This window comes from Brachybacterium tyrofermentans (genome assembly GCF_014897585.1).
Lineage (GTDB): Bacteria > Actinomycetota > Actinomycetes > Actinomycetales > Dermabacteraceae > Brachybacterium > Brachybacterium tyrofermentans.
Map to the genome: position 1 here is coordinate 55,323 of NZ_JABUXW010000006.1, position 57,671 is coordinate 112,993.

The following is a 57,671-nucleotide window of genomic DNA, read 5'->3' on the forward strand; positions in this document are numbered from 1 at the left end:
CGCGGACCCTGTTCAGATCGACGACACCACCGATGACCACCACGAAGGAAGTGCACAGTGATTGACCAGCAGCTGGCGGAGATCTCGAATCTCGCCATCGTGGTAACGATCGTGCTGTACGTGCTCGCGCTGATCGGCTTCTCGGCCGATCTCGCCTCCACCTCGCAGAAGCGCAGCGACGAACGACTGGCCGCCCGCGAGGCGCACGAGGCAGCCCGCGCGAAGCAGTCCGTGACGGCCGGCGCGGCCGGTGCGACCGGTACGGCCGGGCCCGCAGGCACCGACTCCCCGGCCGCGGCCGCGGGAGCGGCCCCGGCGGGTGCGGGTGAGGACGCCGGAGCGACCGGCGCACGGTCATCTGCCGCGAGCTCGAGCTCGATGACGGCGCAGACCTTCGCCTTCATCCTCGCCGTCGCGGCCACGGTCCTGCACATCTTCGGCGTGGCCACGCGCGCGGCGGCCACCCAGCGGGTGCCCTGGACGAACATGTACGAGTTCGCGACGACGAGCACCGCCGTGGTGATGGTGGCCTTCCTGATCTTCTCGATCAAGCGCGCCGAGCTGCGGATCCTGGGCACCTTCGTGATCGGGCCGGTGCTGCTGGTGCTGCTGCTGGCCCAGACGCTGTGGATCGTGCCGGCCGCGGAGCTGACCCCGAGCCTGCAGAACTCCCACTGGCTCTACATCCACATCTCCGTCGCGATCATGTCCACGGCCCTGTCGATCCTCGGCGCCGTCGTCGCCTCCCTGCAGCTGCTGCAGGCCCGCCACGAGCGCGCACTGGTCGAGCGGGTGTCCGATGACGACCAGTTCCCCGAGCACTGGGGTCGTTTCGGCCACGTGCTGGACCGGCTGCCCAGCTCCACGGTGCTGGAGGCGCTGAGCTTCCGGATCCACTCGGTGGCCTTCGTGGGCTGGACCTTCACCCTGATCTTCGGGGCGATCTGGGGCCGCGATGCCTGGGGCCGCTACTGGGGCTGGGACCCCAAGGAGGTCTGGACCTTCATCATCTGGGTGGTCTACGCGGCCTACCTGCACGCACGCGCCACCGGGGGCTTCCGCGGCAGCCGTGCGGCCGGCCTCGCCCTCGTGGGCTTCCTGGCCGTGGTCTTCAACTACACGATCGTCAACACGATCATCAACGGCCTGCACTCGTACTCGGGTCTCTGAGCAGCGCAGGCAGCACCCACCAACAGCACGCGGCCCCGTGTGGACTCAAGTCCATACGGGGCCGCGTGCGTCGTACAGGATCTGGCGTGCGAGCTCAGCTGCGAGGCGTGTCCGGGTCGGCCGGGCCCTCGCCCGAGCCGTTCTGGCCGCGCTCCCGGCGCTCCCGGCGGATGTCCTCGTCGAGCTTGCGCAGGAAGTCGGGGTCCTCGTCCGGGGCGGACGGCCCGCGCCGCTGCGGGCGCTTCGGGGCCGGGCCGGTGCGGTCCTTGCCGACGACCAGCCAGGTGATCGGTCCCACCCAGGGCAGCAGCACGATCAGCACGATCCACGCCCATTTGGGGATCCCTCGGATCTTGTCGTCCTCCGTCTGCACGCAATCGGCGAGCGCGAAGACGGTGAGGGCGATGGAGAGGACTGCGACAAGACCGCGGAGCATGCTCGGAGTGTAGTGACCCCACCTGAACCCCAGCGGCAGAGGGGGCGAGCAGAGGGGTGAGCACAGCGTGCGGGCGGCGCCTCGAGGCGCGAGGCGGAGCGCGGAGCTCGACGAGCGGACCCGCAGTGCTCGACGAGCGGGCCCGCGGCGCCGGGCAGGGGCGACCGATCGCAGCCCGCCGGGCGGGTGAGCACCCAGGCGGGCGAACTACTCTGGGAGCATGCGAGAAATGGTCTTGTTCGCCGTCATCCGACTGGTCCTGTGGGCCGGGATCTGGTGGGTGCTCACCCTGTTCGACGTCGGGGTGATGCTCGCCGGCGTGCTCGCCGCTCTGATCGCGATGCTGATCTCGATCCTCTTCCTCAACCGGGTGCGCGATGCCGCCGCGATGCGCTGGAAGGCCGCCGACGACAGGCGCCGTGAGCGTCACGCCGATGACGTCGATGAAGATGCCGAGGCGGAGGACTCGTTCCTGGATGCCGAGGCCGCCGCGGCGGACGGCGCCCATGGCACCGACGTCACCGAGGAGTCCGGCTCGACCACGGCGTCACCTGCCGGCCCCGGTCAGCTGCCCGAGCTCCCGGCCGAGGATCCGGCGAGCCCGTCGGCCGACGGACGCTGAGCCCTCACAGGCACAGGCACAGGCCGAGCAGCAGCAGCAGCGAGAACACCAGCTCGAGCCGCCCGGAGGCGCCGAGGACCGGGATCAGGTCGCGCCCACCCGCGCCGCGCAGCACGATGCGCAGCGGGGAGATCGCCAGCGGCAGGGCGAGCAGCACCACGACCACCGGCCACTGCACCACCATCACCGGCACCATGAGCACGAACGGTGCCAGCTGCGTCACCGCGAACAGGGCACGGGTCCTGCGATCGCCGAGCCGCACCGCGAGGGTGTGCTTGCCGGCGATCGAGTCGGTGGGGATGTCGCGCAGGTTGTTGGTCAGCATGATCGCCACGGCCAGCAGACCGATCGCGATCGAGGCGAGCAGAGCGACCCAGTTGGGGTGGGGCGTGATCGCGTAGGCGGTGAGGTTGACGGCGACCAGGCCGAAGAAGACGAACACGAACAGCTCGCCGAGGCCCAGGTACCCGTAGGGCTTCTTCCCGCCGGTGTAGAACCAGGCGGCGGCGACGGCGGCCGCCCCGACGAGGAGAGTCAGCCAGATCTGGGCGAGGGCGATGAGGACGATGCCGAACAGTGCTCCGGCCGCCAGGGCGCCGATCGCGGCGGCCTTGACGGTCTTCGGGGCGGCGGCGCGGGATCCGGTGAGGCGGAAGGGGCCCACCCGGTCGTCGTCGGTGCCGCGGATGCCGTCGGAGTAGTCGTTGGCGTAGTTCACGCCGATCTGCAGACACAGGGCCACGGCGAGGGCGAGCAGCGCTCGCGGGACGACCAGTGCCCAGTCCACACCCCCGGGCTGCTGGGCCAGCTGCCAGATCGCGACGCCGGTGCCGGCGGCGACCGGGGCGAAGGCGGCGGGGAGGGTGCGGGGTCGGGCGCCCTGCACCCACTGCGACAGGCTGGCCATGGTGCTCCTCGACAGGTCGTGGCCGACGGATCACGGCCTCATCGAGGATACGCGGTGGCCCTGGCGCGTTCCGGCCCGAGGGCGTTCCGACCCCGTGGCGGACCGCACACCCTGCCTCGAGGAGGAGGCTCAGCCCGCGGCGGCGAGGCGGCGGGCTGCGGCCCGGTCCACCTTGCCGATCCCCAGCAGCGGGAGCTCCTCGACCACATGGACCCGCTTGGGGATCATGTGCGCGGGCACCTCGCTGGTGCGCAGCGCGGCCCGGACCAGAGCCGACGCCTCGGCAGGATCGGTCCCCGGCTCGAGGGTGACGAGGGCGTCGACACGCTGGCCCCACTCCGGGTCCTCGACCCCGACGACCACGCTCGTGCGGATCAGGCCCTGCAGCATGAGGGAGCGCTCGATGGCTCGTTCCACGTCCTGCGGGAGCACCTTGCGACCGCCGGTGTTGATGACGTCATCGGCCCGGCCCAGCACGCTCAGCGTCCAGTCCACGCCCAGCTCGGCGAGGTCTGACGTGGTGAAGGTGCGCTGGGTGGTGCTCGACGCGGCGCTCGTTGCGGTGCTGGACCTGGTGCTGGTCTCGGTGCTGGACCCGGTGCTCGGCGCGGAGGCCGACGTGAACGGCGTCGTGTCGGTGCCGCCGTGGGCCGTGAGATAGCCCAGGGCGAGGGTCGGCGAGGCGATCACGAGGCGGCCGGCACCGGACGCGTCGGGCGCCTCGAGGTGCAGCTGCACCCCGGGGAGCGCGGTCCGGTCGTACACGCAGCCGCCGGCAGTCTCCGAGGAGCCGTAGGTGGTGCGCACGGCGATGCGCTGGGCGCGGGCCTTCGCGAGCACCTCGGGACGCGTTGCGGCCCCGCCCACGAGCACGGCGGCGAAGCGCCGGAGCACCCCGCGGGCGCGGGCGTCGGCCCCGGTCGTCCCGGTGATGATGCGGGTGAGCTGGGTGGGCACCAGGGAGGTGAATGCCGGGAGCCCTGCGTCCTCGGCCTGCGCGAGGGCGGGCTCGGCGAGCGCTACGAACGCCGCGGCGTCGAAGTGCCCGCGCAGGTCCGGCAGCGGATCCGGGAGGGCCGGCGCGGCCAGGCCCAGCACCTGGGCGGTGCGATGCGCCCGGGCGATCACCTGCACGCCGGCGATGTGGGTGGGCGGCAGCAGGGGCAGCCAGAAGCCGTGGCCCTGGGTGTCCGGGGCGGTGCCGTCGGCCGCGAACAGCGCAGCGGTCGCGTCCTGGGAGGCGAGCAGGGCCGAGCGGGACAGCGCGACCGCCTTCGCCGTGCCGGTGGACCCGGAGGTGGGGACCACCAGGGCGGTGTCCTCGAAGCCGGCCGGCAGGGCGGACGGCGCCGGGAACGGCCCCAGCCACAGCCGCGAGGTGCCCGCCATCAGCTGCCCGATCGCTCGGGAGTGCGCGTCGAGCGAGGCGGCGGAGGAGTCGTGGGCAGGCGGCACGAGCCAGGGCCGGGCTGCGAGATCCGGCTGCTCGGAGGAGGAGAGGGCCACGGCTCAGCCCTGCGGGTGGGGGAACTGCGACCAGTCGGGCTCGCGCTTGCCGAGGAAGGCGTCGCGACCTTCGACGGCCTCGTCGGTCATGTACGCCAGGCGGGTCGCCTCCCCGGCGAAGACCTGCTGGCCCATGAGCCCGTCGTCGGCCAGGTTGAAGGCGAACTTCAGCATGCGGATCGCCTGCGGCGACTTGGTGGCGATCGTGCTGGCCATCGCGAGCGCCTCGGTCTCGAGATCCGCGTGGTCCACGACGCGGTTCACCGCGCCCCAGTCGTAGGCATCCTGCGCCGAGTACTCCTCGGCGAGGAAGAAGATCTCCCGGGCCCGCTTCTGCCCGACCTGCTTGGCGAGATAGGCCGAGCCGTAGCCGCCGTCGAAGGAGCCCACGTTCGCGTCGGTCTGCTTGAACCGCGCATGCTCGCGCGAGGCGATCGAGAGGTCCGCGACCACGTGCAGGGAGTGACCGCCGCCGGCGGCCCAGCCGTTCACCACGGCGATCACGACCTTGCCCATGGTGCGGATCAGGCGCTGCACCTCGAGGATGTGCAGGCGGCCGCTGGAGCCGCTGCGCACCTGGGTGGTCTCGCCGAGGTCCTCCTGCTCGGAGTACTCGTAGCCGGCGCGACCCCGGATACGCTGGTCGCCGCCGGAGCAGAAGGAGCGGCCGCCGTCCTTGGGGGAGGGGCCGTTGCCGGTGAGCAGGATGATGCCCACGCCGGTGTCCAGGCGGGCATGGTCCAGCGCGCGGTACAGCTCGTCGACCGTGTGCGGGCGGAAGGCGTTGCGCACCTCGGGGCGGTCGAAGGCGATGCGCACCGTCGGCAGGTCGTGGCCTGTCCGCTCGCCGTCGGGGGACTCGATGCGGTCGACGGCCCGGTGGTAGGTGATGTCGGTGAAGGCCTCCCCGCCGTGCTCGGTGGCGGGGACCTCGCGCCACAGGCGCGGATCGAAGGTCTCGGAGACCTGGTGGGGCAGCGGATCAGGAGCGGACGTCATGGTGCTCAGGGTAGTCCGGGCCGCGGCGGTGGAGGGTTCCGATGGGGTGAGGTCAGCGACTCCACGGCAGCTCGGAGGTCGCCGGCACCGGATCGCTGCGCAGGCGGCCGTAGATGAGCACGTCGTGCCGCTCGCCGTCGAGGAGGAACTTCTGGCGCTCGATGCCCTCCTGCACGAAGCCGGCGGCGCGGGCCACGGCCCCGGAGGCCGGGTTGTTCACCCGGTGGCCGAGCTCGAGCCGCTCGAGCCCCCAGCCGCCGTCGGCCACGGGGCGCAGCGCACGGTTGGCGACGGTCGCCGCGGCCCGCGAGGTCAGGCCCCGGCCGCGGGAGCCGGCGTGCTGCCAGTAGAAGAACCAGCCCGATCGGTGGGGCTCCTCGATGCTCACGCCGATGAGACCGATCAGCTCGTCGTCGACCAGCTCATCGTCGACCAGCTCGCCGCCGACCGTTGCGCTCCCGGCACGCACGGTCCCGGCCGGCTCGCCGCGGTCCATCCCCCGGGGCTCCCCAGCCACGATCGCGACGCCCCGACGGGAGGGTGCGTCGAGCCAGGCGATCATCTCCTGGGCCTGCGGGAGCGAGGTGACGTCGCCCTGGCGGGCCATGTCCGGGGAGGAGGCGAAGGCGGCCAGTACGGCCGGGCCGTCGTCCGGGCGAACGGGTCGCAGCAGGTGGGATGGGGTGCTCATCACGGTCACGATAGCGAGGCCCGCCGAGGGCATCCCGAGAATTCTTCCTCCGACGGCACCGCCCGCTAGCCTCGGGGAATGCTCATCCCTTCCGCACTGCGCGAGCGCGGCATCGACCGCGTGCTCGCGTGGACCATCCCCATGACCACCCGTTTCCGCGGCATCACCGAGCGTGACGGCCTGCTGCTGCACGGCCCCGCCGGATGGGCGGAGTTCTCCCCGTTCTGGGACTACGACGCCGCGGAGTCCGCGGCGTGGCTGCGGGCGGCGCTCGCCGACGCGACCGCGGCCCGCCCCGCCCCGCGCCGCGAGGAGATCGCCGTCAACGCCACCATCCCGGTGGTGCCCGCCGTGCTCGCCCATCGCATCGCGACCGTCGGCGGTGCCCGCACGGCCAAGATCAAGGTCGCCGATCCCACCTCCTCGCTCGCCGAGGACACGGATCGGGTCGAGGCGGTGCGCGACGCGCTGGGCCCGACCGGCCGGATCCGCATCGACGCCAATGCGGCCTGGACCCTCGACCAGGCGAAGGAGGCCCTGCCGCTCCTGGACCGCGCCGCCGGCGGCCTCGAGTACGCCGAGCAGCCCTGCGCCTCGATCGAGGACCTCGCGGCCCTGCGCCGTGCCGTCGACATCCCGATCGCGGCCGACGAGTCCGTGCGCCGCGCCGAGGACCCGCTGCGCGTGGCCCGGGCCGAGGCGGCCGACGTCCTGGTCATGAAGGTGCAGCCCCTCGGCGGTGTGCAGAGGTGCCTGGACCTCGCCGACCAGGCCGGCCTGCCCGTGGTGGTGTCCTCCGCCCTGGAGTCCAGCGTGGGCCTCAGCGCCGGCCTCGCGCTCGCCGCAGCCCTTCCGGAGCTGCCCTACGCCTGCGGGATGGCAACCGCGTCGCTGCTCACCGGGGATCTCGTGGCCGATGCCCTGCACCCCCGGACCGGGACCCTGCCGGTGGCGCGGCCCGAGCCGCGGGAGGAGCTCATGGATCGCCATGCGGCGCCGGCAGAGCTCGCCGCTCGCTGGGAGGAGCGCCTGGCAGCCTGCCTCGACGCCCTGTGAGCTGACTCGTCGCCCCGAGCCGCGATGGCCGGTGCGGAGGCCGGGTCCCGTCGGGCGCATTACCCTGGCGGCATGCCTGAGATCGCAGCCGCCGCCCCCGCCTCCGGGATCTCCCGGGGGATCCCCGCTCCTGCTCCGACCGGGTCCGGGGCGGTCGATCAGGCGATCGCGATCTGGAGCGCGCTCGCCGAGCTCGGGGTCACCGATGCGGTGCTCGCGCCGGGGTCCCGCAGCGCCCCGCTGGTCTACGGGCTCGCCGGCCCGCAGCTCGCGGGAGCGGTCCGTGCCCACGTGCGGATCGACGAGCGCGCCGCCGCCTTCACCGCGCTGGGCCTGTCCCGGTTCGACCCCGAGCATCCTGCGGTGGTGGTCACGACCTCCGGCACGGCGACCGCGCATCTGCACGCCGCGGTGATGGAGGCCCACCACTCGCGGATCCCGCTGATCGTGCTCACCGCGGACCGTCCGGCCGAGCTGCGGGACGTCGGCGCGAACCAGACCACACGGCAGGCGGGGATGTTCCGCTCCCTCGTGCGCCTGGACGCCGACCTCCCCGCCCCGACCGCCGAGGCCGCCACGGCCACCGAGCTGCGCACCGCGGTCTCGACGATGGCGCGGGCCGTCGCCGCCGCGACCGGCGAGCACCCCGGCCCCGTGCACGTGAACCTCTCCTTCCGGGACCCGCTCGTGCCCCGCCCGGACATGGACCCGGGCATGGACACGGACACGGACGCGCCGCCAGTGCAGGCTGCGCCCGCAGGGCAGGAGAGGTCCTCAGCGCAGCGCCCGCAGATCGTGCTCACCCGGCGGTCGCGCCCCTTGCCGCCGCAGCCCCATCCCGTCCCGATCTCCGCGCGCACCGTGGTGGTCGCGGGCGACGGGGCAGGAGCGGCCGCCCGCGAGCTCGCCGAACGCCATGCCCTGCCGCTGCTGGCCGAGCCGAGCTCCGGAGCGCATGCCGGCCCGTCCCTCATCCCCGGCTACCCGGCCCTCCTCGCGGAGGTCATGGCGGATCCTCAGCATCCGCTGCGCCCGGACCGCGCGATCGTGCTGGGGCATCCGACGCTCTCGCGGCCGGTGATCGGGCGCCTGCTGGGAGCTCCGGACGTGGACGTGGTGGTCGTGGACCCGCAGCTGGACTTCGCCGATGCGGCCCGCCGGGCACGGCTCGTGGTGCCTGCCGTGCACGGAGACGACGACGCCGACGGGGCAGAGCTCGAGCGGCGCCGGCAGCAGCTGGTGGCCTGGCAGAGGGCCGCCTCCCGGGTGACGGCTGAGCTGACGTCCACCTGGCAGCAGGAGGCGGCGCTCGCCGTCTGGGCGGCGACGGGGGAGGACGACCTCCTGGTGCTCGGCTCCTCGAGCCTCGTGCGCGACCTCGAACAGCATGCGGGGCCGACGGCGGGCCGGGTGATCGCGAACCGGGGACTCGCCGGGATCGACGGCACCACGTCCCTCGCCGGTGGGATCGCTCTGGCCCACCAGGAGGCAGGCCGCGGAGCCGGGCAGAGTGCCGAGCAGAGAGCTCAGCAGGAAACCGGTCGGGAAGCTGGGCAGGGAGCAGAGCCGGGAGCAGGACGGGTGCGGCTCCTGGTGGGGGACCTCACCGCGCTGCACGATCTCACCGGACTGGTCATCGGTCCGCTGGAGCAGGTTCCCGATCTCGATATCGTGATCGTCGACGACGGCGGTGGTCGGATCTTCTCCGGTCTCGAGCACGCCGCGGCACCGCCTGACCTGCTGCGACGCTTCTTCACCACGCCTCACGGCACGGACCTCGAAGCGGCGGCGACGGCCCTGGGGGCGACGGCCCGGACCGTCACCGGGACCAGCCTGGGCACAGCTCTCGCACAGCGCGGCTCCGGCTTGCGGGTGTTCATTGTTCACCAGGAGATCAGCGCAGCGGCGCTGGAGCAGCAGGCGGAGGTGGACTCATGCACGACGTGAACGATGCGTACGACCCGTCCCGTAACGGCCAGAACGGCCGGAACAGTCACGACGGTCAGTACGGCCAGCACGGCCAGCACGGCCAGCACGGCCAGGTCCCTCAGGACGGTCAGTACGGCCCCTCGAGCCAGCCTGCCCCCTCGAGCCAGCCCGCCCCCTCGAGCCAGCCGGCACCGCACAGCCGGCCTGAGCAGCCCGCATGGCCCTGGGGCACCGCGGGGCAGGGGGATACCGGCTGGGCCGGGGCGAGCAGCGCCCCCGAGGGCACCGCGCAGGCGTACCCGGCCTACCCCGCGTACCCGTCCTCCGAGTCCGACACCTCACCCACCCCGTCCGCCTCGTCGTCGGCCTTCTCCGCGCCCTCCGCCTACTCGGCTCCGTACGGACAGGATCCCTCCGCGAGCACGGCGGCGCCCCCGGCAGCACCGGTCGCCGGGAGCTCACCGGCCCGGGCCCACGGGCCGGGATGGGGCGGTGTGACGGGCCTGGTCGCCCTCGGCATGCTGGTCTCCGGTGGCCTGACCCTGGGCGGAGTCGTCGCCTACGACCAGCTCCTGGCCCCCCAGCCCGCGGCCACGAGCACCGCGCAGGCCGCTCCTGAGGAGCCGGCCCAGCCTGCGTCGGTGTCCACGGTGGATGATCCTGACTGGGCCACGGTCGCCGACCAGGTCGCCCCCAGCGCCGTCGCGATCCAGGTGAGCACCGGCTCCGGGACGAGCCTGGGCACCGGGGTCGTCCTCGACGAGAAGGGCACGATCCTCACCAACAACCACGTCATCGACGGGGCGAAGGCGGTCCAGGTCACCACCAGCGACGGACTCAGCTATGCCGCGTCGGTCGTCGGCGCCGATCCGACCACGGACCTCGCCGTGCTGCGACTGGACTCTCCGCCCGACGATCTGCAGCCGGCCACCTTCGCCGATTCCTCCACCATCGCCGTGGGACAGCCCGTGATGGCGCTGGGCACCCCGCTGGGCCTCGAGAACACGGTCACCACCGGGATCGTCTCAGCGGTGGACCGCCCCGTGACAGCCACCGGCGAGGACCCGTCGGGCTCGGACACGACCTACACCTCCGCGATCCAGACCGACGCCGCGATCAATCCCGGCAACTCCGGCGGCCCGCTCGTGGACGCCGCCGGGCAGGTGATCGGGATCAACTCCTCCATCGCGGGCATCCCGAGCGCCTCCGGGCAGGCGGGAAGCATCGGGCTCGGCTTCGCGATCCCGTCGAACACCGCGACGCTCATCGCGGACCAGCTCCAGGAGGACGGCACAGCAGAGCACGCGTTCGTCGGGGTGACCAGCAGGGACGGGTCACAGCCCGTCGGCGACGTCGCCTATCACGGCGCCGAGGTGGTCGGCATCGAGCCCGACAGCCCGGCCGCTGCGGCAGGGCTGCGGGAGGGCGACCTGATCACCAAGATCGACGACACCCCCGTGGGCAGCGCGGCCGCGCTGACCGGCGTGGTGCGCGGTCTCCCCGTCGGGTCCGACCACACGCTCACCGTGGTGCGGGACCAGTCGGTGCAGAGCATCGACATCACCCTGGACAGCCAGCCCACCTGAGCGCCGCCCGACGTCCCGGCCCGATCCGGATCGTCCTCCGCGGCCGGGGGCCGGGCTCGGGGGTCAGGCGCCGAGGAGAGGCTCGGGCGGGGTCTCCTCGATCTCGCTCGCCGTGGGCGTGCCGCGCAGGGCACGCAGCATCGGGCGGCACTTCGCGAGCACCTCGGCGTGCTCGGAGACCGGGTCCGAGGCGGCGACCAGGCCGCCGCCCGCCTGCAGCGTGACGACCCTCTGGGCGTTCAGGTGCGCCATCCGCAGGGCGATCGCCCACTGTCCGTCCCCGGCGGCATCCATCCAGCCCACCGGTGAGGCGTACCCGCCGCGGTCATGCGGCTCGAGGCGGGCGATGATCTCGTCGGCGGCCTCCCGCGGCGTCCCCGACACGGCGGCCGACGGATGCAGGCGGGACGCGACGTCCACGCTGGTGGTCCCGGAGCGCAGGCGCGCGGAGACATCGGAGGCGAGGTGCTCCAGCCCGGGCAGCCGCAGCACGAAGGGTTCGGGGGAGACGTCGATGTCCTCGGCCAGCCCCGCGAGGCGCTCGACGACGGAATCCACGGCGAAGGCGTGCTCGGAGAGCTCCTTCGCGTCGGAGCGGAAGGCGCGACGATCCACCTCGTCGAGCTCGCCGTCGTCGGCGACCGGCCGCGTCCCGGCGAGCACCCGGGAGAAGACGCGCCCGGTCTCGGTCTGGGCGAGCATCTCGGGGCTCGCCCCGATCACGTCGTCGAGGTGGTAGACCCAGGTGCTCGGGTAGTCACGGGCGAGGTTGGCCAGCAGCACCGCCGGCTCGATGCGGTGCTCGGCCGTGACCGTGGTGCGCTCGGAGAGGACGACCTTCTCGGCGCGACCGGCGCGGATCTCCGTCACGGCCTCCTGGACCAGGGCCTGGTACTCGTCGGGCGTGTGGTCCGCCTCGACCTCCAGCTCGTCCGACGGGGACGGCTGGAGGGGCGTGGACGGGAACAGGTCGCGCCAGGACGTCGGGACCACCGGCTCCTCGTCCACACCCACCACCGTCAGGAACGACTCGCCGTCGTGCACGCCCAGCAGCGCGCTCGGCACCATCAGGCGCGAGCTCCGCTGCGAGGTGTCGGCGTAGGAGAAGCTGCCCAGCGCGATCAGACCGCTGGTGCGCGTGCGCACCTCGTCGTCCACCCGCGCGGCCGCGGCCACGGCCTGGAAGGCGGCGCTCGCCGCCGCGAACCGATGGGGCCCGACGGTCTGCACGCTCCAGGCGGTCCCGAGCGCGACCATCCCCTGGCCGTGGCGCAGCCAGGCACCGCTCACCGCCAGAGGGATATGGCCGAGGAGGTCGACGGTCTCGTCGAGGCGCAGGGTGCGCACGATCAGCGACGGCACGGCAGATGCCGTTCCACCGGACCCAGGGGTCTCGACGGACTCAGCGGGCTCGGCAGTCTCAGGGGGCAGGATCGGATCGGACATCCGTGTCATTATGCGACACCGGAGCGCCCCGCGCCGTGACCCGCGTCCCGTCCCGGGATGCATGATCGGGCGCCGCTGAAATGCGACCATGGACCGGCGCCCCCTCCGAGGTGGCGTCGGGCCGGAACCTGGGCCCGCTTCCCCGTCGTGACCCGCTCAAGGAGCAGTTCGTGAACAGCACCGGCGACAGCATCGCGACGCCTCTGGTCCGCGGCATGATCGCCGCCGCGCTCTCGCTGGGCACCGCGATCGCCCTCGTCGTCGTGCCCGCGCTGGCCGCTCAGGTCGCCGGAACGCGTTCCAGCGCGACCGCCCTGGATGCGATCATCATCGCCCTGAACGTTCTGGTCCTCGGCCATGGCGGCGGCATCGTGCTGAGCACCGGTGTCATCGACGGCGCCGTCACCCTCACCCCGTTCGGCCTGCTGGGGCTGCTGCTGCTCATCTCCATCCTGGGCATGCGCCGGGTGGGTCGAGCGCTGCAGCTCGTGCGGGATGACGGCGTGCTGCGCCTGCGCGCGCTCCGGGACGCCGGCAGTGCGCTCGGTGCCTACGCCGGGGTCTATGCGATCGGCATGGCGGTGCTCGCCGGGATCGGCCGCAGCACTGACTCCAGCCCCGTGGTGACCTCGGCGATCGTGTCCGGGGCGATGGTGGCGGTGCTCGGCGGCGTGCTGGGGATCCTGTGGTCCCTGCGTCGTGAGGCGACCTCCACCATTCCCGGGGTGCGGGTGCTCGAGCTGCTTCCCGCCCCGTTCGGCGACGTCGCACGCTCCGTGCTCCTCGCGCTGGTCGGCCTGCTGGGCGTGGGCATGCTTCTGAGCGTCGTGATGATGGTCGTCTCCGTGCCCGAGCAGTCCTCCCTGTTCGACGCGCTCGATCCCGGGATCGTCGGGGGGATCGTCCTCACGCTCGTCCAGCTGGCGCTGCTGCCGCTGCTGGCGGTCTGGGCGCTCGTGGTCCTCCTCGGCGGCACGGTCGGGGTCGGGACCTCCTCCTCGATCTCGCTCGACGGCTCCGCGACGGGAGTGATGCCCGCGCTTCCGCTGCTGGGCGCGTTCCCCGGTCCCGGCGATTACTCCGCATGGCTCTGGCTGCTCCTGGTGGTGCCGGCCGTCCCGGTCGTCGTCGGCGCCCTGCGACTGGTCCGGGACGTCGAGGATCTGGAGCGGCGCGACCGGATCACGGCGTGGATCGCCTATCCCGTGGCGGTGGTGGTCGGCGTGCTGCTGCTCGCGGGGCTGTCGACCGGTGGCATCGGGGAGGGCCGTCTGGTGCATCTCGGGCCCCAGATGAGTTCCCTCATCCTCCCGCTGCTGGGCGTCGTCGTGGTCAGCACCGGCGTGGTGCTCGTGGCGCTCGCCTCACCGGTGGTGCCGTGGGTGCGCGCGCAGACCGCCGCGCTGCGGGCCCGGGTCGAGAGCGCTGAGAGCGCAGAGGGCTCGGAGGATGCAGAGTTCTCGCGTCGGTCCGGCAGGGGAGAGGCGTCGGGGGCGCGCGCGGACGAGGGGGCCGACGGCACCGCCGATGAGGTGTCCTCCGGCGATGACCGTGCCGACGACGACCGTGCTGACGGCGACCGTGCTGGCGATGACGGCGACGGCGACGCTGACGAGGACGCCCACGCTGACGACGACCGCGCTGCTGGCGACGACCATGCTGCCGAGGACGACCACGGCGGTCATGATCCCGACAGCCGGACGACGGGGATCGACGGCGGCGTCAGCCGCCCATCAGGTCGCTGATCCAGCTCGCCATCGAGTCCTGGGCCTCCACGTCGCACTGCACACGTGCCTGCTCGGTGAGCGCGGTGGCGCGGCATTCCTCGATCTCCGCCATCGGGCCGTAGAACAGCAGGCTCAGGAGGGATCCCGCGGTGATCATCAAGGTGGCCGGCACGCCGATGATCAGCGAGATCACGGCCATGCCCGGGCGGCCCTGCCGGAACGACTGCACCGCGAGCAGAACCAGCAGCACCAGGGCCACGAGAGCGCCGATCCCGGCGGCCAGGGAGAACGGCAGCGGGGTCAGGAGCAGCAGCCAGGAGGCGAGCATCGTCAGCAGCAGGGCGCGCACCAGTCGTCGGTGACGGGAGGCTGCATCGGTCCCGGAGACTGTCGCCCCGGTTCCCTCGGTGTCGTGTTCGCTGCTCATCGTTCCTAGTGTGCCTGGTCCGCCTGGACGTCGTGCCTCTGGACGTCGTGCCTCTGTCTGCCGTGCCCCTGGACGTCGCATCCCTGGACGCCGTGTCCCCGGATGCCTGGTGACTCTGGAGGCCTGCGATGCTCCGACTACGCTGAGGCGGTGACCCCCACCCCCATCGCCGTCCTCATCTCCGGTACCGGCTCGAACCTTGCCGCCCTTCTGCGCAGCAGCGAGGAGCCCTCGAGCCCCTTCGTCGTGGTCGGGGTGATCGCCGACCGTGACGCCTCCGGCCTCGAGCACGCCCGCGCCGCCGGGATCCCCACCGAGGTGATCCGCCTCGCAGACCACGCGGACCGCGCCGCCTGGGACCAGGCGCTCGCCGACTCCGTGGCCCGTCTCGAGCCGCAGCTGGTCGTGCTCGCCGGGTTCATGAAGCTCGTGGGCCCGCCCTTGCTGGAGGCGTTCGGCGGGCGCATCGTCAACACGCATCCAGCCCTGCTGCCCTCCTTCCCCGGTGCCCACGGGGTCCGTGACGCCCTCGCCCACGGGGTGAAGATCACCGGTGCGACTGTCATCGAGGTCGACGCCGGCGTCGACACCGGGCGCATCCTCGCCCAGGTCGCCGTCGAGGTCCGCGCCGAGGACACCGAGCATGATCTCCACGAACGGATCAAAGCCGCGGAGCAGCCCCTGCTCGTCCAGGTGGTCCGTGAGCTGACCGCTCACCGCTGACCGCTCACCGCTCACCGCTGACCGCTGGGCGGAGCAGGCTCCCGCTGTCAGGGGCTCCCGGCTAGAATGGCCCCACACGACTGGCGAAGGTGGGCGACCACCGGGGAGTGACAGCACGAGCATCGTCCGCCTGGGTGCTCGCCACAAGGACCCGATCCGAACAGGAGCACGCCTCGTGACCACCACCCAGCGCCGCCCGATCCGCCGCGCCCTCATCTCCGTCTTCGACAAGACGGGGATCGTCGATCTCGCCCGCACCCTCTCCGAGAACGGCGTCGAGATCGTCTCGACCGGTTCCACCGGCTCGACCATCCGTGACGCCGGCATCGACGTCACCGACGTCGCGTCGGTGACCGGCTTCCCCGAGATGCTCGACGGCCGCGTCAAGACCCTCCACCCCCGTGTGCACGGCGGCCTGCTGGCCGATCAGCGCCTCGACAGCCACCGTGCGCAGCTCGCCGAGCACGGCATCGAGCCCTTCGACCTGGTCGTGGTGAACCTCTACCCGTTCAGCGAGACCGTCGGCGCCGGCGGCAGCTTCGACGAGATCATCGAGAAGATCGACATCGGCGGACCCTCCATGGTGCGCGGCGCCGCGAAGAACTTCGCCTCCGTCGCCGTGGTCGTGGATCCCGAGGTCTACCCGACGGCCGCCGAGGCCGCGGAGGCAGGCGGCTTCACCCTCGCCGAGCGCCAGGAGCTCGCCACCATCGCCTTCACCCGCACCGCCGAGTACGACGATGCGATCAGCGACTGGATGCTGGACCAGCTGCCCGAGGTCGAGGGGGACGACGAGACGGGCGACAGCTCGCAGGAGGACGACGCGCTGGATGCGGACGCCCCCCGGAGCATCCTCGACCTCAGCGACGAGGACGCCGCTCAGCTCGGCTTCACCGCCACGCTGCGCTACGGCGAGAACCCCCACCAGCGGGCCCGCCTGGCCGTGACCGACCCCGAGGTCCCCGGCATCGCCGGCGCCGAGCAGCTGGGCGGCAAGGCGATGAGCTACAACAACTACGTGGACGCCGACGCCGCCGTGCGCGCCGCCTTCGACCATGAGCGACCCTGCGTCGCAGTGGTCAAGCACAACAACCCCTGCGGCATCGCCGTGGCGGGCGAGGGCGAGGACATCGCCGTCGCCCATCTGCGCGCCCACGGCACCGACCCGCTGTCCGCGTACGGCGGCGTGATCGCCACCAACCGTCCCGTCACGCTCGCCATGGCCCAGCAGGTCAAGCCGATCTTCACCGAGGTCATCCTGGCCCCGGCCTACGAGGACGAGGCGCTCGAGCTGCTGCGCACCAAGAAGAACCTGCGGATCCTGCGCCTGGAGGGCGAGTACTCCCGCGAGGTCGAGATGCGCGAGATCTGGGGCGGCATGCTCGTCCAGGACTCCGACGCCGTCGACGCCGAGGGCGATGACCCCGCGAACTGGACCCTTGCCGCCGGGGACGCCGCCGACGAGGCGACCCTCGCGGACCTCGCCTTCGCCTGGCGCTCCGTGCGCGCGGTGAAGTCCAACGCGATCCTGCTCGCCGGGGACGGAGCCGCTGTGGGCATCGGAATGGGTCAGGTCAACCGCCTGGACTCCTGCCGCCTGGCCGTGTCCCGCGCGAACTCGCTGGGCGAGCACGCCGAGGGCGAGGCCGCTCCGGAGCGCGCCCGCGGCGCGGTCGCCGCGTCGGACGCCTTCTTCCCCTTCGCCGACGGCGCGCAGATCCTGCTCGACGCGGGCGTGCGGGCGATCGTGCAGCCCGGCGGCTCCATCCGCGACGAGGAGGTCATCGAGGCGTGCCGTGCCGCCGGTGCGACCCTCTACCTCACCGGTACCCGCCACTTCGCGCACTGAGCGCACCGGCCCGCCACGTCGCGCTCTGAGCGCTGAGCGGCCTGGACCGCCGCCCCGCGGCTCCCGGGAAGCTCGGCCGGCGGATCGTCTGCCGACGGATCACCGTCCGTCTGATCGCCGTCAGTCGGGTCTCCTGCACTCAGGCGACCCGACGGGCGGCCCGCCACGGCACCCGGCAGGTGCCGACCTCGGTCGAACGCCCCGCTGCCTCTGCGGACGCGGGGCGATCACCGCACCGTCAGCCGAGCGGTCGCCGTCCCGTCAGCCGAGAGGCATCTCCAGCACGACACATCGGGCCGGCGTTCACCGGCTCGACACCCCGGCCCTCTAGAGTTGGGGCCATACACCAGCGTGACGCCCGAAGGAGTGGCCGTGAGAATCCCCGACAACCAGAGCCTGCGCGAGTACATCGAGCATCTGCGCGAGGAGGGCTACTCGGTCAAGGACGGGCATACCCCGGACCCGGACCTGATCGACCCTCAGGGCAACCCCGTGTACACCTGGCAGGAGGGGTACCCGTACGAGACGCGCATGGATCGCGACGAGTACGAGCGCGAGAAGTACAAGCTCCAGGTGGAGCTGCTGAAGTACCAGTACTGGCTCGAGGACAACGACCAGAAGTCGATCATCATCTTCGAGGGACGCGATGCCGCCGGCAAGGGCGGCACCATCAAGCGCTTCACCGAGCATCTGAACCCCCGCACCGCTCGTGTGGTCGCGCTGAACAAGCCCAGCGACCGCGAGCGCGGCCAGTGGTATTTCCAGCGCTACATCCAGCACCTGCCCACCGAGGGCGAGATGGTGCTGTTCGACCGGTCCTGGTACAACCGCGCCGGCGTGGAGCGGGTGATGGGCTTCGCCTCCCCGGAGGAGTACGAGACGTTCATGAACCAGGTGCCCTACTTCGAGCGGATGCTCGTGGACTCCGGCATCTTCGTCACCAAGTTCTGGTTCTCCGTGTCCCAGAAGGAGCAGCGCACCCGCTTCGCGATCCGTCAGCTGGACCCGGTGCGCCGCTGGAAGCTCTCCCCGATGGACCTCGAGTCCCTCGACCGCTGGGAGTCGTACACGCAGGCCAAGGAGGAGATGTTCCGCCGCACGGACAAGAAGTACGCGCCGTGGACGATCATCCGCTCCAACGACAAGAAGCGGGCGCGGCTGAACGCGATGCGCTACTTCCTCTCCCAGTTCGAGTACGAGGACAAGGACCACGAGGTCGTCGGCGTCCCCGATCCGAAGCTCGTCATGCGCGGCAAGATGGAAGAGGCCGACGAGTGAGCTGACGCTCCTCGAGTCGAGCCAAGCGGAGCCGAGCGGAGCCGAGCCGAGCGGGGCCAAGCGGAGCCGAGCCAAGCCGAGCCAAGCCGAGCCGCGCCAAGCCGAGCCAAGCGGAGCCGAGCCAAGCGGAGCCGAGCTTGGTTCCGTAACCGCATCCGCAGTCGCGGCCGTCGCGGATTCCTCGGATTCGTGGCGCTGGTGGGCCGTTTCGAGGGAATCGGTGACTCGTGGGGTGGCGGTGTCCCGGTTGCGTCGCGGACGGCGCCGGATTCCTCGGGTTCGTGGCGCTGGTGGGCCGTTTCGGGGGAATCGGTGACTCGTGGGGTGGCGGTGTCCCGGGCCTCGCGGAGCGTGCCGGATTCCTCGGGTTCGTGGCGCTGGTGGGCCGTTTCGGGGGAATCGGAAGGCTGCCTGTCCTGGACGAGACGACTGCCGATCTCGGACGAGACGACTGCCGATCTTGGACGAGACGGCGGCCCGTCCTGCACGAGAGGCGCCCCTCATCGTCCGACTCGGAGGATGAGGGGCGCCGTGTCCGGATTTCGAGGGCGCGCTCAGCCCTCGGTGTCGGGCTCGAGGGGGAGCCGCGTGATCTCCCCGGAGTCCAGCCATTCGTTCGACAGATCGGGCATGGTGCCGGTGGGGGTCGCGCGATGCGGGCTGGTCATCGACTCGGGGGAGAGCAGCGACTTGAGCCGGCTCTCGTCCAGCAGGCCCCGCTCGAGCACCAGGTCGGCGACCGGGCGACCGGTCTCCAGAGCCGTCGAGGCGACGTCGGTGGCGGCGGCGTAGCCGATCACCGGCACCAGCGCGGTGACCACGCCGATCGAGCGGCGCAGGTTGTCCTCCAGGGTGTCCTCGTTCAACGTGATCCCGGCGATGCAGCGATCGGCCAGGGTGTTCATCGCCCGCGTCATGATGCGGGTGGACTCGAGGATGTTGAAGGCGATCACCGGCTCGAAGGCGTTCAGCTGCAGCTGGCCGCCCTCCGCGGCGAAGGCCACCGTGAGGTCGTTGCCGATGACCTCGAAGGCGACCTGGTTGACGACCTCGGGGATCACCGGGTTCACCTTGCCCGGCATGATCGAGCTGCCCGGCTGCACCGCGGGCAGGTTGATCTCGTGGAAGCCGGCCCGAGGGCCGGAGGAGAGCAGCCGCAGGTCGTTGCAGATCTTCGAGATCTTGACGGCGATGCGGCGCAGGATCCCTGAGAAGGTCACGAAGGCGCCGGTGTCGCTGGTGGCCTCGACCAGATCGGCGGAGACCACGAAATCGATCCCGGTGAGGTCGGAGAGCTCCTGGGTGGCGAGCTGTGCGTAGCGGGGATCGGTGGTGATGCCGGTACCGATCGCGGTCGCCCCGAGGTTGATCTCCTGGAACGCGGCCGCGGTTCGGGTGAGGCGCACGACGTCCTCCTCGATGGTGGTGGCCCAGGCGTTGAACTCCTGGCCCACGGTCATCGGGACCGCGTCCTGCATCTGCGTACGGCCCATCTTCAGCACCCGGGAGTACTCCGCGCCCTTGGCGCGGAGAGTGGTGATCAGGTGGTCCATCGACTCCACCAGCGCCGGGAAGGTCAGCAGGATCCCCAGGCGCAGGGACGTGGGGTACACGTCGTTCGTGGACTGCGCGAGATTGACGTGGTTGTTGGGGTGCAGGTGCTCGTACTCGCCCTTCTGCCTGCCCAGGATCTCCAGTCCGCGGTTGGCGATCACCTCGTTGGCGTTCATGTTGGTGCTGGTGCCGGCACCTCCCTGGATCATGTCCACGACGAAGTGCTCGTGGAGCTCGCCGCCGACGATCTCCGTGCAGGCCTGCTCGATGGCTGCCGCCCGCTCGTCGTCGAGTGCGCCGAGCCCGTGATTGGCGCGGGCCGTGGCCCGCTTGACCTGGGCCAGCGCCTCGATCAAACGCGGGAAGTGGCTCAGGGGAAGGTCCGTGATGTGGAAGTTCTCCTGCGCGCGCAGGGTCTGGATGCCGTAATAGGCGTCGGCGGGGACGTCGCGGTCGCCGAGCAGATCATGCTCGGAACGGGTCGCGGTGCCGGGCGTCGAACCGGGGCTGGTCATGTGAAGGAGTCCTCCAGGTCGCTCTGATGGCCGACGTCGTTGCCGGCCACGGCCAGCGTAGCCGGGACCGACCCGTAGCATGGGCCCCGTGCCCGATGAACGATCGCCCTTCTCCGTCGGCGCGGCCTGCCGACGCCAGGTCGTGCTGGTGCTGACGCTGCCCGCCGTCGCGGCGATCATCATCACGGGGATCGTGGTGGGTGCGCCGCTGGCAGGGCTCCTGTTCGCGGTGCTGCTGGGCCTGCTCGCACTGCTCCGCGCCGTGCTGCCGGTCCGGGCGGTCGGAGCCCTCGCGGTACGGTCCCGGGGCGTGGACGCCGGGGTGCTCGCACTGCTGGCGATCGGCCTGGGTGTGCTGTCCGTCTCGCCCAATCTCTGAGGCACCCCCTCTGAGGCACCCCCTCTGAGGCGCCCCCGGACCCCTTCCGCAGGGCCCTTTCGGACACCACTCCAGGCCCCGACGCCACCCCTCCGCGACGCCTCGAAGGCCCCCGTGCGACCTCGTCGGTTGTCGTCTCGGGCCCCTGCCGCGGAGTGTGACGAGTGCCAGGTCGCCGAGCGCTGTTTTCCATGATCCCCCGTGTGGCACGATCATCTCGTGCCCACCGATTCCATCCGGCTCCATGCCGTGTTCGACCTCGCCATGAGGATCGGAGAAGGCCTGCTCACGAACGGAGCGGCCGCCTCCGAGGTGACGGCGACCGTTCTGCGGATCACCAGCTCGTCGGGACTGCGCAACGTCTCCGTGCAGGTGACCTTCGACGAAGTCGTCATCTCGTACCTCGAGGACGAGGGGGCCACCCCGTTCACGAGAGTGCGCTCCGCCGCGGCACGCGTCCAGGACTTCGCCCGTCTGGCGGCCTATGAGGACATCACGCACGGCTATATCTCCGGCGAGTTCCCGCTCGAGGAGGCCCGACGGATGGCGGGCGCCGTGGTCCAGTCGCCCCCGTTGTACAAACTCCCGCTGGTGGTGCTCGGCTTCGCCGTGATGGGCGGCTCCGCGGCGCTCAGCTTCGGAGCGGGATCCCTCGTGGTGGTCGCCGCGACGTTCGCGGCGGGACTGCTGATCGCCTCCGGGGAGTTCCTGGCCCGCAAGCACATCCCGCCCTTCTACGGACAGGCGATCGGCGGCTTCCTCGCCGTGGGTGCCGCACTGGCCGTGCACCTCATCAACCCGGCCGTGAACTCCTCGATCGTCGTGGTCTCCTGCATCATCGTGCAGCTGTGCGGCCTCTCCTCGATCGCCGCGGTGCAGGACGCCGTGACCGGCTGGTACGTGACCGCAGCCGGCCGCATCCTGGAGACTCTCATGCTCACCGTGGGCCTCGTCGCCGGGGTGCGGGGCGGAATGCTGCTGGCCGAAGCGATCGGCGCGGACATCTCCGTGAGCGCCTCGATCCCGATCTCCCTGATCACCGTGCTGTGGGTGGTGGTCTCCGGCATCGGGATGGGGATCGGCTTCGGCGTGGGCACCCAGGTGCCGTGGAAGGTGCTCCCCTGGATGGCGCTGGTCGCGCTGATCTCGGCGCTGATCTCCCACCTCGTCACCGGGCTGTTCATGGAGCGTCTGTACGCGGTGACGCTCGCCGGGCTCTTCACCGGGCTGATCGCGGTGGTGCTCGGGGACCGCCTGCGGGTGCCGACCCTGCTCTTCGTGATGGGCGGGATCATCCCGCTGGTGCCCGGCAGCCTCATCTACCGGGGACTCCTGGGGCTGGGGGACGACGTCAGCTCCGGCGCCAGCGAGTTGTTCGGGGCGGGTGAGATCGCCGTGGGCATCGCCGCCGGAGCCGTGCTCGGCCAGCTGCTGGCCTCGCGCATCCTGCCGTACTTCCGCCGCAGCGACATCGCCTACACCCCGAGCATCTCCCTGCCGTTCACCACGCTGCGCCGTCGTCGGCTCACGATGGGATCGCGCAGCTTCCGGCGTCGCACCGGCACTCCGGTGGTCGAGCCGTCTACGATGACGGGCGAGATGACAGCGCTGTCGCCCGCCCTCTTCGACGAGCTCGATGACCTCGACCCTCCGTCGGACGGCTAGGGACCGCGAACCGATCCCGAGGAGACCCCATGAGCACATCCGCACTGATCGCCGCCGGCGGCTATTCACGCAGCGGCAGCGGCCGCGGCCCGGGGCTCGAGCTGCTGAGGCTCACCACGGGCCACGACGCAGGCGGTCCTTCCGGCACGGCGCCGACCGTGGAGCGGCTCGCCACGGTCGATCTGCCGGATCCGTCCTTCGTGCTCTGGAGCGCCGACGGCTCTCTGCTCTACGCGGTGCTGGAGACGTCCCCGACGCGAGTCGTCGCCGTCCGGATCACGGCCGACGGCTCCTCGGCGGAGATCGTCGGTGACCTCGCGCTGGACGGATCGGGCGGCTGTCACTTGGCTCCGGGGCGCAGCGCGGGGACCCTGCTGGTCGCCGACTACGGCTCGGGCACCGTGGAGACCGTGCGCCTGGACGACGACGGCGTGCCGGTCGAGGTCATCGACGTCGACGACCACCACGACCGCAGCGAGGGGCAGGATCCCCACCCGCACCAGGTGGTCGCCCTGCCCGGCACCGAGGCGCTGGCGGTGCCGGATCTCGGCCTGGACCGCGTGATCCTCTACCGGCAGGACTCGGCCGGCCAGATGGGCCTGACCGGCGAGATCCCTCTGAGCAGGGGGAGCGGGCCTCGGCATCTCGCGCCGGACCACGAGTCCGAGCAGCTGCACATCTCCTGCGAGCTCTCCGGGATGGTGGCCACGGCGGCACGACGGCCCGTGGAGACCTCGCGCACGGCACCGACCGCGCTGAACGGAACCGCGCTGAGCTGGAGCGTGCGCTCCATGATCCCGGCCAGCGGCCGGGAGGGGGACAACGCGCTCTCCCATATCGAGCTCGCCGACGATGACGGGATGCTGCTGGTCGCCAACCGCGGACCGGACACGATCTCCCTGCTGTCGCTGACGATGATGCGACCGCAGATCGTCGCCGAGATCGAGGTGGGTGCCCATCCCCGCCACTTCACGCAGCTGGGAGATCTGGTCCTGGTGGCGGCCCAGGAGGGCGATCGCATCGATGTGCTGCGCCGGAAGGACGAGACTCTCTCGATCGCCGCGGACCCGATCCCCGCCCCGTCGGTGTCCTGCCTCGCCGTGCGTCCCTGAGGTCCCGCTGGTTCCTGGCGCGGCTCCGCCGCCCGTCTTGAAGAACTGATCTGCGCTCTTGTCGCGCTGACGGTTAGACTCGCTGACGCCGTGCCGGATGTTGCCATGGGGCTCTGCCCCGTGCGCCGGCCTTCGACCGTTCGGGAGGAACACCATGACCACTGCCGCAGACGCCGGCGCCGCCGCAGACACCGGACGCTCTGGCGCCCCGGTCACCGTGACCCCTGCCGTGACGCTGTCCTCGGCGCCGGATCGCGGTGAGGCCGCCGAGCGAGTCGAGTCGCTGTTCGCCGAGTCGTTCGGCTACGCCCCCGACGGTGTGTGGTCCGCCCCGGGACGCGTGAACATCATCGGCGAGCACGTCGACTACCAGGACGGCCTGTGCCTGCCGATGGCGATCTCCCATCGGTGCTTCGCGGCCGCCGCGCGCACGCCCACCGACCTCGTCCGCCTGCGGTCCGCCCAGGACGACCAGGTCCTGGAGATCCATGCCGGCGACCTCGAGCCCGGGGCCGTCGACGGCTGGCCCGCGTATGTGGCCGGGGTGCTGTGGGCGCTGCGGGCGCACATCTCCGGTGCCACCACCCAGGGCATGGACATCATGATCGACGGCCAGGTGCCGCTCGGCGCCGGGCTCTCCAGCTCCGCCGCTCTCGAGTGCTCCGCGGCGGAGGCGATCGAGGCCTTGCTGTCGCTGGGCACCACGCCTCTTCAGCGGGTCCGCGCCGCGATCACGGCCGAGACCGACTTCGCCGGTGCCTCGACCGGAGGGTTGGACCAGTCCGCCTCGGTGCTCTCGCGCGCCGGGCATGCGCTGTTCCTGGACTGCCGCGACTTCTCGACCCGCGCGGTCCCGTGGGACCTCGCCTCCCAGGGACTCGCGCTGCTGATCACCGATACCCGCGCCGAGCACTCCCACGTCGATGGCGAGTACACGGCCCGACGGGCAGACAGCGAGCGCGCCGCCGCCGCCCTGGGCGTGGCGACGCTCCGCGACGCGGATGCCGCCCAGCTCGACACGCTGCCGGCGAGCCTGGAGGACGAGGTCGTGCGCCGACGTGCCCGCCACGCGATCAGCGAGATCCAGCGGGTGAAGGACTTCGATGCACTGCTCGCCGCGGGCACCGTGCGGGATAACGTCCGGGAGCTCGGGGACCTGCTGAACGCCTCGCACGATTCGCTGCGCGACGACTACGAGGTGACCGTCCCTCAGCTCGACACGGCGGTCGACGCCGCACGCCAGGCGGGTGCCCACGGCGCCCGCATGACCGGTGGTGGCTTCGGTGGCTCCACGATCGCCCTCGTCGAGGCGGACCAGGCGGAGCACGTGGCCACGGCCATCGCCGCCGCCTTCTCCGAGCGCGGGTTCACGGCGCCGGAGTTCTTCCTCGCCCTGCCGTCGGAGGGTGCTGGACAGGACCGCTGAGCCAGTCCTCCACGCCGGCCAGGAGCCGGTGCTTCGTCGTCTCGTCCGCGGCGGAGATCCTGATCGAGGAGGCGGCGAGGCCCGCGAGCTCGGCATCGCTGAAGCCGATGGCCCGTGCGGTCTCGTACTGGTCCACCAGGCGTGATCCGAACAGCAGCGGATCGTCGGCGCCGAGCGCGATCTGGGCGCCGGCGTCGACCAGCTGGCGCAGCGGGATGTCGGCGGGGTCGGCGACCACACCGAGCGAGGCGTTGGAGGCGGGGCACACCTCGAGCCCGATGCCGGCCTCCACGATCCGGTCCAGCAGCTCCGGGTCGTCGGCCGCGCGCACCCCGTGCCCGAGCCGGGTCGGCGCCAGATGCTCCACAACGTCCTCGACGTGGGTCGGGCCCAGCAGCTCGCCCCCGTGCGGGACCGAGAGCAGTCCGGCCCGACGGGCGATCGTGAAGGCTGGCCCGTACTCGGCGGTCACGCCGCGGCGCTCGTCGTTGGACAGGCCGAAGCCGATGACGCGGCCCGCATGCCGGGCCGCGAGGCGCGCGAGGGTCCGGGCATCGAGCGGATGTCGTGTCCGGGAAGCGGCGACGATGAGGCCGATGCTCACACCGGTCTCCGCCTCGGAGCGCGTCGCCTGGTCCACGACGATCTCGAGGGCAGGGGTGAGCCCGCCGACGAAGGGTGCATAGCTGGTCGGGTCGACCTGCAGCTCGAGCCGTCCGGAGCCCTCCGCCGCATCGTCGAGCGCCGCCTCGTGGACGATGCGCCGCATCGCCGATTCGGAGTCGACCACGGCGCGCGCCGCGTCGTACTGCCGCTGGAAGCGGAACCAGCCGCGCCGCGTCGGCTCCACCTGCAGGGCGACGTCGTCGGTGAGGGACCGCGGCAGCCGGATGCCCCGCTCCTCGGCGAGCTGACGCAGCGTCGACGGGCGCATCGACCCCGTGAAGTGCAGGTGGAGATGCGCCTTGGGCAGCGCCGCGAGGTCACGGCCAGGGCTCGCCGGGAAGGCGGAGCTCATCGTGGTGTCACCTCGCGCCGTGGGCCGCGGCGCACGGCCTCACTCGGAGAGCAGGGCCGCCACACGGTCGATGCCCTCGGCGAGCTCGTCATCGTTGAGGGCGTAGGAGAACCGCAGGTGCCCGGGAGCGCCGAATGCTTCGCCCGGGACCGCTGCGACCTCGGCCTCCTGCAGGATCACGGCGGCCAGCTCGACCGAGGTGGAGACCGTCGTGCCGCGGATCTCCCGTCCCAGCGCGCCGGAGACGTCCGGGAAGGCGTAGAACGCGCCGGTGGGCGTGGGGACGGTGAAGCCCGGAACGGCGGAGAGCTTCTCGACCATGGTGCGTCGGCGGCGGTCGAAGGCCTCGCGCATGGCGTCGACCGGCTCCATCGGCCCGGTCACCGCGGCGATCGCGGCGCGCTGGGCGATGTTGTTCACGTGCGAGGTGAGGTGGGACTGGAGGTTGCTCGCCGCAGCGATGACGTCCTTGGGGCCCACCATCCAGCCCACGCGCCAGCCGGTCATCGCGAAGGACTTCGCCACGCCGCCCAGCAGCACCGTGGTCTCCGCGAGCTCGGGGACCTCGGCGAGGATCGACGTGAACGGCACCCCGTCGTAGGTGAGGTGCTGGTAGATCTCGTCGGTGACCACCCAGATCCCGTGCTCATGGGCCCAGCGGCCCACCTCGCGCAGCTGCTCCGCCGTGAGCACCACGCCCGTCGGGTTCGAGGGGGAGCAGATCAGGATCGCGCGGGTGCGCTCGGTGCGTGCCGCCTCGAGCTGCTCGATCGTGGGCACGTAGCCCTGGTCGACTCCGGCCAGGACCGGCACCTCGGTGGCCCCCGCCAGGCGGATCGCCTCGGGGTAGGTGGTCCAGTACGGGGCCGGCAGCAGGACCTCGTCGCCCGGGTCCAGCAGCGTTGCGAAGGTCTGGTACACGGCCTGCTTGCCGCCGTTGGTGACCAGCACCTGCGTCGGCTCGATCGCGAGCCCGGTCGACCTCGAGACCGTCTCGGCGAGGGCCAGACGCAGCTCCGGAAGGCCACCGGTGGGGGAGTAGCGATGGTTCGCCGGGACGGACGCGGCCTCGATCGCGGCGTCGACGATGTGCTGCGGCGTCGGGAAGTCGGGCTCGCCGGCACCGAAGCCGATCACGGGACGGCCGGCCGCCTTCAGAGCTTTCGCGGTGGCGTCGACCGCGAGGGTCGCAGAGGGAGCGATCGAGCCGATCCGCGTCGAGATGCGGGCGCGCTCGGCGGTCTGGGCGGTGCTGGTGGCGGGGGATGCGTCGTCGGTGGTCACCCGCCTATCGTGGCAGAGGTCTCGTCTCTCTGCCAGATCGACCCGCCAGCGGACACCTGCTCCGGGCGATCGGCCCGCGTGCGCAGCCTGACGGGCTGTGAGCGGCTCGGAACGCCCTAAGGGAGGCCCAGGACCGCCGAGAACTGCCCAGAACAGCCCAGAACAGCCCAGAACGGCCCAGGACAGCCCAGGGCAGCTCAGAACGGCGAGAACAGCCCAGGAAAGGCCAGAAACGCCGGAAAAGGCATCATGTGAGGTCCCAGGGGATCGCGATGCGGACGTCGGACGGTCTCGGAGGGGGTACTCTCGACTCCGGTCGGCATCGGGCAGGTCCCAGGGCCGTGCAGGAGTCGATGTGATCTGCCGCCAGCGGATTCGCACCAGGTCCTCACGGCTTGTATGCTGGTCGCTGGTCAGAAGAGCGGATGTCGGCAACGGCTCCGCAGATCAACCTCTCGAGGGTTTTCCCTCGTGAAGGGCAGTGGCGCAATTGGTAGCGCAGCGGTCTCCAAAACCGCAGGTTGCAGGTTCGAGCCCTGTCTGCCCTGCCGGTCCGATCGGGTTCACCCGATCGGATGCGGTTGACCTCGACGAGATCGGACAGCTCAGACGTGAATTCCAGCCAGAACGCCCCGTCGACGCCCACCAGTGGCGAAGCGCCGGGCACCGGGTCCCGGAACCCGTTCGTGGCCATCGGTCTGTTCGTCCGCCAGGTCATCGCAGAGCTCAAGAAGGTCGTCGTCCCGACCCGCAAGGAGCTGGTCTCGTACTCGGCCATCGTCCTCGCGTTCGTCATCGTGATGATCCTGTTGATCTTCGGCCTCGACGCCGCATTCAGCTGGCTGTCCCGGATCGCTTTCACGGATCCCGGCGCGGGACTCTGAGTCCGGCCGTGCCGTCGTACGCCGCACCGTGCCCGATCAGTCCCACAGCCGCCAGGAAGGCAGGTTCCCGCTGATGAGCGATCAGACCTCATCCCCCGAAGAGCCCTACCAGGACGTCGACGACTCCCTGTCGTTCTCGTCGTCGCCCCAGGCCGAGACGGCGGCACCCGAGGGTGCCGCGTCCGACCTCGAGTCGCAGAGCGCCGAGGGCAGCTCCCTCGAGGGCGCCGATGACGTCGAGCAGGCAGATTCCGAGCAGACGGACGATGCCGAGCTGACGGACTCCGCCGAGCAGGGCGACGATGCCGAGCAGGCCGACGACGTGGAGCCCTCCACCACGGAGGCAGGCGATTCTGCCGCCGTCGAGGCCGACGACTCCGAGGGCGTCGAGCCCGCAGACTCCGACGAGTCCGGCGATTCTGAGGAGTCCGACGACTCCGAGGAGGACCCGCTCCTCCAGCTCAAGATGCACCTGCGCTCCGCGCTCGGCGAGTGGTACGTCATCCATTCCTACTCCGGTCACGAGAACCGCGTGAAGACGCAGCTCGCGACGCGTACCGAGACTCAGGACATGGAGGACTACATCTTCGAGGTCCAGGTCCCGATGGAGGACGCGACCGAGGTCAAGAACGGCCAGAAGAAGATCGTCCGCCGAGTGCGCATCCCCGGCTACGTGCTGGTGCGCATGGACCTGACCACGGAGTCCTGGCGAGTCGTGCGCGACACCCCGGGTGTGACCGGATTCGTCGGCAACGCCACAGAGCCCACCCCGCTGAACTTCGACGAGATCTACTCGATGCTCGAGCCGTCCGTCGGCCTGCCCGAGAAGAAGCGCTCCACCGGGGGCACCCCGGCGAAGTCGACCGCACAGAAGATGCCCGACTTCCAGGTCGGTGAATCCGTCACGGTCATGGACGGGCCCTTCGAGACCATGCCGGCCTCGATCTCCGAGATCCACACGGAGTCGCAGAAGCTGCAGGTCCTCGTGTCGATCTTCGGCCGCGAGACTCCCGTCGAGCTCGCCTTCGATCAGGTCGCCAAGATCTGATCCCCCAGAACTGATCGGCGCCGCGGCCTTCGGGCCGGGGGAATACGACCAGGATCACCCTTGATCCCGGTCGACGCCGACGCGACGTGCAGGTAGCGTCGCATCGGACCTGTTTCCGCCTTCGGGCGACTGAGGTCCTGCAGTGGGAGGAACGCATGATGAGTTCTGCCCGAACCACGACAGAATGAGGAAGAGCAATGGCTCCCAAGAAGAAGATCGCGAGCGTCATCAAGCTCCAGATCCAGGCCGGCCAGGCCACACCTGCGCCGCCCGTGGGTCCCGCGCTCGGCGCTGCCGGCGTGAACATGATGGAGTTCGTGAAGGCCTACAACGATCGCACCGCCGATCAGCGTGGCAACATCGTCCCGGTCGAGATCACGGTCTACGAGGATCGCTCGTTCACCTTCATCACGAAGACCCCGCCGGCCGCTGAGCTCATCAAGAAGGCCGCTGGCCTTCAGAAGGGCTCCGCGACGCCGCACACCGACAAGGTCGGAAAGATCACCCAGGCTCAGGTCCGCGAGATCGCGGAGACGAAGATGCCTGATCTGAACGCGAACGACATGGAGGCCGCGTCGAAGATCGTCGCCGGTACCGCTCGTTCCATGGGCATCACGGTGGAGGGCTGACGATATGGGTTTCCGTAGCAAGGGTTACAAGGACAACGCTGCCAAGATCGAAGAGGGCCGCGCGTACGCGCCGCTGGACGCTCTCCGACTGGCGCAGAAGACCTCTCCCGCGAAGTTCGACGCGTCCGTCGAGGTCGCGATGAGCCTGGGCGTCGATCCCCGCAAGGCGGATCAGATGGTGCGCGGCACCGTCAACCTGCCCAACGGCACCGGCAAGACGGCCCGCGTGATCGTCTTCGCGACGGGTGCGCAGGCCGAGGCCGCTCTCGAGGCAGGCGCCGACGAGGTCGGCGACGACGAGCTCATCGAGAAGGTCGCCGGCGGGTGGACCGACTTCGACGCGGCCGTGGCCACGCCGAACCTGATGGGCAAGGTCGGCAAGCTGGGCCGCGTGCTCGGCCCCCGCGGCCTCATGCCGAACCCGAAGACCGGCACGGTCACGATGGACACGGCCAAGGCCGTCTCCGACATCAAGGGCGGCAAGATCGAGTTCCGCACCGACCGTGCAGCCAATCTGCACTACATCGTCGGCAAGGTGTCGTTCTCCGACCAGCAGCTGGCCGAGAACTACGTCGCCGCGCTCGACGAGATCCTCCGTCTGAAGCCGTCCTCCTCGAAGGGCCGCTACATCGAGAAGATCACCGTGTCCACCACCATGGGCCCGGGCATCGCGATCGACGTGAACCGCACGCGCAACCTCCTCGAGGAGACCGACGAGGCCTGATCCTCAGCGGTCGCCTCCGGCGGTGCATCTCGACGCCCCGTCCACCTCACGGTGGGCGGGGTGTCGTCGTGTTCGAGCTGAGCGGTGCCGCGTCGACAGTCGCGGGCCGCGCACCAGCTACGGGCCGCGTCGACCGCTACGGTGGCCCGGTGATCGATCTGCTCTCACTGACACGCACCCACCTGACCGCGGAGCACCTCGTGCTCTCAGCGGGGGAGGTCCTGGCGCGGTACGACCACCTCACCCAGGACTCCGGCAACATCTCCTGGCTGGTCAGGACTGGAGAGGGCGACCTCTTCGTGAAGACCGCGGGGACCCACGCGCCGCCACCGGCCGGCGCTACGGTTCAGTATCTCGACCACGCCGGTCGCGTCAGGCTGCTGCGCTCCGCCGTGGAGCTCGCACGCAGCGTCGAGCATCCGGTCCTCGCCCGCCTGCGCTCGGTGATCGAGACGGCGGACGGCCCTGCCCTTGTCTACGATCGGGCGCCGGGTGAGCTGGTCGGCGTCCCGTCCGCGCAGCGCGAGGATCCGACGTCGCCGTACCGACGCTTCGCCACCGCGTCCGCCGAGCTGCGGCTGGAGGTCCTGGACCAGCTGCTCGACGCTCACGTCGCGCTGGAATCGGCCGGGTGGGTGGCCTGCGACCTCTACGACGGCTGCCTCATGGTGGACCTGGCGGCGGGGCGCCTCACCCTGATCGATCTCGACACCTATCGGCGCGGCGCCTCCGTCAACGACATGGGCCGCATGTTCGGGTCGAGCCGTTTCATGGCTCCCGAGGAGTTCGAGCTGGGCGCTCCGTTGGACGCACGCACCACCGTGTTCACCCTCGGGCGGCTGGTGCGCCATGTCGGGACCGGACTGACCGAGGATCTCGCGCAGTTCTGCGGGGGAGCGGAGGCGGCCGAGGTGGTCGACCGCGCGACGCGGCCGGTATGCAGGGAGCGCTTCGGCACGGTCCGCGAGTTGGCTGCGGCCTGGTGTGCTGCCCGTCGCTCCGCCCGCTGAGAGGAGGGCGACGGAGCGATGAGGCTGAGTGCTCGCGCCCGGGTGCCCAGATGTGACACAGACCGCCGGCTCTCCCATGGCGTCGGACCGCTTCTGTGGTCTACTCTGGACATACCGAAGACCGCCGGTTGTCGCGCTCGACCCCGAGAGCGACCGAAGAGATCCCGTCAGGGATGGCCTGCGCAGGTGAAGAAGCGACTGTCGTACGGTCGCCCCAGTCCGGCCCCGGCCGGTGCCCTCCGGGGTATGGGGATCTCGTGCGATCGAGGCCTCGACACTTGCGTGTCGAGGCCTTTCCTGTGTCCAGGACTTCTTCACCCGGTGGCGAGAGACCTCTGGAAGGAGGGCCATGGCTAACCCCGAAAAGGTTGATGCCGTCTCGGAGATCGCGGACCTGTTCCGCGAGTCCGACGCCGCTGTCATCACCGAGTATCGCGGGCTCAGCGTGGGGGATCTCAAGGAGCTTCGCCGCTCGTTGGGTTCCGAGACCACTTACGCCGTGGTGAAGAACACGCTCACCGAGATCGCCGCCCGCGAGGCCGGCATCACGGCCTTCGATGGCACGCTCAGCGGTCCGACCGCTATCGCGTTCATCAAGGGTGAGCCGGTGGGGCCCGCCAAGGCCCTGCGTGACTTCGCCAAGACCCACGAGCAGCTCGTGATCAAGTCCGGTTACTTCGAGGGCACTGTGCTCTCGAAGGAGGACGTCCAGAAGCTTGCGGACCTCGAGTCCCGCGAGGTCCTGCTGGCCAAGGCCGCCGGTGCCATGAAGGCATCGATGTCCAAGGCCGCCGCCACGTTTGCGGCGCCGCTGTCGAAGGCAGCACGCACCGTGGACGCGCTGCGGGCCAAGCAAGAAGCCTGAGGATCCGAGGCTCCGGCCTCACTCCTCACGGCCTCGGCGCTGTCCCCCGGAATCCCTCATGGGAGACCGGACTGCTAGACCAGGCGCGTGTGCGCCACCGATACCGCAGGGACCCAGGTCCCGACCATAGGAAGGAACGCCACCATGGCTAAGCTCAGCAACGACGAGCTCATCGAAGCTTTCAAGGAAATGTCCCTCATCGAGCTCTCCGAGTTCGTGAAGCAGTTCGAGGACGTCTTCGACGTCACCGCTGCTGCCCCCGTGGCCGTCGCCGCTGCCGGCGGCGCCGCCGGTGGCGAGGCTGTCGAAGAGGAGGAGAAGGACGAGTTCGACGTCGTTCTCGAGTCGGCCGGTTCTGCGAAGATCGCCGTCATCAAGGAGGTGCGCGGCCTCACCTCCCTCGGTCTGAAGGAGGCCAAGGCGCTCGTCGACGAGGCTCCCAAGGCTGTCCTCGAGGCTGTCAAGAAGGACGACGCCGAGGCTGCCAAGGCGAAGCTCGAGGAGGCCGGCGCGACCGTCTCCGTCAAGTGATTCGTGGCGCTCGCCCCGGTGAGCGCCCCGCTTGATGGCAGTCGCACTGCTCCTGAAGGGCCGTCCCGCATCTGCGGGACGGCCCTTCTGCTGTCCCCGGGTGTCTCTGCTGCCCCGGGCGACGTTGCCGTCCCCGGGTGTCTCTGCTGTCCCGGGCGTTGAGAATCGGCACGTGTCCGCCGACGGGGAGGCCCCGCCGTGACGAGCGGTACCGCCCAGAGCGACGCAGGGCGATGTGTCCTATGCCGCAGACCGTCATCCTCGACGCACCGGCCAGCCCACAGCCGGAAGATCCGAGGCGACGCGCCTGGCGCTCCGCCGGCTCCGGGGGAGCGGCACGGCGGCATCGATGCCGCCGGCAGCACCTCTCGACCATCGCCCGGGACGACGTCGGGCGGCCCGCGGATCCGTCAGGAGACCGGCGAGGGCGACCCGTGAACAGCGCTGCGACGTGCCGCGACACCCCGGGGAGAGCCCCCAGTGCTTGACTCCGGAGGAAATTCCGTCCATCCTGTTCGGCGTACGGAGCTGTTCCTGCCGCATGTGTCCCGCTGAGCCGAGCTCGCGAGGGCCGGTCGAGCCAGACGGGCAGGAAGCACCGGCAGAACTTCTACGCCAGGCATATATCGGCCGACGTGGATGGACTCGTCGCATCGCGACTGTTGTGTCCATCCGCGTATTTGTGTATGCTCGTTCCTTGCGCTGTGCGTCGCCCGTGGGTTCTGCTGTCCTGACAGTCTGTGCCTGCTCCATAACCCTTGACGGGTGTTCGCCGCGCCTGGGATTCCGTCATCGGCCTGTGGAAGGACCCCCCTTGGCTGCCTCGAGCACCGATCGCACTACTGACATCGCACTTCGTACCGCCTCTCCTCGCGTCACCTTCGCGAAGCTCGGCGACCCTATCGACGTACCTGATCTGCTGAGTCTGCAGACCACCTCGTTCGACTGGTTGCTGGGCAATGATCGCTGGAAGGAGCGTGCCGAGGAGGCCGCTTCTGACGGGCGCGAGGATGTTCCGCAGACCTCCGGTCTCGCAGACATCCTCGAGGAGATCTCCCCGATCGAGGACTTCGCCGGCAATATGTCGCTGTCCTTCCGGGATCACACCTTCGACGACCCGAAGTACACGGTCGAGGAGTGCAAGGAGAAGGACCTCACCTACGCAGCTCCGATGTACGTCATCGCGGAGTTCATGAACAACGAGACCGGTGAGATCAAGACCCAGACGGTCTTCATGGGCGAGTTCCCGCTCATGACCGACAAGGGCACGTTCATCATCAACGGCACCGAGCGTGTCGTCGTCTCCCAGCTGGTCCGCTCCCCGGGCGTGTACTTCGAGGAGAGCATCGACAAGACCAGCGACAAGCGCATCTTCAGCACGAAGGTCATCCCGTCGCGCGGTGCCTGGCTCGAGTTCGAGGTCGACAAGCGCGATCAGGTCGGTGTGCGCATCGATCGCAAGCGCAAGCAGTCGGTCACGACCCTGCTGCAGGCCCTGGGGCTGTCCCACTCGGACATCCTCGAGGAGTTCGGCGAGTTCGAGTCGATGCGTTCCACGCTCGAGAAGGACCGCGTCTCCTCGCAGGACGAGGCGCTCATGGACATCTACCGCAAGCAGCGTCCGGGCGAGCCGCCCACGCGCGATGCGGGCGAGGCCATGCTGAACAACCTCTACTTCAACGCGAAGCGCTACGACCTCGCGAAGGTCGGCCGCTACAAGATCGGCAAGAAGCTCGGTCTCGAGGGCAGCCTCTCCGAGTCGACCCTCCGCCTCGAGGACATCGTCGCCTCGATCAAGTACATCGTCGCGTTGCATGACGGCGTCTCGGAGTACTCGAGCAAGGATGGCAAGGTCGTCCGCGTCGAGACCGACGACATCGACCACTTCGGCAACCGTCGCATCCGCGCCGTGGGCGAGCTGATCCAGAACCAGGTCCGCACCGGCCTGTCCCGCATGGAGCGCGTCGTCCGCGAGCGCATGACCACGCAGGACGTCGAGGCGATCACCCCGCTGACGCTGATCAACATCCGTCCCGTCACCGCGGCGATCAAGGAGTTCTTCGGAACCTCCCAGCTGTCGCAGTTCATGGACCAGAACAACCCGCTGTCGGGCCTGACGCACAAGCGTCGTCTCTCGGCACTGGGCCCGGGCGGCCTCTCCCGCGACCGCGCCGGCATGGAGGTCCGTGACGTCCACCCGTCTCACTACGGCCGCATGTGCCCGATCGAGACCCCTGAGGGTCCGAACATCGGTCTGATCGGCTCGCTGGCGACCTTCGCCCGCATCAACCCCTTCGGCTTCATCGAGACGCCGTACCGCAAGGTCGACAAGGGCCTCGTCACCGACGAGATCGTCTACCTCACCGCGGACGACGAGGATCGCCACATCATCGCCCAGGCCAATGCGAAGATCGGCGATGACGGCCGGTTCGTCGAGGAGCAGGTGCTCGTGCGCCTCACCGGCGGCGAGCCCGACCTGGTCGATGCGGCCGACGTCGACTACATGGACGTCTCCGCACGTCAGATGGTCTCCGTCGCCACCGCGATGATCCCCTTCCTCGAGCATGACGACGCCAACCGTGCGCTGATGGGCTCGAACATGCAGCGCCAGGCCGTGCCGCTGCTCAAGGCCGAGATGCCGCTCGTCGGCACCGGCATGGAGCGCCGCGCAGCTGTCGACGCCGGCGACGTGGTCGTCTCGTCGAAGGCCGGTGTCATCGAGGAGCTGTCCGCGGACCTCATCGTGGTGATGGCCGACGACGGCACCCGTCAGACGTACCCGATCGGGAAGTTCCAGCGCTCCAACGCCGGCAACTCCTACAACCAGCGCGTGCTGTTCGACGAGGGCGACCGCGTCGAGGCCGGCTCCATCCTGGCCGACGGTCCCTCGACCGACCAGGGCGAGCTCTCCATGGGCAAGAACCTGCTGGTCGCGTTCATGTCGTGGGAGGGTCACAACTACGAGGACGGCATCATCCTGTCCTCGCGCCTGGTCCAGGACGACGTCCTCACCTCGATCCACATCGAGGAGCACGAGGTCGACGCCCGCGACACCAAGCTGGGTCGTGAGGAGATCACCCGGGACATCCCGAACGTCGGCGACGACGTGCTGGCCGACCTCGACGAGCGCGGGATCATCCGCATCGGCGCCGAGGTCAACCCCGGCGACATCCTGGTCGGCAAGGTCACCCCCAAGGGCGAGACCGAGCTGACCCCGGAGGAGCGCCTGCTGCGCGCGATCTTCGGCGAGAAGGCCCGCGAGGTGCGCGACACCTCGCTGCGCGTTCCCCACGGCGAGACCGGCACCGTCATCGGTGTCCAGGTCTTCAACGATGAGGAGGATGGCGACATCCTCCCCACCGGTGTCAACGACATGGTCCGCGTCTACGTGGCCCAGAAGCGCAAGATCACCGATGGTGACAAGCTCGCCGGCCGTCACGGCAACAAGGGCGTCATCGCGAAGATCCTGCCGGTCGAGGACATGCCGTTCCTCGAGGACGGCACCCCGGTCGACATCATCCTCAACCCCATGGGTGTGCCCGGTCGTATGAACATCGGCCAGGTCATGGAGACCCACCTCGGGTGGGTCGCCAAGGCCGGCTGGGATCTCGATCCGACCGACCCGAGCGCCGCCGAGCTCCCCGAAGGCGCTCTGCATGGCGATCCCGGCACCCCGGTGGGTGTCCCGGTCTTCGACGGCCTCTCGGCCGAGGAGGTCACCGGACTGATCGCCAACCACCGCCCCAACCGGGACGGCGTGCGGATGGTCAAGGAGAACGGCAAGGCACAGCTGTTCGACGGCCGCTCCGGCGAGCCGCTGCCGGAGCCGATCTCCGTGGGCTACATGTACATCCTGAAGCTCCACCACCTGGTGGACGACAAGCTGCACGCCCGCTCGACCGGCCCCTACTCGATGATCACGCAGCAGCCCCTGGGCGGTAAGGCCCAGTTCGGCGGCCAGCGCTTCGGCGAGATGGAGGTGTGGGCCCTCGAGGCCTACGGCGCCGCATACGCCCTCCAGGAGCTCCTGACGATCAAGTCCGACGACATCGCCGGACGCGTGAAGGTCTACGAGGCCATCGTCAAGGGCGAGAACATCCCCGAGCCCGGGATCCCGGAATCCTTCCGCGTGCTCCTCAAGGAGATGCAGTCCCTGTGCCTGAACGTCGAGGTCCTCTCCTCCGACGGCACGGCCCAGGAAGTTCAGGAAGGCGATGAGGAGGTCTTCCGCGCTGCGGAGGAGCTCGGCATCGACCTGTCCCGCCGGCCCCACGAGGGCGTCGGCTCCATCGAAGAGGTCTGAGGGACGCGGGCTCGGGCGGAGGGGAGCAGTCAGACCCTGCTCCCCTCGCCCTGAGCCCCGCCCTCGACCCCCGTTCCCTCAGACACCACTCTTCCGATCGAGAGAAGGACACCTGTGATCGACGTCAATACCTTCGACGAGCTGCGCATCGGCCTGGCGACCGCCGACGACATCCGCGGCTGGTCCCACGGCGAGGTCAAGAAGCCGGAGACCATCAACTACCGCACCCTCAAGCCCGAGATGGACGGCCTCTTCTGCGAGCGCATCTTCGGCCCCACCCGGGACTGGGAGTGCTACTGCGGCAAGTACAAGCGCGTGCGCTTCAAGGGCATCATCTGCGAGCGCTGCGGCGTGGAGGTCACCAAGTCCTCCGTGCGTCGTGAGCGCATGGGCCACGTGGAGCTCGCCGCTCCCGTCACCCACATCTGGTACTTCAAGGGCGTGCCGAGCCGTCTCGGCTACCTGCTGGACCTCGCGCCGAAGGATCTCGAGAAGATCATCTACTTCGCCGCGTACATGATCACCTCGGTGGACGAGCAGGCTCGCCACGAGGACATGCCTGATCTCCAGGCGCGTTTCGACCTGGAGACCAAGGAGCTCGCCAGCGAGCGGGACGCCGCGCTGAACCAGCGCGCCATCTCCGCCGAGAAGGACCTCGCCCAGCTCGAGGAGGAAGGTGCCAAGGCCGACGCGAAGCGCAAGGTCCGCGACTCCTCCGAGCGCGAGCAGGCACAGATCCGCAAGAAGTACGACGCCGAGATCGATCGCGTCACCCGTGTGTGGGACCGCTTCAAGACGCTCAAGGTCGCAGACCTCGAGGGCGATGAGCAGCTCTACCGCGCGATGAAGCTCCGCTACGGCACGTACTTCGAGGGCGGCATGGGCGCCGAGGCGCTGCAGCGTCGTCTGCTGGACTTCGATCTCGACGCCGAGGCGGTCACGCTGCGTGAGATCATCGCGACCGGCAAGGGCCAGAAGAAGGCCCGTGCCCTCAAGCGCCTCAAGGTCGTCTCGGCCTTCCGGTCCACCACGAACTCGCCCGCGGGCATGGTCCTGGACTGCGTCCCGGTCATCCCCCCGGATCTGCGTCCGATGGTGCAGCTGGACGGCGGCCGCTTCGCGACCTCCGACCTCAACGACCTGTACCGTCGCGTGATCAACCGCAACAACCGTCTCAAGCGGCTGCTCGATCTCGGTGCGCCCGAGATCATCGTGAACAACGAGAAGCGCATGCTGCAGGAGTCGGTCGACTCGCTGTTCGACAACGGCCGACGGGGCCGTCCGGTCACCGGACCGGGCAACCGCCCGCTGAAGTCGCTGTCCGACATGCTCAAGGGCAAGCAGGGTCGTTTCCGTCAGAACCTGCTCGGCAAGCGCGTGGACTACTCCGCCCGCTCCGTCATCGTCAACGGCCCGCAGCTGCGTCTGCACCAGTGCGGCCTGCCCAAGGGCATGGCGCTGGAGCTGTTCAAGCCCTTCGTGATGAAGCGCCTGGTCGAGCTCTCGCATGCGCAGAACGTCAAGGCCGCCAAGCGGATGGTCGAGCGTGCGCGCCCCGAGGTGTGGGACGTCCTCGAAGAGGTCATCACCGAGCACCCCGTGCTGCTGAACCGTGCGCCCACGCTGCACCGTCTGGGCATCCAGGCGTTCGAGCCGCAGCTCGTCGAGGGCAAGGCCATCCACCTGCACCCGCTCGTCTGCGCCGCGTTCAACGCGGACTTCGACGGCGACCAGATGGCTGTGCACCTGCCGCTCTCGGCCGAGGCGCAGGCCGAGGCACGCATCCTGATGCTGTCCAGCAACAACATCCTCAAGCCGTCCGACGGTCGCCCCGTGACCATGCCCGCACAGGACATGATCATCGGTCTGTACCACCTCACGACGGTGCGCGAGGATGTCGCCGGCAAGGGCCGCACCTTCGCCTCCGAGGCGGAAGCCATCATGGCCTTCGACCGCGGAGAGCTCGATCTCAACGCTCCGGTGAGCATCCGTTTCACGGACATCGTGCCGCCGAGCGACTGGGAGGCCCCGGAGGGCTGGACCGAGGGTGACCCGATCACCCTCAGCACCACCCTGGGCACCGTCTACTTCAACGAGACGCTGCCGCCCGACTTCCCGTACGTCCAGGGACAGGTCGGCAAGAAGCGCCTGGGCGGGATCGTCAACACGCTCGCGGAGCGTTACGACAAGGGCCAGGTCGCCGCGTCGCTGGACGCGCTGAAGTCCTATGGCTTCTCGTGGTCCACCCGCTCGGGTGCGTCCTTCGCGCTGTCCGACGTCGTGACCCCTCCGAACAAGCCGGAGATCATCGCGCGCTTCGAGGCCAGGGCCGCACAGGTCCAGGAGAACCGCGACCTCGGACTCATCTCCGAGCACGAGCGCAACATGGAGCAGATCGACATCTGGACCGAGGCGACCAACGAGGTCGACCTGGCCATGCGGGCGAACTTCGACTCGACGAACACCATCTACCGGATGGTGGACTCGGGCGCCCGAGGCAACTGGATGCAGGTCCGTCAGATCGCCGGTATGCGTGGTCTGGTGACCAACCCGAAGGGCGAGATCATCGCCCGTCCGATCCTCTCCAACTACAAGGAGGGGCTCTCGGTCCTGGAGTACTTCATCGCGTCGCACGGGTCCCGCAAGGGCCTCGCGGATACCGCGCTGAAGACCGCTCAGTCGGGCTACCTGACCCGTCGTCTGGTCGACGTCTCCCAGGACGTCATCGTCCGCGAGGAGAACTGCGGCACGACGAAGGGGCTCGTCCTTCCGGTCGCGGTCGAGGAGGGCGGCGTGCTGCGTCCCCACGAGCACGCGGAGTCCACGGTGTACGGGCGCGTCCTGGCCACCGCGGCGGTCGGCGCCGACGGCACCGAGGCGGCCCCGGCCGGTTCGGAGCTGGGCGATGTGCTCATCGAGCAGCTCGTCGAGGCCGGTGTGCGCGAGGTGAAGATCCGCTCCGTGCTGACCTGTGACTCTGCGGTCGGCACCTGTGTCCACTGCTACGGCCGTTCGCTCGCGACCGGCCAGCTCGTCGACATCGGTGAGGCCGTCGGCATCGTCGCGGCCCAGTCGATCGGTGAGCCCGGTACTCAGCTGACCATGCGTACCTTCCACTCCGGTGGTGTGGCGAGCGCGGACGGCGACATCACGCACGGGCTGCCCCGTATCCAGGAGCTCTTCGAGGCCCGTACCCCGGCCGGCTTCGCGCCGATCTCGGAGTTCGCCGGTCGCGTGGAGATCGAGGAGAACGACAAGCAGCGCCGCCTCACGGTCACCCCTGACGACGGCTCCGAGCCGGTCGTCTACACGGTGTCCAAGCGCGTGACCCTCCTGGTCTCGGCCGGCGAGCACATCGAGGTCGGCCAGCAGCTGACCCAGGGCTCGGTGGATCCGAAGCAGGTTCTGCGGATCCTCGGCCCCCGCAAGGTGCAGCAGCACCTGGTGGACGAGGTGCAGAAGGTGTACATCAGCCAGGGTGTGGACATCCACGCCAAGCACATCGAGGTCATCGTGCGGCAGATGCTGCGTCGCGTGACGATCATCGAGTCCGGCGACACCGACCTGCTGCCCGGCGACTTCGCCGAGCGCGTGTCCTTCGAGCGGGAGAACCGACGTGTCCTCTCCGAGGGCGGGCAGCCGGCCTCGGGTCGTCCCGAGCTCATGGGCATCACCAAGGCGTCCCTCGCGACCGATTCATGGCTGTCGGCGGCCTCCTTCCAGGAGACCACCCGCGTGCTCACCGAGGCCGCCCTGAACCGCAAGAGCGATCAGCTCATGGGGCTCAAGGAGAACGTCATCATCGGTAAGCTCATCCCGGCCGGTACGGGCCTGTCCCGTTTCCGTCGCATCGCGGTCGAGCCCACCGACGAGGCGAAGGCGCAGATGTACCAGGTGCCCGGCTACGACGAGCTGGACTTCTCCGGCTTCGGCCAGACCGGTGCGGTCAACCTGGACGACATCGACTACGCCGATCCGTTCCGAACGGACTTCCGCTGAGTCGCTGAGCGTCCCGTCGCCCGCGCTCTGAGCGTCGGCGCGGCATGCACGCCATGAGGGGCGGTCCCACGTCGGTGGGGCCGCCCCTCGTCGTGCTGTGCGGGGGAGGCCGGGCGAGAGCCGCGGGGAGGTCTGCCGTGCGGGCAGCTGGTCGCCGCGTCCTCGGGCTCTGTGTCGTGGCGTGCCATGGCCACCTCGGCCTCAGCCTCTGTGATCTGACTCCGTGATCCACGCCCGTGGTGGCCGCCACGATCGGGGCCTCGAGGGCCCGTCGGGGTGACCTGACCGACCCGGATGTTCACGGGAGGGTAAAGACCTCGCGGGTATGCCCCCAAGGTCTTGTCGTAGCCCTTCACCTCCTGGAGATCCCGCGAAAGGATGGCATCTGGCATTCCTGTGCGGTCTTCCCTGCTGCGCTCCGGTCCCGGACGCGCGCCCGCACCGGGACGCTGGGCCCCGTTTCCGGGGCACTCGTGCTCAGGGATGGATGGCCCTGCCGGTCGGCGGCAGAAGAATAGGTGGAACAGTGAAGAAGACCCCGTGGATCATCGCGGCTGCAGCAGTGTGCGTCGTCGGTGTAGGAGGCGGCGGCACGGCCTTCGCCATGTCCAACGAGGCGGCCCTGACGGTGTACGGCCAGCAGACGATGGTCCGTACCTTCTCGCAGCCCACCGTCGCAGAGCTGCTCGAGGCCCAGGGCGTCGAGCTCAAGGACACGGACCTGGTGGTCCCCGATCTCGGGGAGCAGGTCACCGACGGTCTCGACATCCAGATCATCCACCGCACCCCGGTGACGGTCACCGTCGACGGCGCTGACCAGGAGGTCCTCACCAGTGGTGACACGGTCGCCGACGCGCTGGAGGACATCGACTACAAGGCCGAGGGTGCCAGCGTGACGCCTGCTCTCGACACCGAGCTCAGCGCGGAGGCCGCGCAGGTCGACGTGGTCACCCGCAAGACCGTCACCTTCGTGGGACAGAAGGGGCAGGACACCTTCGAGGTGACCGCGCTGACCGTCGACGACGCGATGAAGAAGGTGCTCGGAGACATCGAGGACACCGACAAGGCGTCCGTCGACCGCGACTCGATCCTCGAGGACGGCGCGACCATCACCATCAAGCGTGTCCGCGAGGCCGAGCGCACCGAGACCGTCGAGGTCCCGTTCGAGACGAAGACCGTCGAGGACGACGAGCTGCTCGAGGGCACCACGAAGACCACCACCGAGGGCAAGAAGGGCACGACGGAGAGGGTCTTCGCGGAGAAGACCGTCGACGGCGAGGTCACCGAGTCCGAGCTGGTCTCGGAGAAGGTCGCCGAGAAGCCGGTCACCGAGGTCATCACCAAGGGGACCAAGCCTGCCCCGGAGCCTGAGCCGGCACCCGAGCCGGAGCCCGAGACGAAGGCGGAGTCGTCGTCCTCCTCGGAGTCCGAGCAGGCTCCTTCGCAGAAGACCAACGAGAAGCCCAGCGAGAAGAAGACCGAGAAGAAGAGCACGCAGAACGAGAGCAGCTCGCGCAGCTCCGAGCGCGAGTCCGCCCCGGAGGAGAAGCCTGCGCCCAGTGCGCCGTCGGTCTCCGGTGGCTCCGTGTGGGACCGTCTCGCCCAGTGCGAGTCCGGTGGCAACTGGTCCATCAACACGGGCAACGGGTTCTCCGGCGGTCTCCAGTTCACCAAGTCGACCTGGCTCGCCTTCGGCGGTGGCCAGTACGCTCCGGTGGCGCATCAGGCCAGCCGCGAGCAGCAGATCTCGATCGGCAAGAAGGTCCAGGCCGGGCAGGGCTGGGGCGCCTGGCCCTCCTGCACCTCGCAGCTCGGCATCCGCTGAGCGGAGCTCACCTCACCGGCGACGGCGCGTCCCACGGGGCGCTGACCTCCCGTCGCAGCAGTGCGCCGAGCGCGTCGCGGATGTCCGCGGCGCGCTCGCGTCGTGGTAAGAGGGCTCTGGCCAGGCGCGCGACGGCACTGGGGCGCCTGTGCGAGTGCCCGGCCAGTGCCCGGCGAGTGCCCCAGGAGGGTCGTGGGGGAGCTCCGCGACGTCCCGCACGTCACAGAGCGACATGTGATCTGCGTCGGAACGCGGGAGAAGCTTTGACCGGGTACCACAGCCGTCAGTAGACTGCGAGTGCGTCCGGAGTGCCCTCTGGTCGTGACTCGGGACAAGATCTGCAGAAGCCCTCCGGGGCGGGTGCGGACGGCGTCCCCCGCGAGGAGCGGATCCTTGCGGCGTGCCCGAATGTGGATCCGGTGGCCATGCCCGGCCCCGACCACGGGCACCGATCACGGTCCTCCTGGACGCCCGGCAGGTGCCATCACCTGACGGGCGGGTCGATCCGCCGACGTTCCCCGGGCTATGGGGACGGTGCATCGGGTCGCCGGCCGCGAGAGCGGTCGAAGAAGTTGATCCGTCGGAGCCAACAGCTCCGGTGGCTGAACAGGAAGAGAAGCTGTGCCCACTATTCAGCAGTTGGTGCGCAAGGGGCGGGACGCTCGGTCGTCCTCCTCCAAGACGCCCGCGCTCAAGGGTTCGCCCCAGCGCCGTGGTGTCTGCACGCGCGTCTACACCCAGACCCCCAAGAAGCCGAACTCCGCGCTGCGCAAGATCGCGCGTGTTCGCCTCTCCACCGGCGTCGAGGTCACCGCGTACATCCCCGGCGAGGGCCACAACCTCCAGGAGCACTCGATCGTGCTGGTCCGCGGCGGTCGTGTGAAGGACCTCCCCGGTGTGCGCTACAAGATCGTCCGAGGCGCACTCGACACCCAGTCCGTGAAGGGCCGCAAGCAGGCTCGTTCGCTCTATGGCGCCAAGAAGGAGAAGAAGTAATGCCTCGTAAGGGCCCCGCTCCCAAGCGCCCGCTGGCCGTCGACCCCGTCTTCGGCTCGCCGATCGTCACGCAGCTCATCAACAAGATCCTCCTCGACGGCAAGAAGACCGTCGCCGAAGGCATCGTCTACGGCGCGCTCGAGGGCGCCCGTGAGAAGAACAGCCAGGATCCGGTCGTCACCCTGAAGAAGGCACTGGACAACATCCGTCCGAGCCTCGAGGTCCGCTCCCGCCGAGTCGGCGGCGCGACCTACCAGGTCCCGATCGAGGTCAAGCCCGGCCGTGCCACCACCCTGGCACTGCGCTGGCTGGTCAGCTACTCGCGCGCCCGCCGCGAGAACACGATGACCGAGCGTCTGATGAACGAGATCCTCGACGCCTCCAACGGCCTCGGTGCCGCTGTGAAGCGCCGCGAGGACACCCACAAGATGGCCGAGTCCAACCGGGCCTTCGCGCACTACCGCTGGTGAGTTCCGGTGGGGCCTTCCCTTCTGGGCAGGCCCCACCGACCGCCCTCCGGCACCTCGACCAGCTCCCGTTCTCCAGAAAGGCACAAGCCAGTGGCACTTGCAGTGCTCAGCGATCTGAACAAGGTCCGCAATATCGGCATCATGGCTCACATCGATGCCGGCAAAACCACGACGACCGAGCGCATCCTCTTCTACACCGGCGTGAACTACAAGATGGGCGAGACCCATGATGGCGCCGGCACCATGGACTGGATGGAGCAGGAGAAGGAGCGCGGCATCACCATCACGTCCGCCGCGACGACCTGCTACTGGCACGACAGCCAGATCAACATCATCGACACCCCCGGCCACGTCGACTTCACCGTCGAGGTGGAGCGCTCGCTGCGCGTGCTCGATGGTGCTGTCGCGGTGTTCGACGGCAAGGAGGGCGTGGAGCCCCAGTCGGAGACCGTCTGGCGCCAGGCCGACAAGTACGACGTGCCCCGCATCTGCTTCGTCAACAAGATGGACAAGCTGGGCGCTGACTTCTTCTTCACCGTGAAGACCATCGAGGATCGTCTCGGCGCGAAGCCGCTGGTCATGCAGATCCCGATCGGTGCAGAGCACGAGTTCAACGGCATCATCGACCTCGTCGAGATGAAGGCCTTCGAATGGCCCGAGACCCTCGAAGAGGACATGCCGGCGATCAACTCGAAGAAGGGCGATCCGTCCCTGGGTCAGTGGCAGCGGGAGATCCCGATCCCCGCTGACCTCCAGGACACGGTCGACGAGTACCGCTCCAAGCTGGTCGAGGATGTCGCCGAGAGCTCCGAGGAGCTCATGGAGGCCTACCTCGAGGAGGGTGACCTCACCCTCGAGCAGCTCAAGAGCGGCATCCGTGCACTGACCGTCAACTCCGAGGCCTACCCGGTCTTCTGCGGCACCGCCTTCAAGAACAAGGGCGTCCAGCTCATGCTCGACGGTGTCGTCGACTACCTCCCCTCGCCCCTCGATGTGCCCCCGATGGTGGGTCACAAGCCGGGCGACGAGGAGACGGAGATCATCCGCAAGCCCGATTGGGACGAGCCCTTCTCGGCGCTCGCCTTCAAGGTCGCCGCGCACGCGTTCTTCGGGTCGCTGACCTACGTGCGCGTCTATTCCGGTCAGGTGAAGCAGGGCGATCAGATCCTGAACGTCACGACCGGCAAGAAGGAGCGCGTCGGCAAGCTGTTCCAGATGCACTCCAACAAGGAGAACCCGGTGGATGAGGCCTTCGCGGGCCACATCTACGCGTTCATCGGCCTCAAGGACACCACAACGGGCGATACGCTCGCTGATCCGGCGAACCCGGTTCAGCTGGAGTCCATGAGCTTCCCGGAGCCCGTCATCTCGGTGGCCATCGAGCCGAAGACCAAGAGCGACCAGGAGAAGCTGGGTGTCGCCATCCAGAAGCTCGCCAAGGAGGACCCGACCTTCCAGGTCGAGTTCGACGAGGAGACCGGTCAGACCGTCATCAAGGGCATGGGCGAGCTGCACCTCGACATCCTCGTGGACCGTATGCGTCGCGAGTTCAACGTCGAGGCCAACATCGGCAAGCCCCAGGTCGCCTACCGCGAGACGATCAAGCGGACTGTGGAGAAGTACGACTTCACCCACAAGAAGCAGACCGGTGGCTCCGGCCAGTTCGCGAAGATCCAGGTCACCTTCGGTCCGCTGACCGACGCCGAGGACGGCGTGTTCTACGAGTTCGAGAACAAGGTCACCGGCGGCCGTATCCCGCGCGAGTACATCCCGAGCGTGGACGCGGGCATCCAGACTGCTCTGCAGTCCGGCATCCTCGCCGGATACCCGGTGGTCAACGTCAAGGCCTCGCTGCTTGACGGCGCCTACCACGATGTCGACTCCTCGGAGATGGCGTTCAAGATCGCCGGCTCCATGGCGGCCAAGGAAGCCCTGCGCAAGGCGCAGCCGGTCATCCTCGAGCCGCTCATGGACGTCGAGGTCCGTACGCCGGAGGACTACATGGGAGATGTCATCGGCGATCTGAACTCGCGGCGCGGTCAGGTCCAGTCGATGGAGGACGCGAGCGGAGCGAAGATCGTCCGTGCTCTCGTCCCGCTGTCCGAGATGTTCGGGTACGTCGGCGACCTGCGGTCCAAGACCCAGGGTCGCGCGATGTACACGATGCAGTTCGACAGCTACGCGGAGGTCCCCTCCAGCATCGCTGAGGAGATCGTCGCCAAGACCCGGGGCGAGTGAGACACGGGGGAGCAGGTAGGATCCTTCTCCTGTTCCCCCACTTCTCCATCGGCCACCTTCCCACTCGGGAGGGGATCCGATCCCGATCCAAGAAGTACCACGATTAGAAGTCCTAGGAGGACACCATCATGGCCAAGGCCAAGTTCGAGCGGACCAAGCCGCACGTCAACATCGGCACCATCGGTCACGTCGACCATGGCAAGACGACGCTGAGCGCCGCGATCTCGAAGGTTCTGTACGACAAGTTCCCCGAGATCAACCAGAAGCGCGACTTCGACACGATCGATAACGCGCCCGAGGAGAAGCAGCGCGGCATCACGATCAACGTCTCGCACATCGAGTATGAGACCGACAAGCGCCACTACGCGCACGTCGATGCCCCCGGTCACGCCGACTACGTCAAGAACATGATCACCGGCGCGGCTCAGATGGACGGCGCGATCCTCGTGGTCGCCGCCACCGACGGCCCGATGGCTCAGACCCGCGAGCACGTCCTGCTCGCCAAGCAGGTCGGCGTTCCGTACCTGCTCGCAGCTCTCAACAAGTCCGACATGGTCGACGACGAGGAAATCCTCGAGCTCGTCGAGATGGAGGTCCGCGAGATGCTGGGCGCTCAGGGCTTCGACGAGGATGCACCCGTCATCCAGGTCTCCGCTCTCAAGGCCCTCGAGGGCGATGAGAAGTGGGTCAAGAAGATCGAAGAGCTCATGGAGGCTGTGGACGAGAAGATCCCGGACCCCGTCCGCGATCTCGACCAGCCCTTCCTCATGCCGATCGAGGACGTCTTCACGATCCAGGGTCGTGGCACCGTCGTCACCGGTAAGGTCGACCGCGGCAAGCTCGCGATCAACTCGGAGATCGAGATCCTCGGCATCCGTGCGCCCCAGAAGACGATCGTCACGGGCATCGAGATGTTCCACAAGCAGATGGACGAGGCGTGGGCCGGCGAGAACTGCGGCCTCCTCCTTCGTGGCACCAAGCGTGAGGACGTCGAGCGCGGCCAGGTCGTGGCCAAGCCCGGCACCATCACCCCGCACACGAACTTCGAGGGCCAGGTCTACATCCTGTCCAAGGACGAGGGTGGCCGTCACAACCCGTTCTACTCGAACTACCGTCCGCAGTTCTACTTCCGGACCACCGACGTCACCGGCGTCATCGAGCTGCCCGAGGGCACCGAGATGGTCATGCCCGGCGACAACACCGAGATGACGGTCGAGCTCATCCAGCCGATCGCCATGGAGGAGGGCCTCGGCTTCGCCATCCGTGAGGGTGGCCGCACCGTGGGCTCAGGCCGCGTCACCAAGATCATCAAGTGATCTGAGCGGGGGCGACCCCGCAGCGGTGAGGCGTTCGCTGAGCGGACGCTGAGCAGCCAGAAGGCCCCGACCCGGGTTCACCGGGTCGGGGCCTTCGTCTGTTCCCGGACGGAGAGCGCAGGTGCAGGACCTCGTGTTCATGGGCCGAGAGGGCAGGTGCGGGACCGTCTGCTTCCGCTTTGTGAGGGCAGGGCCGGACTGACCCGGACAGCACGAGTCGATCGCGCTACGTCAGGACGAGCAGGACGGGCAGGACAGGTCGCACGCGCGCAAGTGGTGCAGCGCTGCAGAGCCCGGCGACACGAAAGGCCCCGTCCGCTCCATGAGCGGACGGGGCCTTGTCTGTCCAGCCGGTGCCGGTCTGGGTCTCTGCCGATGACATCCCCTGCTGGTGACAGAGTCTGTCGGTGTCAGCCTCTGCTGGTGTCAGTCGATGTCGATGTCAGACGTTGCAGCAGTCAGACATCTCTGATGCCAGCTGGGACGGCTGCCCGGTGGGGCAGTTCATCGGGACTCGCCCTCGGAGTTCTGATCATCTCCGGACTGCTCAGGCTGCTTCGGACGTTCCGGGTAGGAGTAGCCGAAGCCCGGACGATCATGATCCGCGGCCGACGGGGAACCCGATGGCTGTGATCCGTAAGCCTGCGATCCGTGGGCCTGCTCCGCAACAGGACGTTGCGGCTCTGCTGCGGCGGGCGATCCCTCGTAGAGAGCGGTTCCGGCGGGACGGCCGAAGGCGGGCCGTCCCGTGCGCGAGGACGCATCGCTCGCGGTGGGCTGCGGCGCGGAGTCGATCGGCTTGCCGTAGGTGGGGCGCGACGGTCGCTGCGAGTCCGGGCGCTCGGAAGACGGCGGAGAAGCGACGGGCGCCGATCCGTACTGCGGGACCGAGTTTCCTCCGTGAGTGGGCGGGGTCCCGTACGAGGAGTTCGGCTGCGAGGGGCCGGACTGCGAGAAACCGGGCTGCGAGGAACCGGGCTGCGAGGAACCGGGCTGCGACGGACCGGGATAGCCGCTGGGGGCCCCATGGCCCGGCAGCTGGGTGCTGGGGGAGTGCGGCGTGACAGCCGGTGCGGCACCGGTCTCGACGAGGAGACGACGAGCCTCGTCGGCGTGCTTGTGCTCGACCAGGAGCTCGTACTGCATCGGGATCGTCGAGGTCATTGAGGTGAAGTCCCGTTTGCCGCCCGACATCGCGTAGCCGATGACCGCCCAGACCGTGAAGAACACGATGCCCAGCAGCACACTCGTCAGCACGACCATGAAGTTGCTCGGGGCGATGAGCATCAGCAGCAGGCCCAGGAACAACCCCATCCAGAGTCCCGAGAGCGCGCCCTGCCCGATGACGCGGCCCCAGGACTTCCGTCCGGTGACCCGCTCCATGAGCTTGAGGTCCGTGCCGACGATCAACGTGCTCTGCACCGGGAAGTGGTTGTCCGCCAGGGTGTCGACGACAGCCTGCACCTCCTGGTACGTGCTGTAGACGCCGAGCGAACGCGGGTACTCCAGGTCGTACAGGCGCGCGGTCAGAGGCGAGGCGGGGTGACGTGGCTGGGTCATGGGGTCACCGTAATCCAGCAGGCACAGAATCGGCTGGGCACCTGCCGGACGAATCGTGGGAGTCGTCTGGCACGGACATGCTCCTCGGCGTCCACCACTCGTCATCGACTCGTGACCGATAGAGGCAGTCAAGTGTCCGATTTCGAGGGGCCCGCCACGTAAGGTGAATGTGCAGTCGTCCGATGGGACGACGTCAGTGTTGACACCGCCTTTTCGACGATGAAGACGAAAGAGGAATCTGATGGGCACTTCTGCTGATGACATGACTCCGCTGGAGCGGATCGGTGCGTCACGCCGCCACTTCCTGGCGATCGCCGGAGCGGGCGCCGGCGCCTCGATGCTCGCCGCCTGCGCCGGTGGCGGTGGCGGTGGCGGCGGGGACGAGAAGGAGGGTGGCGGTTCCGTCACCGGCGAGGGGGAGACCTCCGAGGAGAATCCGCTGGGTGTGGACGGCACCCTGCCTGTGCACGCCGTGATCTTCGACGGCGGCTATGGCACCAAGTACGCCGAGGATGCCGGAGCGAAGTATGAGGAGCTGTACCCGGAGTCCAAGGTCACCGTCGACGCGACCGTCAACATCCAGCCCGACCTCCAGCCGCAGTTCGCCGGCGGCACCCCGCCGGATGTCTTCGACAACTCCGGCGCCCAGAAGCTCTCGATCGACGGGCTGATCGACCAGCTCGCGGATCTCGGCGATCTCCTCGCCGCCCCGATGGTCGACGGCGAGGGGACGATCGAGGAGAACCTGCTGCCCGGCGTCACCTCCCCGGGCATGTTCGACGGCACGTTCCTCGGCATGAACTACGTCTACACGGTCTTCGCCCTCTGGTACTCCGCCAAGGAGTTCGAGGAGAAGGGCTGGACCGTCCCGGAGACCTGGGATGACCTCATGACCCTCGGCGAGGAGGTCAAGGGGGAGGGGCGCTACCTGTTCTCCTACGGCGGCCAGAACGCCTCGAACTACTACCAGGAGATGGCCCTCTCCATGGCCGCAAAGCTGGGTGGTCCCGAGGTGCTCACCAAGATCGACAACCTCGAGGAGGACGCGTTCTCCCAGGACGCCGTCGTCCAGGCGTTCGACGCGATGGCTGCGGCCGTCGAGGCCGGCTACTTCGAGCCCGGCGGCGAGGGCATCAAGCACACCGATGCGCAGACCAACTGGGTACAGGGCAAGTCGGTGTTCTACCCCTCCGGCTCCTGGATCGAGAACGAGCAGGCAGACGTCACGCCCGAGGGCTATGCGATGACCGGCGCGCCGGTCCCGTCCCTCCCCGACAGCACGATGCCCTACGAGGCCTTCCACGGCACCGCGGCGGAGCAGTACTTCGTGCCCTCCGGCGGCGAGAACCCCTCGGGCGGTGCCGAGTTCCTGCGCGTGATGCTCTCGAAGGAGCAGGCGAAGAACTTCGCCGAGCTCACCAAGGCGCCGTCGGTCATCAAGGACACCGTGCCGGAGGACGGGTTCGGCTCCACCGCGCTCGCCTCGGTGAACGCGATGATCACCGCGGCAGGCGAGAACACCTTCACCTACAACTTCTCCGACTGGTACGGCCTGGGCGCCGACTCGATCACCAGCTGGACGAAGTTCCTCAAGGGCGACATCGATTCCGCGACCCTCGCCGAGGAGCAGCAGGCCATGATCGACGCCGTTCGGGAGGACGACTCGATCACGAAGTTCAAGGCTGGTTCATGACCTCTCCCGATACCTTCGTCGGGCACGACGAGGCGGCGGCCACGACCACTCCGGTCGTGCGCCGCCGCCGTCGTCGGCCCTCCCTCGAGCGGATGCTGTTCTTCCTGGTGTTCCTGGGGCTCCCGCTCGTCGTCTACCTCATGTTCGTCGTCTCGCCGTTCCTGCAGTCGTTCTACTACTCGCTGACGAACTGGTCGGGCCTCAGCCCGTCGATGGACTTCATCGGACTGGAGAACTACGAGCGGATCTTCGGCGACGCCGTCTTCTGGAAGTCGCTGCGCAACAACCTGATCCTGCTCGTCCTGCTGCCCACGATCACGATCACGCTCTCCTTCGCGCTGGCGGTCATGGTGACCATCGGCGGCAGCACCCACGGCGGCGTCCGCGGCGTGCGCGGGGCGGGGTTCTATCGCGTCATCAGCTTCTTCCCCTATGCCGTTCCGGCGGTCATCACGGGCATCCTGTTCAACTTCATTTACCACCCCGGCGGTGGCCTGCTGAACGGGTTCCTCAACCTCGTGGTGGGCGCCGTGAACGCGGTCATCGGACTGCTCGGGCTCGGCCCGGTCCCCGAGATCCACAACGCCTGGCTCGGCGATCAGCGCTTCGCCCTGGCCGCGGTGGCCTTCGCGATGATCTGGACCTTCGTCGGCTTCTACATGGTGCTGTTCGTCGCGTCGATCAAGTCGATCCCCTCCGAGGTCCTCGAGGCGGCTCGCATCGACGGCGCCGGCCGGCTGCGCACCGCCGTCCAGGTCGTCGCCCCCATGGTGCGGGACAACATCTCCACGGCCGTGGTCTACATCGGCATCTTCGCCCTGGACGCCTTCACCTTCATCTCCGTGATGACACCCAACGGAGGGACCGGCAACAGCACCAAGGTCGTGTCCCTGCACCTGTACCAGACCGCCTTCCGTGACGGCCGCTTCGGTGAGGCGAGCGCGATGGGAGTGCTCATGGCGATCGTGACGATGCTGGTGGCCGTCGTGGTCATCACCGTCGGGCGGCCCCGGAAGGACGAACGATGAACCCGACCACCACGCGCCCCGGCGCCGAGCACACGGACCGACCGGCCGACGTCACCGCCGCCGGTCGACGACGCGGCGGGAGCTCCGCACGGCCCCCGCGCAGCAGCGAGGGACGGGGCTACTCGGCTCTTCACCACATCATCCTGAGCATCTGGGCGCTCCTGGTGATCCTGCCCCTGCTGTGGACCGTCTACACATCGTTCAAGACCTCCCAGGAGATCCTCACGGATCCCTTCGGGCTGCCGGCCGAGCCGCAGCTGGAGAACTACTCCCGGGCGTGGACCGAGGCCAAGATCGGGCAGTACTTCGCCAACACCCTGATCGTGGTCGGCTCCGCGCTGATCATCGTGATGCTGCTGGGCGCGATGTGCGCGTACATCCTGGCCCGGTACAGGTTCCCCGGGAACCGGGCGATCTACTTCGGAATGGTCGCCGGCCTCACGTTCCCGATCTTCCTCGCGGTGGTCCCGCTGTTCTTCGTGCTGCGGAACATGGGCCTGCTCGAAGGACGGATGGGGCTCGTGGGCGTGACCCTGTCCTATGTCGCCTTCGCGCTCCCGTTCACGGTGTTCTTCCTGCACTCCTTCTTCGCGAGCCTGCCGGAGGAGATCGGCGAGGCGGCGGCCATCGACGGCGCCGGCGACTTCCGCACCTTCTTCCAGGTGATGCTGCCGATGGCGAAGCCGGGCCTCGCCTCGCTCGCGATCTTCAACTTCCTGGGCCTGTGGAACCAGTACCTGCTGCCGCTGGTGCTCAACACCGACCGACGCAACTACGTGCTGGCACAGGGCCTCGTGAACCTGCAGGCGCAGCAGGGCTACAAGGTCGACTGGGGAGGCATGTTCGCCTCCGTGGTGATCACCGTGATCCCGGTGATCGTGGTCTACGTGATCTTCCAGCGCCAGCTGCAGGGCGGCGTCGGTCCCAGCACGAACAAGTGACCCGAGGCGTGCCGGGGGCCGAGGCGTGCCGGGGCCGGTGCGGGCCTGTGCTGGGTCGCGCGGGGCTGTGCCGGTCGCAGCAGGCCCATGCGCGCCCGCAGGGGCCGGCCGGGCAGGCTCCAGCGCGGAGAGTGACCAGCCGTGGTGACGACGGGCCCCGCTGTGTTCTGTGACCGGGTGCACCCGGCCTCCCCTTGTGGGGCTGTGGGGTGTCTGGCAGACTAGACGAGTTGTCTGCGCGGACCGACATGCCCGGTTCCGTTCTCCGTGGGTCTCCGACCTGCGGCGAATGATCACCGGATGAGGTCCATCCCGAGGATGCGAACTCTGCCCCTGGCAGAGATTGCGCATCGATACGAGGGAACGTTGCAGAACCAGCCGATTCTCGGCGGCCGAATGCTGGGCTCGTGTGCCCCGCAGAGGCCGACACGCCCGTCCTCGGGTACCGGGGATCGGGTGTATCCATGCCAGACGAAAGAGAGACAGGACGCCATGGCGGGACAGAAGATCCGCATCCGGCTCAAGTCGTACGACCACGAGGTGATCGACACCTCTGCGCGCAAGATCGTGGACACGGTCACCAGCGCGGGCGCGACTGTTGTGGGCCCGGTGCCGCTGCCGACGGAGAAGAACGTGTTCTGTGTGATCCGTTCTCCCCACAAGTACAAGGACTCCCGTGAGCATTTCGAGATGCGCACGCACAAGCGACTGATCGACATCGTCGATCCCACGCCCAAGGCTGTGGACTCGCTCATGCGCCTCGATCTGCCTGCGGATGTCAATATCGAGATCAAGCTCTGAGGCAGGTGGACATGAGCAACGAACTGACCGGCCAGAAGGCCCGTCCGGTGTCCGGCGTGCTCGGCACCAAGCTCGGCATGACCCAGGTCTGGGACGAGAACGGAAAGCTCGTTCCCGTGACCGTCGTGCAGACCGGTGCCAACGTCGTGACCCAGATCCGGTCCATCGAGACCGACGGCTACGACGCCGTGCAGATCGCCTACGGGCAGATCGATCCGCGCAAGGTGTCGGGCCCGCTCCGCGGCCACTTCGAGAAGGCCGGCGTGACCCCGCGCCGTCACCTCGTCGAGCTGCGCACCGGCAACGCCGCTGACTACTCGCTGGGCCAGGAGATCGACGCGTCGGTCTTCGAGTCCGGCCAGAAGGTCGACGTCGTCGGCACCTCCAAGGGCAAGGGCACCGCGGGCGTCATGAAGCGCCACGGGTTCGCCGGTGTCGGCGCCTCCCATGGTGCGCACCGCAACCACCGCAAGCCCGGTTCCATCGGTGGCGCCTCCACCCCCGGTCGCGTCTTCAAGGGCCAGCGCATGGCTGGCCGTATGGGCAGCGACCGCACCAGTGTCCAGAACCTGACCGTTCACGCGGTCGACGTCGAGAAGGGCCTCGTGCTCGTCAAGGGTGCCGTTCCCGGCCCCAAGGGCGGCCTCGTGCTCGTCCGCTCGGCTGTCAAGAGCCCCGCGAAGGAGGCCTGAGCCCGATGGCAGCGAATCTGACTGTCGACGTGCTCGATACGGCCGGTAAGAAGTCCGGCACCGTCGAGCTGCCTGCGTCGATCTTCGACGTGCAGACCAGCGTCCCCCTGATCCACCAGGTGGTCGTCGCCCAGCAGGCGGCCGCTCGTCAGGGCACCCACAAGACCAAGACCCGCGCCGAGGTGCGAGGTGGCGGCAAGAAGCCCTGGAAGCAGAAGGGCACCGGTCGTGCCCGTCAGGGCTCCCTCCGCGCCCCGCAGTTCGCCGGTGGTGGCGTCGTGCACGGTCCCGTGCCGCGCGACTACAGCCAGCGCACCCCGAAGAAGATGAAGGCCGCCGCCCTGCGCGGAGCCCTCTCGGATCGGGCCCGCAACGGTCGTATCCACGTGGTCTCGTCCCTGCTCACCGGGGATGTCGCGTCCACCAAGGCCGCGCGCGTCACCCTGTCCTACGTCTCCGACCGCCGGCACCTGCTGGTCGTCGTGCGTCGTGACGACGATCTGGGCGCGCTCAGCTCGCGCAACCTGCCTGCCACCCACGTCCTGTACGCGGACCAGGTGAACACCTACGACGTCATGCGTTCCGACGACGTGGTCTTCACCTCCGGTGCGCTCGAGGACTTCGTGGCCCAGGCAACCCTGGCTCTTCCCACCTCCTCCTTCGCCACGGCGAAGACCGCTGCTGCCGCTCCGGCCGCTGCGGTGGACGATGCTCCCTACGGTGCAGGTTCGGCGGCCCCCGTGGCCGACGGCTCCGCTCCCGAGGGCTTCAGCATCAAGGGCAACCAGGATTCGATGAAGTTCCACACCGAGGATTCCCCGTGGTACGGACGTACCAAGGCTGAGGTCTGGTTCGCGACCGAGGAGGCCGCCACGGCCGCCGGGTTCGCGAACGCGGTCAAGGAGTCCTCGACGGACGAGGAGGACTCGAAGTGACCTCACTGAACAAGGATCCCCGCGACGTCCTGCTGGCCCCGGTTGTCTCCGAGAAGAGCTACGGGCTGATGGACAACGGCAAGTACACCTTCCTGGTGGATGCCCGCGCCAACAAGACCGAGATCAAGATCGCCGTCGAATCGATTTTCGACGTCAAGGTCTCCTCGGTGAACACGATCAACCGTCAGGGCAAGTCGCGCCGTACGCGCTTCGGGACCGGCAAGCGCAACGATACGAAGCGCGCCATCGTCACCCTGACTGACGGAGCCATCGACATCTTCGGAGGGTCGGTCGCCTGAGGCGGCCGATATCCGAGGAGCCGAAGAGAGTCTGAGGGAATCCCACATGGCAATTCGTAAGAGCAAGCCGACCACGCCCGGTCGTCGTTTCTCGAGTGGCGCCGACTTCGTCGAGGTCACCCGGTCGACGCCGGAGAAGTCTCTGGTCCGCCCGCTGTCCAAGACCGGCGGCCGTAACAACAACGGTCGCATCACGTCCCGTCACCGGGGCGGTGGCCACAAGCGTGCCTACCGCGTGATCGACTTCCGTCGCCACGACAAGGACGGCGTCAACGCCAAGGTCGCTCACATCGAGTACGACCCCAACCGCACCGCACGCATCGCGCTGCTGCACTACGTCGACGGCGAGAAGCGGTACATCCTCGCCCCGGCCAAGCTGCGTCAGGGCGACTGGATCGAGAACGGCGCAGGGTCGGACATCAAGCCCGGCAACAACCTGCCGCTGCGCAACATCCCGCTCGGTACCGTCCTCCACGCGATCGAGCTCCGCCCCGGTGGCGGCGCGAAGATCGCCCGAAGCGCCGGCAGCTCCGTGCAGCTGGTCGCCAAGGAAGGTCCGTATGCGCAGCTGCGCATGCCGTCCGGCGAGATCCGCAACGTCGATGCGCGCTGCCGCGCGACCATCGGCGAGGTCGGCAACGCCGAGCAGTCCAACATCAACTGGGGCAAGGCCGGCCGCATGCGCTGGAAGGGCAAGCGCCCTCACGTGCGTGGCGTCGTCATGAACCCCGTGGATCACCCCCATGGTGGCGGCGAAGGCCGTACCTCCGGTGGTCGTCATCCGGTGTCGCCCTGGGGTCAGCCCGAGGGCCGTACCCGTCGACCGGGCAAGGAGAGCGACAAGCTCATCGTGCGCCGTCGTCGGTCCGGCAAGAAGCGCTGATAGGGAGAATCAGGAACTATGCCTCGCAGTATCGCCAAGGGCCCCTTCGTGGACGACCACCTTCAGAAGAAGGTGGATGTCCAGAACGAGAAGGGCACCAAGAATCTGATCAAGACCTGGTCGCGTCGTTCGGTGGTCACACCGGACTTCCTCGGCCACACCTTCGCAGTGCACGACGGTCGCAAGCACGTCACGGTGTTCATCACCGAGTCGATGGTCGGCCACAAGCTCGGCGAGTTCGCTCCCACGCGGACTTTCAAGGGCCACGAGAAGGACGACAGAAAGGGCCGTCGCCGCTGACCTGAGGTCAGCACGACAGCACGTCCCGACACCCAGAAGAAAGCAGGACAGCAATGGAAGCCAAGGCGCAGGTGCGGCATCTCCGCATGTCGCCCATGAAGGCTCGCCGCGTTGTGGACCTGATTCGTGGCAAGAGCACGGCCGAGGCACTGGACATTCTGCGGTTCGCCCCGCAGGCCGCCAGTGAGCCCGTCCGAAAGCTCGTCGAGTCCGCGATCGCCAACGCGCGGGTGAAGGCAGATCAGGCAGGGGAGCGCTTCGATGAGCGCGAACTCGCCGTCTCCGCCGCATTCGTCGACGAGGGCCCGACCATGAAGCGGTTCCAGCCGCGTGCACAGGGTCGAGCCTTCCAGATCAAGAAGCGCAGCAGCCACGTCACCGTGGTCGTCGCTCCCG

At 69.1% G+C, this 57,671-nt stretch carries 49 protein-coding genes, 1 tRNA gene and 1 riboswitch (2 of these 51 cut by a window edge); of the genes, 39 read left to right on the forward strand and 11 right to left on the reverse strand.

Translation table 11 applies throughout. The features are described from left to right. Together resB and ccsB are read left to right on the forward strand one after the other, a co-directional pair. A protein-coding gene (gene resB, locus INT49_RS05685) for a cytochrome c biogenesis protein ResB (protein WP_193116751.1) crosses the window boundary here: on the forward strand, positions 1-61 show its 3' portion. The gene continues 1,733 nt to the left of window position 1, outside the view; the window shows 61 of its 1,794 coding nt (coding positions 1,734-1,794); the start codon falls outside the window, past its left edge; its stop codon occupies positions 59-61. Beyond that, entirely contained in the window at positions 58-1,170 is a 1,113-nt protein-coding gene (gene ccsB / locus INT49_RS05690) for a c-type cytochrome biogenesis protein CcsB (RefSeq protein WP_193116752.1), read from the forward strand. Before resB ends, ccsB begins: the two co-directional genes overlap by 4 nt. Positions 1,171-1,264: 94 nt before the next feature. On the opposite strand, the gene INT49_RS05695 is transcribed toward ccsB, so the two are convergent. Continuing rightward, positions 1,265-1,606: a PLD nuclease N-terminal domain-containing protein gene (locus INT49_RS05695; RefSeq protein WP_193116753.1), complete on the reverse strand. Its 342-nt coding sequence runs from the start codon at positions 1,604-1,606 to the stop codon at positions 1,265-1,267. Between the two features lie 220 nt (positions 1,607-1,826). Between INT49_RS05695 and INT49_RS05700 the strand changes: the two genes are divergently transcribed. Next, entirely contained in the window at positions 1,827-2,228 is a 402-nt protein-coding gene (locus tag INT49_RS05700; protein ID WP_193116754.1) for a DUF4229 domain-containing protein, read from the forward strand. A gap of 4 nt (positions 2,229-2,232) precedes the next feature. On the opposite strand, the gene INT49_RS05705 is transcribed toward INT49_RS05700, so the two are convergent. From INT49_RS05705 to INT49_RS05720, 4 genes are all read right to left on the reverse strand, one after another. Further along, a complete protein-coding gene (locus INT49_RS05705; protein ID WP_193116755.1) occupies positions 2,233-3,135 on the reverse strand; it encodes a 1,4-dihydroxy-2-naphthoate polyprenyltransferase in 903 nt (300 codons plus the stop codon). Positions 3,136-3,264: 129 nt separating this feature from the next. Next, complete coding sequence (locus INT49_RS05710) at positions 3,265-4,641, reverse strand: AMP-binding protein (RefSeq protein ID WP_319021526.1); 1,377 nt, start codon at positions 4,639-4,641, stop codon at positions 3,265-3,267. Positions 4,642-4,644: 3 nt separating this feature from the next. Then, complete coding sequence (locus INT49_RS05715) at positions 4,645-5,640, reverse strand: 1,4-dihydroxy-2-naphthoyl-CoA synthase (RefSeq protein WP_193116756.1); 996 nt, start codon at positions 5,638-5,640, stop codon at positions 4,645-4,647. 52 nt (positions 5,641-5,692) lie between these two features. After that, entirely contained in the window at positions 5,693-6,331 is a 639-nt protein-coding gene (locus INT49_RS05720; protein WP_193116757.1) for a GNAT family N-acetyltransferase, read from the reverse strand. A 78-nt stretch (positions 6,332-6,409) separates the two neighbouring features. On the opposite strand from INT49_RS05720, the gene INT49_RS05725 reads away from it, so the two are divergent. The 3 genes from INT49_RS05725 (at position 6,410) to INT49_RS05735 (ending at position 10,902) form a co-directional block, all read left to right on the forward strand. Next, positions 6,410-7,387 carry an o-succinylbenzoate synthase gene (locus INT49_RS05725; RefSeq protein WP_193116758.1) on the forward strand — a complete coding sequence of 326 codons (978 nt, stop codon included), beginning with the start codon at positions 6,410-6,412 and terminating at the stop codon, positions 7,385-7,387. 72 nt (positions 7,388-7,459) lie between these two features. After that, on the forward strand, positions 7,460-9,334 hold the full coding sequence (gene menD, locus INT49_RS05730; protein ID WP_226849800.1) for a 2-succinyl-5-enolpyruvyl-6-hydroxy-3-cyclohexene-1-carboxylic-acid synthase: 1,875 nt from the start codon (positions 7,460-7,462) through the stop codon (positions 9,332-9,334). After that, positions 9,322-10,902, forward strand: a complete 1,581-nt coding sequence (locus INT49_RS05735; RefSeq protein WP_193116760.1) for a trypsin-like peptidase domain-containing protein — start codon at positions 9,322-9,324, stop codon at positions 10,900-10,902. The genes menD and INT49_RS05735 overlap by 13 nt, the downstream gene beginning before the upstream one ends. A gap of 63 nt (positions 10,903-10,965) precedes the next feature. On the opposite strand, the gene INT49_RS05740 is transcribed toward INT49_RS05735, so the two are convergent. Next, on the reverse strand, positions 10,966-12,348 hold the full coding sequence (locus tag INT49_RS05740; RefSeq protein ID WP_226849802.1) for an isochorismate synthase: 1,383 nt from the start codon (positions 12,346-12,348) through the stop codon (positions 10,966-10,968). 170 nt (positions 12,349-12,518) lie between these two features. Between INT49_RS05740 and INT49_RS05745 the strand changes: the two genes are divergently transcribed. After that, entirely contained in the window at positions 12,519-14,093 is a 1,575-nt protein-coding gene (locus INT49_RS05745; protein ID WP_193116762.1) for a cell division protein PerM, read from the forward strand. On the opposite strand, the gene INT49_RS05750 is transcribed toward INT49_RS05745, so the two are convergent. Next, on the reverse strand, positions 14,071-14,502 hold the full coding sequence (locus tag INT49_RS05750; protein ID WP_193116763.1) for a hypothetical protein: 432 nt from the start codon (positions 14,500-14,502) through the stop codon (positions 14,071-14,073). The two genes, INT49_RS05745 and INT49_RS05750, sit on opposite strands and share 23 nt — an antisense overlap. Positions 14,503-14,652: 150 nt before the next feature. Here INT49_RS05750 and purN point away from each other — a divergent pair, with 150 nt between their 5' ends. The 3 genes from purN to ppk2 all read left to right on the forward strand — a co-directional run bounded on the left by purN (position 14,653) and on the right by ppk2 (position 18,352). Continuing rightward, positions 14,653-15,225: a phosphoribosylglycinamide formyltransferase gene (gene purN / locus INT49_RS05755; RefSeq protein WP_319021527.1), complete on the forward strand. Its 573-nt coding sequence runs from the start codon at positions 14,653-14,655 to the stop codon at positions 15,223-15,225. A 66-nt stretch (positions 15,226-15,291) separates the two neighbouring features. Next, positions 15,292-15,368, forward strand: a riboswitch (ZMP/ZTP riboswitch). Between the two features lie 32 nt (positions 15,369-15,400). Next, a complete protein-coding gene (purH, locus tag INT49_RS05760) occupies positions 15,401-17,074 on the forward strand; it encodes a bifunctional phosphoribosylaminoimidazolecarboxamide formyltransferase/IMP cyclohydrolase (RefSeq protein ID WP_193116765.1) in 1,674 nt (557 codons plus the stop codon). A 372-nt stretch (positions 17,075-17,446) separates the two neighbouring features. Beyond that, on the forward strand, positions 17,447-18,352 hold the full coding sequence (gene ppk2 / locus INT49_RS05765) for a polyphosphate kinase 2 (RefSeq protein ID WP_193116766.1): 906 nt from the start codon (positions 17,447-17,449) through the stop codon (positions 18,350-18,352). A 554-nt stretch (positions 18,353-18,906) separates the two neighbouring features. Here the strand turns inward: ppk2 and INT49_RS05770 are convergent. Continuing rightward, complete coding sequence (locus INT49_RS05770) at positions 18,907-20,421, reverse strand: aspartate ammonia-lyase (protein ID WP_193116767.1); 1,515 nt, start codon at positions 20,419-20,421, stop codon at positions 18,907-18,909. A gap of 79 nt (positions 20,422-20,500) precedes the next feature. Between INT49_RS05770 and INT49_RS05775 the strand changes: the two genes are divergently transcribed. The 4 genes from INT49_RS05775 (at position 20,501) to galK (ending at position 25,003) form a co-directional block, all read left to right on the forward strand. Then, a complete protein-coding gene (locus INT49_RS05775; RefSeq protein ID WP_193116768.1) occupies positions 20,501-20,800 on the forward strand; it encodes a DUF3017 domain-containing protein in 300 nt (99 codons plus the stop codon). 219 nt (positions 20,801-21,019) lie between these two features. Beyond that, positions 21,020-22,465, forward strand: a complete 1,446-nt coding sequence (locus INT49_RS05780) for a threonine/serine exporter family protein (RefSeq protein ID WP_193116769.1) — start codon at positions 21,020-21,022, stop codon at positions 22,463-22,465. A gap of 29 nt (positions 22,466-22,494) precedes the next feature. Next, positions 22,495-23,577 carry a lactonase family protein gene (locus INT49_RS05785; protein ID WP_193116770.1) on the forward strand — a complete coding sequence of 361 codons (1,083 nt, stop codon included), beginning with the start codon at positions 22,495-22,497 and terminating at the stop codon, positions 23,575-23,577. 154 nt (positions 23,578-23,731) lie between these two features. Continuing rightward, positions 23,732-25,003 (forward strand): galactokinase, encoded by a 1,272-nt coding sequence (gene galK, locus INT49_RS05790; protein ID WP_193116771.1) that lies wholly within the window; start codon positions 23,732-23,734, stop codon positions 25,001-25,003. On the opposite strand, the gene INT49_RS05795 is transcribed toward galK, so the two are convergent. Continuing rightward, a complete protein-coding gene (locus INT49_RS05795; protein ID WP_193116772.1) occupies positions 24,945-26,021 on the reverse strand; it encodes an adenosine deaminase in 1,077 nt (358 codons plus the stop codon). The two genes, galK and INT49_RS05795, sit on opposite strands and share 59 nt — an antisense overlap. A gap of 39 nt (positions 26,022-26,060) precedes the next feature. Next, complete coding sequence (locus INT49_RS05800) at positions 26,061-27,305, reverse strand: pyridoxal phosphate-dependent aminotransferase (protein ID WP_193116773.1); 1,245 nt, start codon at positions 27,303-27,305, stop codon at positions 26,061-26,063. 475 nt (positions 27,306-27,780) lie between these two features. Between INT49_RS05800 and INT49_RS05805 the strand changes: the two genes are divergently transcribed. The 15 genes from INT49_RS05805 (at position 27,781) to tuf (ending at position 48,143) form a co-directional block, all read left to right on the forward strand. Beyond that, a tRNA-Trp gene (locus tag INT49_RS05805) sits at positions 27,781-27,853 on the forward strand. Between the two features lie 63 nt (positions 27,854-27,916). After that, complete coding sequence (gene secE, locus INT49_RS05810; RefSeq protein WP_193116774.1) at positions 27,917-28,189, forward strand: preprotein translocase subunit SecE; 273 nt, start codon at positions 27,917-27,919, stop codon at positions 28,187-28,189. Between the two features lie 73 nt (positions 28,190-28,262). Further along, the gene (nusG, locus tag INT49_RS05815) at positions 28,263-29,237 is read left to right on the forward strand and encodes a transcription termination/antitermination protein NusG (protein ID WP_193116775.1); all 975 of its coding nucleotides are present in this window, start codon (positions 28,263-28,265) and stop codon (positions 29,235-29,237) included. A 197-nt stretch (positions 29,238-29,434) separates the two neighbouring features. Next, positions 29,435-29,866, forward strand: a complete 432-nt coding sequence (gene rplK / locus INT49_RS05820) for a 50S ribosomal protein L11 (protein ID WP_193116776.1) — start codon at positions 29,435-29,437, stop codon at positions 29,864-29,866. A 4-nt stretch (positions 29,867-29,870) separates the two neighbouring features. Beyond that, positions 29,871-30,590 (forward strand): 50S ribosomal protein L1, encoded by a 720-nt coding sequence (gene rplA / locus INT49_RS05825; RefSeq protein WP_193116777.1) that lies wholly within the window; start codon positions 29,871-29,873, stop codon positions 30,588-30,590. Between the two features lie 149 nt (positions 30,591-30,739). Then, a complete protein-coding gene (locus INT49_RS05830) occupies positions 30,740-31,600 on the forward strand; it encodes a serine/threonine-protein kinase (protein ID WP_193116778.1) in 861 nt (286 codons plus the stop codon). A gap of 349 nt (positions 31,601-31,949) precedes the next feature. Then, entirely contained in the window at positions 31,950-32,465 is a 516-nt protein-coding gene (gene rplJ / locus INT49_RS05835; protein WP_193116779.1) for a 50S ribosomal protein L10, read from the forward strand. Positions 32,466-32,609: 144 nt separating this feature from the next. After that, positions 32,610-32,996 carry a 50S ribosomal protein L7/L12 gene (rplL, locus tag INT49_RS05840; protein ID WP_193116780.1) on the forward strand — a complete coding sequence of 129 codons (387 nt, stop codon included), beginning with the start codon at positions 32,610-32,612 and terminating at the stop codon, positions 32,994-32,996. An 814-nt stretch (positions 32,997-33,810) separates the two neighbouring features. Next, complete coding sequence (gene rpoB, locus INT49_RS05845) at positions 33,811-37,299, forward strand: DNA-directed RNA polymerase subunit beta (protein WP_193116781.1); 3,489 nt, start codon at positions 33,811-33,813, stop codon at positions 37,297-37,299. A gap of 114 nt (positions 37,300-37,413) precedes the next feature. Then, positions 37,414-41,298 carry a DNA-directed RNA polymerase subunit beta' gene (locus tag INT49_RS05850; protein ID WP_193116782.1) on the forward strand — a complete coding sequence of 1,295 codons (3,885 nt, stop codon included), beginning with the start codon at positions 37,414-37,416 and terminating at the stop codon, positions 41,296-41,298. A gap of 526 nt (positions 41,299-41,824) precedes the next feature. Next, positions 41,825-43,123 (forward strand): resuscitation-promoting factor, encoded by a 1,299-nt coding sequence (locus tag INT49_RS21540; protein WP_319021528.1) that lies wholly within the window; start codon positions 41,825-41,827, stop codon positions 43,121-43,123. A 621-nt stretch (positions 43,124-43,744) separates the two neighbouring features. Continuing rightward, positions 43,745-44,119 carry a 30S ribosomal protein S12 gene (gene rpsL / locus INT49_RS05860; protein ID WP_193116783.1) on the forward strand — a complete coding sequence of 125 codons (375 nt, stop codon included), beginning with the start codon at positions 43,745-43,747 and terminating at the stop codon, positions 44,117-44,119. After that, positions 44,119-44,589 (forward strand): 30S ribosomal protein S7, encoded by a 471-nt coding sequence (gene rpsG / locus INT49_RS05865; RefSeq protein WP_193116784.1) that lies wholly within the window; start codon positions 44,119-44,121, stop codon positions 44,587-44,589. Before rpsL ends, rpsG begins: the two co-directional genes overlap by 1 nt. Before the next feature lie 90 nt (positions 44,590-44,679). After that, a complete protein-coding gene (gene fusA, locus INT49_RS05870) occupies positions 44,680-46,827 on the forward strand; it encodes an elongation factor G (RefSeq protein ID WP_193116785.1) in 2,148 nt (715 codons plus the stop codon). Positions 46,828-46,955: 128 nt separating this feature from the next. Then, entirely contained in the window at positions 46,956-48,143 is a 1,188-nt protein-coding gene (gene tuf / locus INT49_RS05875; RefSeq protein WP_193116786.1) for an elongation factor Tu, read from the forward strand. Between the two features lie 504 nt (positions 48,144-48,647). Here tuf and INT49_RS21060 read toward each other — a convergent pair. Next, positions 48,648-49,703 carry a general stress protein gene (locus INT49_RS21060; RefSeq protein ID WP_226849812.1) on the reverse strand — a complete coding sequence of 352 codons (1,056 nt, stop codon included), beginning with the start codon at positions 49,701-49,703 and terminating at the stop codon, positions 48,648-48,650. 241 nt (positions 49,704-49,944) lie between these two features. Between INT49_RS21060 and ngcE the strand changes: the two genes are divergently transcribed. The 10 genes from ngcE to rplV form a co-directional block, all read left to right on the forward strand. Further along, positions 49,945-51,396: an N-acetylglucosamine/diacetylchitobiose ABC transporter substrate-binding protein gene (gene ngcE, locus INT49_RS05885; RefSeq protein WP_193116787.1), complete on the forward strand. Its 1,452-nt coding sequence runs from the start codon at positions 49,945-49,947 to the stop codon at positions 51,394-51,396. After that, on the forward strand, positions 51,393-52,424 hold the full coding sequence (locus tag INT49_RS05890; RefSeq protein WP_226849813.1) for a carbohydrate ABC transporter permease: 1,032 nt from the start codon (positions 51,393-51,395) through the stop codon (positions 52,422-52,424). Before ngcE ends, INT49_RS05890 begins: the two co-directional genes overlap by 4 nt. Then, positions 52,421-53,365 carry a carbohydrate ABC transporter permease gene (locus INT49_RS05895; RefSeq protein ID WP_193116788.1) on the forward strand — a complete coding sequence of 315 codons (945 nt, stop codon included), beginning with the start codon at positions 52,421-52,423 and terminating at the stop codon, positions 53,363-53,365. The genes INT49_RS05890 and INT49_RS05895 overlap by 4 nt, the downstream gene beginning before the upstream one ends. Before the next feature lie 492 nt (positions 53,366-53,857). Continuing rightward, the gene (gene rpsJ, locus INT49_RS05900) at positions 53,858-54,166 is read left to right on the forward strand and encodes a 30S ribosomal protein S10 (protein ID WP_087484116.1); all 309 of its coding nucleotides are present in this window, start codon (positions 53,858-53,860) and stop codon (positions 54,164-54,166) included. A gap of 11 nt (positions 54,167-54,177) precedes the next feature. Further along, positions 54,178-54,858 carry a 50S ribosomal protein L3 gene (gene rplC / locus INT49_RS05905; RefSeq protein ID WP_193116789.1) on the forward strand — a complete coding sequence of 227 codons (681 nt, stop codon included), beginning with the start codon at positions 54,178-54,180 and terminating at the stop codon, positions 54,856-54,858. Between the two features lie 5 nt (positions 54,859-54,863). Beyond that, positions 54,864-55,793, forward strand: a complete 930-nt coding sequence (rplD, locus tag INT49_RS05910) for a 50S ribosomal protein L4, sunset domain variant (protein WP_193116790.1) — start codon at positions 54,864-54,866, stop codon at positions 55,791-55,793. After that, on the forward strand, positions 55,790-56,092 hold the full coding sequence (rplW, locus tag INT49_RS05915; protein ID WP_193116791.1) for a 50S ribosomal protein L23: 303 nt from the start codon (positions 55,790-55,792) through the stop codon (positions 56,090-56,092). Before rplD ends, rplW begins: the two co-directional genes overlap by 4 nt. A 46-nt stretch (positions 56,093-56,138) precedes the next feature. Continuing rightward, entirely contained in the window at positions 56,139-56,975 is an 837-nt protein-coding gene (gene rplB, locus INT49_RS05920) for a 50S ribosomal protein L2 (protein ID WP_193116792.1), read from the forward strand. 18 nt (positions 56,976-56,993) lie between these two features. Then, a complete protein-coding gene (rpsS, locus tag INT49_RS05925) occupies positions 56,994-57,275 on the forward strand; it encodes a 30S ribosomal protein S19 (protein ID WP_096163286.1) in 282 nt (93 codons plus the stop codon). A 53-nt stretch (positions 57,276-57,328) separates the two neighbouring features. Next, on the forward strand, positions 57,329-57,671 hold the 5' portion of the coding sequence (gene rplV, locus INT49_RS05930) for a 50S ribosomal protein L22 (RefSeq protein ID WP_193116793.1). It continues 11 nt past the right edge of the window; 343 of the gene's 354 nt are visible here — the first part of the coding sequence; it begins with the start codon at positions 57,329-57,331; its stop codon lies off the right edge, out of view.

What these genes read in the sequence shown, in the direction of transcription:
- INT49_RS05695 (WP_193116753.1), bottom strand. Translation starts at nt 1,606, where the DNA reads ATGCTCCGCGGTCTTGTCGCAGTCCTCTCCATCGCCCTCACCGTCTTC.
- INT49_RS05700 (WP_193116754.1), top strand. Translation starts at nt 1,827, where the DNA reads ATGCGAGAAATGGTCTTGTTCGCCGTCATCCGACTGGTCCTGTGGGCC.
- INT49_RS05705 (WP_193116755.1), bottom strand. Translation starts at nt 3,135, where the DNA reads ATGGCCAGCCTGTCGCAGTGGGTGCAGGGCGCCCGACCCCGCACCCTC.
- INT49_RS05715 (WP_193116756.1), bottom strand. Translation starts at nt 5,640, where the DNA reads ATGACGTCCGCTCCTGATCCGCTGCCCCACCAGGTCTCCGAGACCTTC.
- INT49_RS05720 (WP_193116757.1), bottom strand. Translation starts at nt 6,331, where the DNA reads ATGAGCACCCCATCCCACCTGCTGCGACCCGTTCGCCCGGACGACGGC.
- INT49_RS05725 (WP_193116758.1), top strand. Translation starts at nt 6,410, where the DNA reads ATGCTCATCCCTTCCGCACTGCGCGAGCGCGGCATCGACCGCGTGCTC.
- menD (WP_226849800.1), top strand. Translation starts at nt 7,460, where the DNA reads ATGCCTGAGATCGCAGCCGCCGCCCCCGCCTCCGGGATCTCCCGGGGG.
- INT49_RS05735 (WP_193116760.1), top strand. Translation starts at nt 9,322, where the DNA reads ATGCACGACGTGAACGATGCGTACGACCCGTCCCGTAACGGCCAGAAC.
- INT49_RS05740 (WP_226849802.1), bottom strand. Translation starts at nt 12,348, where the DNA reads ATGTCCGATCCGATCCTGCCCCCTGAGACTGCCGAGCCCGCTGAGTCC.
- INT49_RS05750 (WP_193116763.1), bottom strand. Translation starts at nt 14,502, where the DNA reads ATGAGCAGCGAACACGACACCGAGGGAACCGGGGCGACAGTCTCCGGG.
- INT49_RS05770 (WP_193116767.1), bottom strand. Translation starts at nt 20,421, where the DNA reads ATGACCAGCCCCGGTTCGACGCCCGGCACCGCGACCCGTTCCGAGCAT.
- INT49_RS05775 (WP_193116768.1), top strand. Translation starts at nt 20,501, where the DNA reads ATGGGCCCCGTGCCCGATGAACGATCGCCCTTCTCCGTCGGCGCGGCC.
- INT49_RS05785 (WP_193116770.1), top strand. Translation starts at nt 22,495, where the DNA reads ATGAGCACATCCGCACTGATCGCCGCCGGCGGCTATTCACGCAGCGGC.
- galK (WP_193116771.1), top strand. Translation starts at nt 23,732, where the DNA reads ATGACCACTGCCGCAGACGCCGGCGCCGCCGCAGACACCGGACGCTCT.
- INT49_RS05795 (WP_193116772.1), bottom strand. Translation starts at nt 26,021, where the DNA reads ATGAGCTCCGCCTTCCCGGCGAGCCCTGGCCGTGACCTCGCGGCGCTG.
- nusG (WP_193116775.1), top strand. Translation starts at nt 28,263, where the DNA reads ATGAGCGATCAGACCTCATCCCCCGAAGAGCCCTACCAGGACGTCGAC.
- rplK (WP_193116776.1), top strand. Translation starts at nt 29,435, where the DNA reads ATGGCTCCCAAGAAGAAGATCGCGAGCGTCATCAAGCTCCAGATCCAG.
- rplA (WP_193116777.1), top strand. Translation starts at nt 29,871, where the DNA reads ATGGGTTTCCGTAGCAAGGGTTACAAGGACAACGCTGCCAAGATCGAA.
- rplJ (WP_193116779.1), top strand. Translation starts at nt 31,950, where the DNA reads ATGGCTAACCCCGAAAAGGTTGATGCCGTCTCGGAGATCGCGGACCTG.
- rplL (WP_193116780.1), top strand. Translation starts at nt 32,610, where the DNA reads ATGGCTAAGCTCAGCAACGACGAGCTCATCGAAGCTTTCAAGGAAATG.
- rpsG (WP_193116784.1), top strand. Translation starts at nt 44,119, where the DNA reads ATGCCTCGTAAGGGCCCCGCTCCCAAGCGCCCGCTGGCCGTCGACCCC.
- tuf (WP_193116786.1), top strand. Translation starts at nt 46,956, where the DNA reads ATGGCCAAGGCCAAGTTCGAGCGGACCAAGCCGCACGTCAACATCGGC.
- INT49_RS21060 (WP_226849812.1), bottom strand. Translation starts at nt 49,703, where the DNA reads ATGACCCAGCCACGTCACCCCGCCTCGCCTCTGACCGCGCGCCTGTAC.
- ngcE (WP_193116787.1), top strand. Translation starts at nt 49,945, where the DNA reads ATGGGCACTTCTGCTGATGACATGACTCCGCTGGAGCGGATCGGTGCG.
- INT49_RS05890 (WP_226849813.1), top strand. Translation starts at nt 51,393, where the DNA reads ATGACCTCTCCCGATACCTTCGTCGGGCACGACGAGGCGGCGGCCACG.
- INT49_RS05895 (WP_193116788.1), top strand. Translation starts at nt 52,421, where the DNA reads ATGAACCCGACCACCACGCGCCCCGGCGCCGAGCACACGGACCGACCG.
- rpsJ (WP_087484116.1), top strand. Translation starts at nt 53,858, where the DNA reads ATGGCGGGACAGAAGATCCGCATCCGGCTCAAGTCGTACGACCACGAG.
- rplC (WP_193116789.1), top strand. Translation starts at nt 54,178, where the DNA reads ATGAGCAACGAACTGACCGGCCAGAAGGCCCGTCCGGTGTCCGGCGTG.
- rplD (WP_193116790.1), top strand. Translation starts at nt 54,864, where the DNA reads ATGGCAGCGAATCTGACTGTCGACGTGCTCGATACGGCCGGTAAGAAG.
- rplB (WP_193116792.1), top strand. Translation starts at nt 56,139, where the DNA reads ATGGCAATTCGTAAGAGCAAGCCGACCACGCCCGGTCGTCGTTTCTCG.
- rpsS (WP_096163286.1), top strand. Translation starts at nt 56,994, where the DNA reads ATGCCTCGCAGTATCGCCAAGGGCCCCTTCGTGGACGACCACCTTCAG.